Source organism: Flavobacterium sp. ZT3R18, from assembly GCF_007097385.1.
Classification (GTDB): domain Bacteria; phylum Bacteroidota; class Bacteroidia; order Flavobacteriales; family Flavobacteriaceae; genus Flavobacterium.
In genome coordinates this window covers 1-57,671 of record NZ_VJZS01000018.1, presented here as the reverse complement: position 1 = coordinate 57,671, position 57,671 = coordinate 1, and the positions used below count along the sequence as shown (strand labels likewise).

The 57,671-nt window shown below is 34.0% G+C and carries 47 protein-coding genes and 3 pseudogenes (1 of these 50 running past the window's edge); 32 read left to right on the top strand and 18 right to left on the bottom strand.

Annotation, left to right across the window (positions count from 1 at the left end; all coding sequences use genetic code 11):
• Positions 1–1,495, bottom strand: partial view of a tetratricopeptide repeat-containing sensor histidine kinase gene (locus tag FNW52_RS16275; protein WP_255515623.1) — the 5' portion only. Its footprint begins 197 nt before the window's first position; 1,495 of the gene's 1,692 nt are visible here — the first part of the coding sequence; it begins with the start codon at positions 1,493–1,495; the stop codon falls past the left edge of the window.
• A 425-nt stretch (positions 1,496–1,920) separates the two neighbouring features.
• A complete protein-coding gene (locus FNW52_RS16270; protein ID WP_143378535.1) occupies positions 1,921–2,160 on the bottom strand; it encodes a hypothetical protein in 240 nt (79 codons plus the stop codon).
• A 112-nt stretch (positions 2,161–2,272) separates the two neighbouring features.
• Between FNW52_RS16270 and FNW52_RS16265 the strand changes: the two genes are divergently transcribed.
• From FNW52_RS16265 to FNW52_RS16245, 5 genes and pseudogenes are all read left to right on the top strand, one after another.
• Positions 2,273–2,947, top strand: coding sequence for a response regulator (locus FNW52_RS16265; protein ID WP_255515622.1), 675 nt, complete (start codon positions 2,273–2,275; stop codon positions 2,945–2,947).
• A gap of 605 nt (positions 2,948–3,552) precedes the next feature.
• Positions 3,553–4,809, top strand: a complete 1,257-nt coding sequence (locus FNW52_RS16260) for a site-specific integrase (RefSeq protein ID WP_143378534.1) — start codon at positions 3,553–3,555, stop codon at positions 4,807–4,809.
• Positions 4,810–5,001: 192 nt separating this feature from the next.
• On the top strand, positions 5,002–6,963 hold the full coding sequence (locus FNW52_RS16255; protein WP_143378533.1) for an aconitate hydratase: 1,962 nt from the start codon (positions 5,002–5,004) through the stop codon (positions 6,961–6,963).
• Positions 6,964–7,046: 83 nt separating this feature from the next.
• Positions 7,047–7,250: pseudogene (locus FNW52_RS16250) on the top strand (tyrosine-type recombinase/integrase); the annotation flags it as partial.
• A gap of 141 nt (positions 7,251–7,391) precedes the next feature.
• Positions 7,392–7,634: a hypothetical protein gene (locus FNW52_RS16245; RefSeq protein WP_143378532.1), complete on the top strand. Its 243-nt coding sequence runs from the start codon at positions 7,392–7,394 to the stop codon at positions 7,632–7,634.
• Positions 7,635–7,717: 83 nt separating this feature from the next.
• Here the strand turns inward: FNW52_RS16245 and FNW52_RS16240 are convergent, their stop codons facing one another.
• The 12 genes from FNW52_RS16240 to FNW52_RS16185 form a co-directional block, all read right to left on the bottom strand.
• Positions 7,718–8,605, bottom strand: coding sequence for a S9 family peptidase (locus tag FNW52_RS16240; protein WP_143378531.1), 888 nt, complete (start codon positions 8,603–8,605; stop codon positions 7,718–7,720).
• A 193-nt stretch (positions 8,606–8,798) separates the two neighbouring features.
• Positions 8,799–10,127, bottom strand: a complete 1,329-nt coding sequence (locus tag FNW52_RS16235) for a HEPN domain-containing protein (protein WP_143378530.1) — start codon at positions 10,125–10,127, stop codon at positions 8,799–8,801.
• A gap of 274 nt (positions 10,128–10,401) precedes the next feature.
• Positions 10,402–11,034: a class I SAM-dependent methyltransferase gene (locus tag FNW52_RS16230; RefSeq protein WP_143378529.1), complete on the bottom strand. Its 633-nt coding sequence runs from the start codon at positions 11,032–11,034 to the stop codon at positions 10,402–10,404.
• 139 nt (positions 11,035–11,173) lie between these two features.
• Positions 11,174–11,860 carry an SDR family NAD(P)-dependent oxidoreductase gene (locus FNW52_RS16225; protein ID WP_255515621.1) on the bottom strand — a complete coding sequence of 229 codons (687 nt, stop codon included), beginning with the start codon at positions 11,858–11,860 and terminating at the stop codon, positions 11,174–11,176.
• A 67-nt stretch (positions 11,861–11,927) separates the two neighbouring features.
• Positions 11,928–12,380, bottom strand: coding sequence for a carboxymuconolactone decarboxylase family protein (locus FNW52_RS16220; protein ID WP_143378528.1), 453 nt, complete (start codon positions 12,378–12,380; stop codon positions 11,928–11,930).
• An 88-nt stretch (positions 12,381–12,468) separates the two neighbouring features.
• Positions 12,469–12,921, bottom strand: a complete 453-nt coding sequence (locus tag FNW52_RS16215) for a DUF1569 domain-containing protein (protein WP_143378527.1) — start codon at positions 12,919–12,921, stop codon at positions 12,469–12,471.
• Between the two features lie 330 nt (positions 12,922–13,251).
• Complete coding sequence (locus tag FNW52_RS16210; RefSeq protein ID WP_143378526.1) at positions 13,252–13,650, bottom strand: NUDIX domain-containing protein; 399 nt, start codon at positions 13,648–13,650, stop codon at positions 13,252–13,254.
• A 144-nt stretch (positions 13,651–13,794) separates the two neighbouring features.
• A complete protein-coding gene (locus tag FNW52_RS16205; RefSeq protein WP_143378525.1) occupies positions 13,795–14,544 on the bottom strand; it encodes a hypothetical protein in 750 nt (249 codons plus the stop codon).
• A complete protein-coding gene (locus tag FNW52_RS16200; protein ID WP_143378524.1) occupies positions 14,541–15,770 on the bottom strand; it encodes an RNA polymerase sigma factor in 1,230 nt (409 codons plus the stop codon). The genes FNW52_RS16205 and FNW52_RS16200 overlap by 4 nt, the downstream gene beginning before the upstream one ends.
• 8 nt (positions 15,771–15,778) lie before the next feature.
• A complete protein-coding gene (locus FNW52_RS16195; RefSeq protein ID WP_143378523.1) occupies positions 15,779–16,237 on the bottom strand; it encodes a DUF1569 domain-containing protein in 459 nt (152 codons plus the stop codon).
• Complete coding sequence (locus FNW52_RS16190) at positions 16,237–16,578, bottom strand: YciI family protein (RefSeq protein WP_143378522.1); 342 nt, start codon at positions 16,576–16,578, stop codon at positions 16,237–16,239. The genes FNW52_RS16195 and FNW52_RS16190 overlap by 1 nt, the downstream gene beginning before the upstream one ends.
• 320 nt (positions 16,579–16,898) lie before the next feature.
• Positions 16,899–17,966, bottom strand: coding sequence for a two-component regulator propeller domain-containing protein (locus tag FNW52_RS16185; RefSeq protein ID WP_143378521.1), 1,068 nt, complete (start codon positions 17,964–17,966; stop codon positions 16,899–16,901).
• Between the two features lie 1,234 nt (positions 17,967–19,200).
• On the opposite strand from FNW52_RS16185, the gene FNW52_RS16175 reads away from it, so the two are divergent.
• From FNW52_RS16175 to FNW52_RS16165, 3 genes are read left to right on the top strand one after another with little or no spacing between them, the layout of a single operon-like run.
• The gene (locus FNW52_RS16175) at positions 19,201–22,227 is read left to right on the top strand and encodes a SusC/RagA family TonB-linked outer membrane protein (protein WP_143378519.1); all 3,027 of its coding nucleotides are present in this window, start codon (positions 19,201–19,203) and stop codon (positions 22,225–22,227) included.
• A gap of 10 nt (positions 22,228–22,237) precedes the next feature.
• A complete protein-coding gene (locus FNW52_RS16170; RefSeq protein ID WP_143378518.1) occupies positions 22,238–23,647 on the top strand; it encodes a RagB/SusD family nutrient uptake outer membrane protein in 1,410 nt (469 codons plus the stop codon).
• 8 nt (positions 23,648–23,655) lie between these two features.
• A complete protein-coding gene (locus tag FNW52_RS16165; protein ID WP_143378517.1) occupies positions 23,656–26,334 on the top strand; it encodes a prolyl oligopeptidase family serine peptidase in 2,679 nt (892 codons plus the stop codon).
• Positions 26,335–26,419: 85 nt separating this feature from the next.
• Here FNW52_RS16165 and FNW52_RS16160 read toward each other — a convergent pair whose 3' ends face one another.
• The 4 genes from FNW52_RS16160 to FNW52_RS16145 all read right to left on the bottom strand — a co-directional run bounded on the left by FNW52_RS16160 (position 26,420) and on the right by FNW52_RS16145 (position 29,799).
• A complete protein-coding gene (locus tag FNW52_RS16160) occupies positions 26,420–26,689 on the bottom strand; it encodes a DUF6520 family protein (RefSeq protein ID WP_143378516.1) in 270 nt (89 codons plus the stop codon).
• A gap of 88 nt (positions 26,690–26,777) precedes the next feature.
• Positions 26,778–28,310 carry a MauE/DoxX family redox-associated membrane protein gene (locus FNW52_RS16155; protein ID WP_143378515.1) on the bottom strand — a complete coding sequence of 511 codons (1,533 nt, stop codon included), beginning with the start codon at positions 28,308–28,310 and terminating at the stop codon, positions 26,778–26,780.
• Positions 28,311–28,452: 142 nt separating this feature from the next.
• Positions 28,453–29,334, bottom strand: a complete 882-nt coding sequence (locus FNW52_RS16150; RefSeq protein ID WP_185966012.1) for a helix-turn-helix domain-containing protein — start codon at positions 29,332–29,334, stop codon at positions 28,453–28,455.
• A gap of 87 nt (positions 29,335–29,421) precedes the next feature.
• On the bottom strand, positions 29,422–29,799 hold the full coding sequence (locus tag FNW52_RS16145; RefSeq protein WP_143378513.1) for a hypothetical protein: 378 nt from the start codon (positions 29,797–29,799) through the stop codon (positions 29,422–29,424).
• A 489-nt stretch (positions 29,800–30,288) separates the two neighbouring features.
• On the opposite strand from FNW52_RS16145, the gene FNW52_RS16140 reads away from it, so the two are divergent.
• From FNW52_RS16140 to FNW52_RS16040, 24 genes and pseudogenes are all read left to right on the top strand, one after another.
• On the top strand, positions 30,289–31,119 hold the full coding sequence (locus FNW52_RS16140; protein ID WP_143378512.1) for an RteC domain-containing protein: 831 nt from the start codon (positions 30,289–30,291) through the stop codon (positions 31,117–31,119).
• 200 nt (positions 31,120–31,319) lie between these two features.
• Positions 31,320–31,688 carry a hypothetical protein gene (locus FNW52_RS16135; RefSeq protein WP_143378511.1) on the top strand — a complete coding sequence of 123 codons (369 nt, stop codon included), beginning with the start codon at positions 31,320–31,322 and terminating at the stop codon, positions 31,686–31,688.
• Positions 31,689–32,022: 334 nt separating this feature from the next.
• Positions 32,023–32,313 carry a helix-turn-helix domain-containing protein gene (locus tag FNW52_RS16130; RefSeq protein ID WP_143378510.1) on the top strand — a complete coding sequence of 97 codons (291 nt, stop codon included), beginning with the start codon at positions 32,023–32,025 and terminating at the stop codon, positions 32,311–32,313.
• A gap of 110 nt (positions 32,314–32,423) precedes the next feature.
• Positions 32,424–33,296, top strand: coding sequence for a transcriptional regulator (locus tag FNW52_RS16125; protein ID WP_143378509.1), 873 nt, complete (start codon positions 32,424–32,426; stop codon positions 33,294–33,296).
• A 213-nt stretch (positions 33,297–33,509) separates the two neighbouring features.
• Positions 33,510–33,653 (top strand): hypothetical protein, encoded by a 144-nt coding sequence (locus FNW52_RS21180; RefSeq protein ID WP_255515620.1) that lies wholly within the window; start codon positions 33,510–33,512, stop codon positions 33,651–33,653.
• Positions 33,654–33,742: 89 nt separating this feature from the next.
• Positions 33,743–34,132 (top strand): hypothetical protein, encoded by a 390-nt coding sequence (locus tag FNW52_RS21175; RefSeq protein WP_255515619.1) that lies wholly within the window; start codon positions 33,743–33,745, stop codon positions 34,130–34,132.
• Between the two features lie 263 nt (positions 34,133–34,395).
• Positions 34,396–35,532, top strand: coding sequence for a YhcG family protein (locus FNW52_RS16115; RefSeq protein WP_221933405.1), 1,137 nt, complete (start codon positions 34,396–34,398; stop codon positions 35,530–35,532).
• A gap of 57 nt (positions 35,533–35,589) precedes the next feature.
• Positions 35,590–35,688, top strand: a pseudogene (locus FNW52_RS21330) (ATPase); the annotation flags it as partial.
• Between the two features lie 348 nt (positions 35,689–36,036).
• Complete coding sequence (locus tag FNW52_RS16110) at positions 36,037–38,565, top strand: DEAD/DEAH box helicase family protein (protein WP_143378508.1); 2,529 nt, start codon at positions 36,037–36,039, stop codon at positions 38,563–38,565.
• Positions 38,566–38,598: 33 nt separating this feature from the next.
• Positions 38,599–41,121 (top strand): N-6 DNA methylase, encoded by a 2,523-nt coding sequence (locus FNW52_RS16105; protein ID WP_143378507.1) that lies wholly within the window; start codon positions 38,599–38,601, stop codon positions 41,119–41,121.
• Positions 41,121–41,852 (top strand): hypothetical protein, encoded by a 732-nt coding sequence (locus tag FNW52_RS16100; protein ID WP_143378506.1) that lies wholly within the window; start codon positions 41,121–41,123, stop codon positions 41,850–41,852. The genes FNW52_RS16105 and FNW52_RS16100 overlap by 1 nt, the downstream gene beginning before the upstream one ends.
• A 60-nt stretch (positions 41,853–41,912) precedes the next feature.
• A complete protein-coding gene (locus tag FNW52_RS16095) occupies positions 41,913–42,974 on the top strand; it encodes a putative phage abortive infection protein (RefSeq protein WP_143378505.1) in 1,062 nt (353 codons plus the stop codon).
• Between the two features lie 38 nt (positions 42,975–43,012).
• Entirely contained in the window at positions 43,013–44,353 is a 1,341-nt protein-coding gene (locus FNW52_RS16090) for a restriction endonuclease FokI C-terminal domain-containing protein (RefSeq protein WP_255515618.1), read from the top strand.
• A 227-nt stretch (positions 44,354–44,580) separates the two neighbouring features.
• Positions 44,581–45,339, top strand: coding sequence for a metallophosphoesterase (locus FNW52_RS16085; protein ID WP_143378503.1), 759 nt, complete (start codon positions 44,581–44,583; stop codon positions 45,337–45,339).
• Between the two features lie 386 nt (positions 45,340–45,725).
• A complete protein-coding gene (locus FNW52_RS16080; RefSeq protein ID WP_143378501.1) occupies positions 45,726–45,947 on the top strand; it encodes a helix-turn-helix transcriptional regulator in 222 nt (73 codons plus the stop codon).
• Positions 45,934–46,266, top strand: a complete 333-nt coding sequence (locus FNW52_RS16075; RefSeq protein ID WP_143378499.1) for a HipA N-terminal domain-containing protein — start codon at positions 45,934–45,936, stop codon at positions 46,264–46,266. Before FNW52_RS16080 ends, FNW52_RS16075 begins: the two co-directional genes overlap by 14 nt.
• Complete coding sequence (locus tag FNW52_RS16070) at positions 46,263–47,204, top strand: HipA domain-containing protein (protein ID WP_143378497.1); 942 nt, start codon at positions 46,263–46,265, stop codon at positions 47,202–47,204. Before FNW52_RS16075 ends, FNW52_RS16070 begins: the two co-directional genes overlap by 4 nt.
• A 365-nt stretch (positions 47,205–47,569) precedes the next feature.
• A complete protein-coding gene (locus FNW52_RS16065; RefSeq protein WP_143378495.1) occupies positions 47,570–48,163 on the top strand; it encodes a DUF6088 family protein in 594 nt (197 codons plus the stop codon).
• Positions 48,164–49,204 (top strand): nucleotidyl transferase AbiEii/AbiGii toxin family protein, encoded by a 1,041-nt coding sequence (locus tag FNW52_RS16060; RefSeq protein ID WP_143378492.1) that lies wholly within the window; start codon positions 48,164–48,166, stop codon positions 49,202–49,204.
• Between the two features lie 492 nt (positions 49,205–49,696).
• Positions 49,697–50,035 (top strand): annotated as a pseudogene (locus FNW52_RS21170) (helix-turn-helix domain-containing protein); the annotation flags it as partial.
• A gap of 33 nt (positions 50,036–50,068) precedes the next feature.
• On the top strand, positions 50,069–51,502 hold the full coding sequence (locus FNW52_RS21165) for an ATP-binding protein (protein WP_370511574.1): 1,434 nt from the start codon (positions 50,069–50,071) through the stop codon (positions 51,500–51,502).
• Between the two features lie 138 nt (positions 51,503–51,640).
• On the top strand, positions 51,641–54,643 hold the full coding sequence (locus tag FNW52_RS16050) for a DEAD/DEAH box helicase (protein WP_185966011.1): 3,003 nt from the start codon (positions 51,641–51,643) through the stop codon (positions 54,641–54,643).
• Positions 54,644–55,201: 558 nt separating this feature from the next.
• Positions 55,202–55,813, top strand: coding sequence for a DUF6088 family protein (locus FNW52_RS16045; protein ID WP_143378491.1), 612 nt, complete (start codon positions 55,202–55,204; stop codon positions 55,811–55,813).
• Positions 55,806–56,837 carry a nucleotidyl transferase AbiEii/AbiGii toxin family protein gene (locus tag FNW52_RS16040; RefSeq protein ID WP_143378489.1) on the top strand — a complete coding sequence of 344 codons (1,032 nt, stop codon included), beginning with the start codon at positions 55,806–55,808 and terminating at the stop codon, positions 56,835–56,837. The genes FNW52_RS16045 and FNW52_RS16040 overlap by 8 nt, the downstream gene beginning before the upstream one ends.
• Positions 56,838–57,671: the final 834 nt, after the last annotated feature.

Genomic DNA, 57,671 nt, shown 5'->3' with positions numbered 1-57,671 from the left:
TCTGAATTTTTACATCACAATTTTTTGCATTTGCATATTTATTGATATTTAAAATTGCTTCTTGAATTATACGATATAAGTTTATTTTATATATATTTTGAATAGTTGACCATTCAATAGTTTCATCATTTAAATACTTAAACTGAGTATTGCTTATATCTTTTTGATTTTCAATTAAACTTGACAACAACACATTAAAATCATTGGCTTCCAAAAAAGAACTTCGACTTAAGTCATGCGAAATCGTTCTAATCTCATTCTCTATGTTTTGCAATTCAAAAATATATTCTTTTCTTTTTTCAATTATTTTTTCATCTATTTTAGAATTGAAAAAACCTAAATTCATTCGAACACCATAAATTTTATTCATTACGCCATCATGCAATTCTTTTGCTATTTTAGCTTTCTCATTCTCTTTTGCAATATTTATTTTTTCGTGTTGCTCAGTCAATAGCAAATATATCTCCTCATTAGCTTTTTGCTGTTGCTGTAAAAACTGTAATTCTTTATTTTTATATCTTAAATATCTTAAAACAAAAAATATTACCAGTAATAAAATTAATCCAAATGAAATAATTAAAATATAAAAGTTATTCTTGGTCAAAACTTTATTTTCATCTTCAATTCTTGAGGTTTCATATTCAATTCTGGCATACTTATTATGAGTGTTTTTTTGAACGGTATTAATACTGTCACTTACTTTTATATATTCATTTGCATAAAAAAACCTGTTTTTTTTATCTAATTCGGAGAGTAATTTAAATGATGCTAGAATTTCATTACTGTTCTTAATTTTAACTGCTAATTGATTCGCTTCTTTTAAACTTTGAATTGCTTTTACAGAATCCTTCTGAGTTAAAAAAAATTCCCCAATATGTATCTTTTTGTATAAAACATCCGACTCTATTCCAATATTCTCAACAATTTTTAAGGATTCAAAAAACATTAAACCAACATTCTCATAATCCTCATTTTTCATCTTTGAATAAGCTAAATTGCTTAAAACATTAGCATATAATCTAGGCCATTTTTTTTTCAAATCTTTTGAAAGTAAGCTTTGCAATTTTTTTATAGACTTTGGAAATTCTCCTTTTAAATCATATAAATTACAAATATTAATAGTAGACGTTACATTGTAATTATTTATTTCATCTCTATCCTTATCATTAATTTTCATTTTTTCCAATTCACTCAATGCTAATTTGTGATACAGTAATGCCGCATCATAATTAGCCAATTTCTCTAAACAATTACCCATTAAAGTATTACAAGAATAAATCAACTGATGATTTGTGGATTTTTTAAAATATTGAAGCGCTTTGGAAACTTCAACTTCACATTCTATATAATTTCCATCATAAAATAAAATATGGGCTTTATTAAATAACATTCTCCCCACATTATCGTAGTCATGAACTTTGGCATATAATTTTTGAGCTTGTAAATAATAAAAGTAAGCACTATCTTTTTTTGAGTTTTCATAACAATCACCCACATAATATAAAGCTTTTGCAATTTTAACGCTATCGTTGGCCTGCTTTGATAGTTCTAAAGCCTTTAAGCTAACGGATAAGGATTTTTTAGAATTATTTATATAATAATATTCAGAGGCAATATTTAAATATAAATTCCTGGTAATGGTTCATTCCTTTTAGATTTTAATAAATTGACTATTGAGTCTAAATATTTCTCTTTTTTATTTTCCGATAAATCATCAATATGACTTTTATCAAACAAGACAGTTATGTTTTTTTTACAGGAAAAAAGAAAAAACATTAGAAACAAACAAATAATTTTAGTAGGAGTAATCAAAATGTAATTATTATTTTATAATTTCAAATATAGTATTTTGAAACAAAGAAGACTATGTAATTACAAATAATTCACATAGCCTTTCTTTAATAATTACGGAATCAAAAGTTAGCTTCTCGGTGGTTTTGGATTACTTGGATCTCCTTCCATAGCGCTTGCCTTTATATTAAAAATCACAGTACTTGAATCAATTGTTTTTTCATTTAATTCATTTTTCAAACCAGCCTTTGGTGTAATTTTAAAATTATTATTTTCAATTTCTGGGATTTCATAACCATCATCATTTGAACATGAATAAGTTAATAAAGAAATGGAAACAAGTCCTGTAATATATAATTTACTTTTCATAAAAGATTTAATTTAGATTAATATCATTTAAAGCAAAAAAACATCTTCAATTTGTTTCAATTGTATGGTATGTCCGTAATATTTAACTAGTTTTGCTGCAAATTGAATAAAAATGAATATAAGCCTTAATATTTTGATAGTCGATGATCATCCTATGACAGTTGATGGCTATATTAACCTGTTATCTGGTAACGATTTTCAAAAAAAAGAACCAAGTTTTATAAAGAGCTATAATTGTGAAGATGCTTACAACAAAATAAATTTTCAACTAAAACAAAACGCAAATATTGATTTTGCATTATTAGATATTAGTCTTCCTCCTTATAAAGAGTTTAATATTAATAATGGCATTGATTTAGCTTTACTCATTAGAGAAAAATTTACAAATTGTAAAATAGTTCTCCTTACAATGCATAGTGAACCCTTAACTGTAGACAAAATCATTAAAGGAATAAAACCTGAAGGGTTCATATCAAAAAGTGACATTAACTTTGAATTATTTCCAATCATTTGTAAAAAAATTCTTGAAGGTGATGTATTCAGAAGTAATACCATAATAGAATCTCAAAGAGAATTATTTAAAAGAAATATAAATTGGGATAATCATGACAATCAAATTTTAACCTTAATTTCTCAAGGAGTTAAAACTGTTAATCTTCCTAACTACATTCCTCTTTCTATGAGTGCTATAGAAAAAAGAAAAGCAAATATCAAAGATCAACTTTTAAAAGGAAAAGGCAGTGATAAAGATCTTATTGGTAAAGCTAAAAAATTAGGCTTGTTATAATGGTAAAAAAATAAATTGTTCATTGACGATTATCCTAATATTTTTCGCTCTGTTTAAATGATAATATTTTAGCAATCCGTAGGACACTCCTTTGCCAACGCTCCAATAGTTTTTTGTATCTCCAAACTGGATATGTTAACTTTATCCGCATAAAGGGTTAAGAATAAAATCTTAACTTTAACTTATAAAACAATTACGCAAAATTTATTCAATTTAATACTTATTCCTTACATTTACATTGTTATAAATCAAAACTTTGAAAGTGACCCTATAGGTGACCCTGTTTTTAAAAGTATGTTGTAAAGCCCCATATTTACTGGGACTATTATAAAGGCATCGGAGCCTCTTTCTCCGCCAGTAGAAATACTAAAAAGGCTAAAACGCTGTAAATCATAAGATTTACGGCGTTTTTTGCTTGGTGGCTATACCAATAAAGTTCATTAAATGGTATCCTTTCAGTGACCTATTTAGTGACCTATTCTGAAAATCTCAAATAGGTCACTGAAAATCGCTGGAGCACTTGTATAACAAGGCGTTCACGGTTTGAACATCTTGTTTGGAGTGCTTAAGATGAATAATTTTATCAAACTTAAAGTCACCACATTATGAACAAAACATTCAACCTGCTTTTCTTTATCAAGAAAAGTAAAATCAAAGCCAACGGCACCGCTCCTATTTATCTAAGAATTACTATTGATGGTGATCCGAAAGAGATTGCTTCCAAAAGATACATTCAGCCCGACAAATGGGATAATAAACTCCAAAAGGCTTCTGGGCTATCTGATGAAGTAAAATCTCTCAATAGGTATCTAAAAACACTGGAACAGGAAGTTTACGATGCGCATCATAATATGATGAAAGATAAAACAACCGCAACGGCATCCATTCTAAAAGCAAAACTCCAGGGAACCGATCAAAGAGCCAGAATGCTAGTCCCTATTTTTCAAGATCACAACAACAAAGTAGAAACTCTGGTGGGCCAGGAATTTGCAGCAGGAACATTGGAGCGTTACAAAACATCCCTGAAGCATACTATTGAATTCCTACAATGGAAATATTCCGTTTCGGATATCAACATTAAAGAGATTGATCATTCTTTCATAACAGAATATGAATTCTATCTGAGAAGCATCAGAAAATGCGCCAATAACACAGCAGTCAAATACATCAAGAACTTCAAGAAAATAGTAAAGATTTGTATTTCAAATGGATGGTTAGACAAAGATCCGTTTGCAAACTATAAATCAAAAATTCGTGAAGTCGAAAGAGAGTATCTAACGCAAGAAGAAGTTCAGGATATCTATTCTAAAGAATTTGCAACGGAGAGATTAAACCAGGTCAAAGATATTTTCGTTTTCAGCTGCTTCACTGGCCTGGCTTATATAGATGTTAAAAACTTAACGGTATCAAACATCAGCATGGGTATTGACGGTGGAAAATGGATATTCACCCATCGCCAGAAAACAGAAACGGCTTCAAGAATCCCACTCCTCCCTATTCCGGAAGAATTAATTCTGAAATATGCCAATCACCCACAATGCATAAATGAAGATAAACTGTTACCCGTTTTAAGCAATCAAAAAATGAATAGCTACCTAAAGGAAATAGCGGATGTTTGCGGCATTAAAAAAGATTTAACCTTCCATATTGCCAGACATACTTTTGCGACTACAGTAACACTCACAAATGGTGTTCCCATAGAAAGCGTAAGCAAAATGTTGGGACATAAAAATATAAGAACCACACAACACTATGCTAAAATATTAGATAAAAAAGTGAGCGAGGATATGATAATTTTAAGAAACAAATTCAATCTCGCAAAAAATCCCACAAATGAATTAGTGAAAGTAAATTCCAATTAAACATCTGTACCTATTTGTGCAATATTGATAGAGAGCTGAGTATATCATAAAATAGACAAAATAAATGTAATTTAACGTAAGTTAAAAATTAGTAACTTTAACGTACTTTAGTTTGGTTGTAAAATAACACCTAAGATATTTATTTAGCCTAAGAGAAGTAGTTCCTCGAAAATAAACACTAAAAAAATTGCCATGAACAATCAGAACGTCAGCCAAAAATTGATTAGCAGTCATCTTCTTTCAGGTGAAATGAAGCCGGGAAGCGAAATTGGATTGAAGATAGATCATGTGTTACAGCAAGACGCTACCGGAACCTTAATTATGCTCGAATTAGAAGCTTTCCAACTAGAAAGAGCTAAAGCTGAAGTCGCTGTTCAATATGTTGATCATAATCTACTTCAGACAGATTACAAAAATATGGATGATCATCTTTTTCTACAATCGGCTGCTGCCCGATTTGGGTATTGGTTTAGCAGACCAGGGAACGGAATTAGTCATGCCGTGCATATGGAAAGATTTGGCAAACCCGGCAGTACACTGTTAGGCTCCGACAGTCATACTTGTGCAGGTGGAGGTATTGGTATGCTGGCCATTGGTACTGGTGGATTGGATGTGGCCCTTGCAGCTGCCGGCGAGCCGTATTTTGTGAAGATGCCAAAGATCATGGGCATTAAACTCATCGGTAAATTACCCGATTGGGTCAGTGCAAAAGATGTGATTTTAGAAATGTTAAGACGCTACGATGTCAATGGTGGACGAGGATATATTTTAGAATATTATGGTCCGGGGCTGCAATACCTCAGTGCTTGGGATCGGCATGTAATTGCCAACATGGGTGCCGAAATGGGCGCCACTTCTTCGGTATTTCCTTCTGATGAAATCACAAAAGAATTTCTTCGAAAAGAAGGACGGGAAGACCAATGGACGGAACTGAAAGCAGATGAAGGGGCTACTTATGATCATGATGAAGAAATTAATCTATCTGAATTAGAACCTTTAATTGCGATTCCCAGCAGCCCGGGCAATGTAGTCCCTGTAAGAGAAGTCAGCGGCAGGCCTGTATCTCAGGTTGTAGTGGGATCTTCTGCCAATCCGGGGCTGCGTGATTTCTGGATTGTTTCCCAAATTGTAAAAGGGCAATTTTCATCTCCGGATGTTTCCTTTGATATCAACCCTTCCACGCGTCAGATATTACAAAATCTGACAGAGATGGGGGCACTTGCTTCCTTGATTGCTGCCGGTGCCCGCGTTCATCAATCGGGCTGTATGGGTTGTATCGGTATGGGCCAGGCACCTGCCACCAATAGTAACAGTCTCCGAACCATGCCCCGTAATTTCCCGGGACGTTCCGGAACGCTTGACGATCAAGTATATCTTTGCAGCCCGGAAACTGCTGCCGCAGCTGCACTTACAGGAAAGATTACTGACCCAAGAGATCTCGAGAAACAATTCAATATTGGGTATCCAAAATGGAAAGAACCGGATACTATTAAAGTAAATCAGCAAATGCTGATGGCTCCCAATGTAAAATCTGTTGAATTGATTAAAGGCCCTAATATTAAAACCCTTCCTGAGTTTGGCGAACTTCCTGACGAATTGGAAATCCCCATTCTTTTAAAAATGGAAGACGATATTTCTACAGATGAAATATTAAAAGCAGGTGCAGATGTATTGCCACTGCGCTCCAATATTCCTGAGATCAGCAAATATTCTTATTATGCTATTGACCCGCACTTTTACGACCGGGCTATAGAAAACCAAAGTAAGTACAAAGGCTTTTGTGTGGTAGCAGGTGAAAATTATGCACAGGGCTCCAGCAGAGAGCATGCCGCATTAGCCCCGCGCTATTTAGGACAGCTGTTTACGATTTCAAAATCGTATGCACGGATCGGTTGGCAGAACCTGATCAACTTTGGTATTATTCCTTTCGAATTCCAAAATAAAGATGATTTTGACAAACTTGAACAGGATGATGTATTAAGAGTAGAAGGACTTAGGTCAGCAATAAAAAACAGGGAAGTATTGAATGCGAAGGTAATTGGAAAGCAAATTGAAATTCCGCTCGTCTTAAATATAAGTGCCAGACAAATTGAAGTAATCTTAAAAGGTGGTGCTATAAATTATGTAAAGGATAAGAAAATTTTTAATCTGTAAAAAAAATGAAAAAGATTTAAAATACACCTCTCAACATTTCAGCAATAACAACGAACAAGATTTAATAAACCAGGGAATAATGAGCCCGACATAATTTTGCAACGACAGTAATACTCACAAACGGTGTTCCAATCGAAAATACAAGCAAAATGCTGGGACATAAAAACATAAGAACCACGCAACACTATGCTAAGATATTGGATAAAAAAGTGAGTGAAGATATGATGGTTTTACGAAACAAAATGTCAAACCGCAACAATGATAAAATTATAAAAAAGACTAATTAGAATTTTTACTTGAATTTGACACATAATGAGTTTAGAATAGATAGTTCAAATCAGGTAATTTGTAGTACATTTATCTTAGTCTCGAAATTTTCCCAAAAGAACATTTTAAACTCTTACCGCTTGTTATCAAAAACAATTAAAATGATGAAACAACTCCAATTACAACATGTTTTTACTTTGATCGTTACCGCATTGTTATTGATTTTCTACATTTATAATCACACTGAGACTTTGGCTTTGGAAAAAAGACTTATTGAGATAAACAAAGAACTTCATCAGAAACAAGTAACTTTCGAAAGAAGGCAAAAGGCATATAATGAAAAAATGAAACAGCAGCACGCAGAAATTGAACGTATGATAAAAGAGATCAATTTACATAAATAGGACATGTAATCGGTTCCGTTCAACCCGGGTTTCATTGTTCGTGCTGCGCACGCAATGAAACCCTAGCTGTTGTAGGCAGTGCTTTATTTTGATACTTTAGACTTCTTAATGTTCAAAGCTTTCTGTTTTATCCATTGAATTGAAATATCAACTGGTGCTGTAATATTGCCAGAAGCAGTATTGTGTCCTAATGTTGAAAACAAGGTATATTCGAAAGGTTTGCCTTGAGCTTTCAATGTATTTAATTGCTCCATACACAACTTTACTGGAATCTGTATATCTTTCTCACCAAAAAGCCAAAGTCCTGGAATTGAAAGAGTATTCAGAGAAATTTTTGGGTCAGTCGCCACGAATTGATACCTGTCTGGGTCATCTTTAGTATGTTCACGAGCATCTGATTCTGTATGATTTTCCCAAAAATTATTGTTTCCATTAGTATAAAACTGAAATCGAAGTTGTTCTAGAGTTGTAATTGTAGGGCAACTAAATAAAACCATAAATTCTATTTGTGGATTTTTATTTGCAGCAATTGGGATTATCCATCCTGCTTGACTGAAGCCAACTAATCCAATTGGTGTTTTTTTATCTTTCAAATAGGTTCGAAATGTATTTACTGCTGAACTTGCATCGTGAGATAATAAATTAAGATTAGTAGTGTCAATATTATTCGTGCCAACAGATGGTCCTACATATACACCGCCAGATTCTCCAACTCCACGTTTATCATATGTCAATACAGCAATTCCTTCTTTGGCAAGACGTTTAGCGAACTCCATTTCTCTTTTTACAGGATCAGACCCATGAACAATTACAACTGCTGCAAATGTTTTTTTAGGCGTTAAAATCGAGCCTGCAAGAGTGACGCCTTGACTTTCAAACTTTACATCTTGAATGGTAAAGTCGGCCGATTGAGAAAATACCATTTCTGGTAAAGTTATTAATAATAACCAAAGAAATAAGTTAATGTTCATTTTGGTTTAATTTAAAAATTGTTTTGAATTGTCTTGGTCTTCGTTAGCATTGCCTACAACGTCCCCTTGCTACAAGAGGTTTGGGGCTAAATTAAGCCTTATATTCGGATTTGCCAAAACATCCCAAATACAAACCAATTTTCCCATTAAGCCAAATGTCCAAATCTCTTGTGAGCAAGTGTTGGCAGTAGTGTTAATATGCGTCGAGAATTGCATCGTCGATTTCTTTCAATATTTCAGACTTTTGCGTATACTTGTTACTCTTTTCAATTAGTTTTCCAATTAAAGTATGAATTGTGATTTGAATATTTCGCAAATCGTCTATTTCAAAATCTGCTTCTAAAGCGTGATGAACGAAAGAACTCCTAACGTCATACATTTTTTTTATAAGTTTAATTATGTTTACTCTTTCTTCTCTTTTGGAATAGACAATTTTTGAGCAATATCGAGTAAGGCTATCTAAAATGTTTGCTTGAGAGTTTGGTACTAATAATGATTCCATTATTGTAAAAAGCTCTACAATTCTTTGGTTTAGATTTGTTGTAGTTAAGGCTTTTGCTAATCTTTGTATTGCATTAATTAGAAGATTCTGTAACTCTGTTTTTTCATCTTCCAAACGCATAAGAAAACCATTAAAGAAATCAAGATTTCTAATTGACAATCGGTTTAAATATTCCTCTGTTAATTGATGATAGTTTGGAATTCTACGCGAAATAATATTTAGGTCATTTTGCTTTTTGATATTACTTATAATAGTTTCAGCACTAAAAGATTCCGATAACCTAGAATCTATATCAAAACTAATTTTAGTTTTCGGTTCGTGAATAGTATCACTACAAATTTTAATAATGTCAATTGATAAGCTACATTCTTTTAAGGCTAATTCTATTGCTTTTTCTTTTTCGGCTCTTATTGTGCAAGATGCGAAAATTTTTCTTTGATATTTTTTATAAAATAGGCTTACAGATTCTGCATTTTGCCGATCACTATCTTCAATAAAAAGATTACTTTCAAGTTGTGAAATTTCAACTTTACCAATTCTTAAAGGTTTAAATATTTCCAAATTCTCTACAGAAAAATAAATTTTATAATCTTTTATTTCTGGTTTAATATTATCAATAAGATAGTCTGAGAAGTTTCCTTCAGTTCTGTTTTCGCTATGTGATTTGATGAGATACTCAAAAGCAAGATCAAATATGAACTTTCTACTTACCAAACAATGAATTTCTGGAGACTTATAGATTGTATCAATAAATTTTTCGTACCGTTTATACGTCTCGTTTTTTAATTCCCGCTTATGTTTATCCGTCTTGTGTCTAATTGAAATAATTTCAGAACCGAGCATTTCGTATGATATAAATGGACCTATTACTTTGTCTGACAAGTCTAATATATTTTCATCTTTATCAAAATGCACAAAATCTACTTTTTTAATAGGTGAAATATCTGAGATCTCAACAAGAGAAATAATCTCGTAAATTTCTTTATCTAAATAATCTTGTCTTCTACTTGGTATGTTCATTGTTGGAAATTATGTTAGATTCTTGATTCTGTGACAACATTACTGCCAACTTATTTATACCAGCCATAAAATGGCTTAAATCTACCCAAATTAGGTTGGCTTTGTACCAATTGTAGCTTTTTACTGTGCTGTACCAAACATACAAAATAGTTTTAATTATGTATTATGGTTTACCATATTATAACAAAAAATATTATGCATAAAAAAAGATGCCTCCATAGCATCTTTTTTGCAATGTTACTTCTAATAACACACTAATATCCCCTTATTTTTATTAGTTCTCTTTTCTGCCTTCAATACAAAGAACATCATCAATATTCATTTTTTTATAGGTTGAGCGAATTAAGGTAAATCCAGAATTTCGAAACAAATATTCAACCTGCTCTTTATCGTATAAGTTGAATTTTTCTTTCACATATTCACTTCCCTCCATAGCTCCCTTTGTATTAAGTGCTACTACAAATTTCCCTCCCGGCTGCAATACCCTTTTTACTTCTTCCATTACTCGCATAGGTTCGTCCCAGAAATAGATTGTATTTATGGTCAGAACTTTATCAAATGCGTCATTGTCAAAAGGCAAGCTATTGGCGTTGGATTTGAAAAGATATACCTTGCCTGAATTTATCAATGATTTATTCTTCTGCTTGGCCTGTTTTATCATTGTATCGGATATGTCGATACCGGAATAGTGTCCAGGTTCAATTTTATGGATAATATCCTTTATAAACGCACCATTCCCAAAACCAATTTCCAGCAGGTTTTCATTACTTGTCAGTTCCAGCATCTCATGTGCCGATTGGTACATGAGTTTATTATTAAAGTTCATCAGTTTTCCAACAATCATACCCCAAAATCCTTGTGGGTTACTTAACTGCCTACCTAAATGTCGTTCGAGCCACTTTCTCATTTGCTATCTTTGTTGTAATTAATACCAACGTTCCCTTGCTACAATTGGATTTGCCAAATTATGCCAAATACAAAACCATTTTAAAATTAAGCCAATTACCCAAATCAATTGTAGCAAGTGTTGGCGGTTCGTTGTTCTTCTACCACTCTGTTTTTGTTTCCGCTTCAATGTCCCAAAATATCCCTGTTTCAAAGTTGCTTGTTACAAAATTAAATATTTTAAATGCAGATTCGTCTGTCGAAAGTCTGCCATTCACAATATTGTCTTTGGCAATAGTTGTCCGTACCCAACCTGGGTGTATTGTTGCAATTGTCTGTTTGTCCAAAAGTCTGTTTGTTAAAATTTTGGAGTACATATTCAAAGCAGTTTTTGACATTCTGTATGCAACTGAATCAGTCCGTTCACATAATTCTATTGAACCCATTTTTGAAGAAATGTTTATTATTTTTCCACCTACGTTAACAGATCTACACAATAATTCAGTAAAAAAAACTGTTCCTATTACGTTTACATCAAAGGTTTGTTTAAAACTTTCTTTCTCAGGTTTCAAAGTGTCTAAATCTGGTCCAATTCCTGCGTTATTGATTAAAATATCAAGTTTAATATTTTTTTGTTCAAACAACTTCTCAAATTCATTTATTGTTGTTTCGTCAGATAAGTCAAGTTTTAATATTTCAAAGTTTGGATGTGCCAAATTTTCAATTTCTCCTGTTCTATTCGTTCCAATGACTTTGTATCCATTGGTTAAAAATTGCCTTGTTAGTGCAAAACCTATTCCTTTACTTGCCCCTGTTATTAAAACTGTCTTTGTCATTATTTCTTTCAATTTTGTTTAGTTGTGTCGTTTTACAATGACCGCCAACGTTAGCTGTTGCCTTTTTTTAAGATTTTATTTATAGTAGTTCTGCGAGTGTTGTTGACTTGTTAAGTTGGTGTTCCTCAGTCAAATTATATATTCGACCAATTCTTTGGCAAGCTGTAATAAAACTTATAAACGAGCATAATTCTGAAATTTCTTTTTCTGTAAATTCTTCCTTTAGTATATCAAAATGGCTTGCTGATATTGATTTATGGTCTAAAGCAAATAATTGAGCAAATGCAGTTGCAGACTGAATTCTTTTTTCAGTTATGTCAAAATTTGGTTTACCTCCTTTTACCATACAATATTCACATTCATTTTCAAATGCCATTGCTCGCCTAACTTGTTCCAATAAATTTTTGTCAAGTTGTGTTTCAGTAAATAAGGCGTTTTCTAATTCTATCCATTTGTCCAAAACAATTTTATTGTGTCCAATTAGTTTTTCAAAAGGTGAGTTTCCATAATCGGAAAGACTGATTCTTGTCATAAATTTATTTTTATTATTTGTAATTTCTTTGTCGCAATTTTTGTCTGATTTAATGTACAATTGCTCTTCTCCATTGAAACATCTACATTTATACACCAAATTGCGTCAAATGATGGTCAAGGTGTTTGCTAAACATATTGCTCCATTCTTTTTTTGTTAAAACTCCAAAAGAGTGAGACTCTTTTCCATCAAAATGATTTTCACCTAGTTGTTGAGTTTTATTTATGTAGTCAATAAGGCGCTTTTTTTCATTTTCAAAATTTCTACTGTCCTTAATTAAAAATTCTGGTGCAGTTTGTCCGTTCTGTTTATATGGCTTTTCATTAACAACTGTATTTTTAACAAACAGATTCAATATGAATTTTTTTAATGTATTGGGTTTGGGATGAATGCTGTCAAAGACCATTTCATAAGTAACATTACAATGTGCCAACATTTTCTCTACGTTCATTTTACCCCAGTTTGGGTTCGTAGTTGGAGTTAGTTTCTCAATTCGGTTTATAAATTCTGCCGAATCATTAAGCTTAAATGCATTTTTCATGATTATTTTTTATTTAATGTAATAATTTCACTTTTTGTTAAGTTGCTCATTGCTTGCCGCCAACGTCAGTTTGTCTAAAAACCTCAATTCTAATTTTTCGTATTCGGACTCCTATCTTTGAAGGATCTCAAATATGGAATTCTCAGAGGCTTGTTTTAGTTTTTAGACAGTTTGACGTTCCCACGCTTCAACAGGTTTGCGGACTTTAAAGCAGAGTATTTTCGGCTTAACGAAAACACGATTAAAAACGGTAATTCCACTAAATCCGCAAATCGATTGAAACGTGTGTTAGGCGTTCGGTCATTTTTCAAGTTAATTTTCCATTTCGACTCAAATTAATAATCCGTTTTCTTTCAGATGTTTAAATATAATTTTATCAACTTCCGATATTATATCTAAATCTGTATAATTTAACCATTTAATTTCTTCTATTTCATTATTCTCTTTCGGTTCTCCAATGTAATTAGCTTTATAACACGTCATTTTTACAATTACTCCCTCAATAGCTCCGTGTGATTGGGCTTTAAACGTTCCGACATATTCAATAGATTCATTTATTATTTCAACACTTAATTCTTCTTGAATTTCTCTGATTAAAGTTTGTTGGTCGGTTTCATTATTTTCTCTTTTACCTCCTGGAATATAATATTTGTTTTTACCTTTTGATTTTGTGCTTAAAATTTGGCCATTTTCAATTTTTATTAATGCTATTTTATCAATTTCTTTCATCGGTTTTTTTCTTTTTGACTAACGCCTAACGTCTTGGCGATGTGGCGGATTAAGAAAGCCTAAACTTTCGGTTAAACACTGACTTTACAAATACAAAACCAGCTTCAAATTAAGCCCAAAACCCGCCATATTGCCAAACGCCTGCTAGCCGTTCGTTGTTTTATTTTTGTTCGTTTTTTCGTTCGTTTTTCGTTTTAATAATTGTCTAATTGATGTTAAATGTCCAAACAGTACGATTGGAACTATAAAAGTCGGCAACCAACTAAATGGAAAATTCAGAATCGCAATATTCGGTTGTTCAAAAGCAAATTTTTGCATTGGTGAAGGTGCTGAAAATAAAGCATTCACGACAATATTTATTAAAAGCCCTAGACAAATAAAGTTCCAAATCAAAATTCCTTTTCTGCTAATTTTCAGTTTTGTCAAACCAAAGTATGCAATAAATGGTGCTGTTATACCTGCAATAATGTCAAAGTTTCGTCCTTCAAAAGTCATAAGTTCAGGAATGGCTTTGTTCAGAAAAAGCCAAAATAAAACTATCTCAACTGGAATTCTCACAATGTTTAAATACGTCAAGTTTCGGAGTGGTAAATTGTCAATGAATTGTTTGCCTTTAGAAGTAGCAAACAACATAATAATTGTCAAAATTGTCGGAAGAACTCCTATCAACATTATTTTCGGCGGAAAGGAATTTGTGTCAGTGTTGTAAATATTGTTCAAAGTCAAAACTGCTTGAATAACCAACCAAATTGTCAAACCGATAAATATAAATGTTGATTTTTTTCTCGTCAGTTCGGAATTTGAACTTCTAATTGTCCAAACGAAAAGTAGTAATGTCGCAACCGTTGTCAGTCCGAAAATAATTGGAATGTATGTTGGTAAATTTTCTATCATTTTAGTTTCTTTAAATGGTTTTCTATTGTCATTTTATCATTATTTGATTTTGCAAGTTTGTAAGCCATTTCAAAATGAATAATTGCTTTTTTGTTATCAAAATCAGTATTTAGGTTTCCTAAAAGTGAATGATAAAAATGATTTTCGTTTAATTCTAATTTTATTGCTTCTTGTATTGCTTTTTCTTTTCCAAATACTTTCGAAATTGCATAAGTTCTATTCAATGCTGTAATTGGCGAATATTCAATTTGCAGTAATTGATTGTATAATTGTAAAATATTTTCCCATTTCCCTGAATTTTCTATTTTGGTACTATGCCAATATGCAATAGACGCTTCTAAATGGTATTTTGAAATTTCTTGCCCTTTTGCACTTTCAATTAAAAAGAAATTTCCCTTTTCAATAAGTTCTTCGTTCCATAAACTCTTGTTTTGCTCTTCATACAAAATAGGTTCGCCCATTTGATTTGTTCTTGCTTCAAATCGCGATGAATGAAAGCACATTAAAGCCATTAAAGCGTTAACGATTGGTTTATTAGTGGTTTCATTTTTAATAAGAAAATAGTTTAATCGCATTGCTTCCAAACACAATTCTTTTCGTAAATGTGATTGCTGTGTGCTTGAATGATAGCCTTCGTTAAACAATAAATACAGCGTTGTCAATACTGTTTCTAATCTTTTGTTTATTTCATTTTCATTCGGAAGTTCAATTTTGACATTTTCTGTTCGCAGTTTTTCTTTGGCTCTAAATAGTCGTTTGTTGATGGTTTCTTTTTTAGTCAAAAATGCTTCAGCAATTTCGTCAATTCCAAAACCACAAAGAATTCTTAATGCTAAACCTATTTGTGCTTCTGCTGGAATCGTTGGATTGCAAATGGCAAAAATCATTTGCAATTGACTATCTGTTATGTTTTTTACTGACAAATCAACTTCAATTTCTTCGCTTTGTTTTTGATTGTACTTAAAATCTGGAACTATTTTTTCGGAAAAAGTTTTGTGTCGTTTGAAGCAGTCTTTGGTCTTGTTTTTAGCAACAATGTATAGCCAAGCTGTTGGATTTTCTGGAATACCTTTTAAACCCCAAGTTTCCGAAGCTAATAAAAAAGTGTCATTTGTAATATCTTCGGCAATTTCGATGTGAACAATACCAAACAACTTACAGAGTACAGAAATTATTTTTCTGTACTCTGTTTTAAAAAGTTGTGGTATTAATTCATCTTTTTCCATTAATAAATCTACACTCCAAATTGGGTTAAATGATGGTCAAGATGTTTGTAAAACATATTGCTCCATTCCGTTTTTGAAAGTACACCAAATGAATGAGATACTTTATTGTCAAAATGTTTTTCGCCTAATTTTTGTGTTTTAGAAATGTAATTTATCAAGCGATTTTTTTCGTTTTCAAAATCTTTATTTCCAATAATAATAAATGCTGGTGCTGTTTTACCATTGTGTTGATAAGGGAACTCTGTAACAACCTTCTTCTTTACTATCAATTTAAATATAAATTTCAAAAAAGCATTTGGTTTTGGGTGGATGTTTTCAAATGTCATTTCGTAAGTAACATTGCAGTGAGCTAACATTTGTGAAACATTCATTTTGCCCCAATTGGCTTGTGTTGTAGGTTTCAAATTATTAATTCTATCAACTATTTTATCTGAAACGCCTGCTGTAAAAATATTAGGTAGTGCCATTAGTTGATTTTTAAAACGTTTCTAACTTCTACGTGTCCACCAATGTTAAGAATAGGACAACCTTCTGCCAATTTCACAGCTTCATCAATGTTAGTTGCTTTTACAAGAATGTAACCGCCAACAATTTCTTTTACTTCTGCATAAGGTCCGTCTGCAATTACGCTGTTTGGTTTCAGGGTTTTTCCTTCAAAACCTAAACGGTTTGTACTCAAAAATTTTCCTTGTGCTGCAATGCTTCCAATCCAATCTTGCCATTGTTTAATGCTTGCTTGCATTTGTTCTGGCGAAGGTTTAAACGATGGGTTGTAATCGTTTCTGAAAATCATCATAAATTCTGTCATTTTTTTACTTTTTAAATTGTTAAAATTATTTGTTTACAACTCTATGACGATTGATGTTTTTAAAATTGGACAAAATTTTCAAAGTTTTTTCTGTTGGTTGATGTTTATGGTGTCGCTTTACAATGACGGCTAACGTTTGGCTAGTAGGCGATGGTCGGGGTTAATAATCCTAATACTTCGGATAATCACTATTTTTCCAAGTACAAAACCAATTTTGGTTAAGCCTAAATTCCCGACTATTGCTTACTAGCTGTTGTGCGTTCGTGCTATTTTCCACCTGTTTCCCTTCAAACCTCTTGTGTCGTCAAATTTTGTTAATACTACCACGGGCCATTCTGCTTCACTTGATAAAACCGATGGCCGTTAAAGCGATAAAGACCTTGGCCTGCACCCCACCACATATTTCCTGACCTGTCTTGATACATACTTTGAACACAACAAGTAAAACCGTCTGCAGATGTAAACACAGTAAACGCATTTGGTAAGGGAATTGAAGGGTCAAATCTTGTAGTACTGCCTCGAGCCGTAATCCAAATGATACCCGACTGTTCGATAATTATGCCCCAAAATTCAGTTCCACCTAATCCGTCTTTGGGGGTGTATTCCGTTAAAGTTTTTCCATCATATTTGCAAATGCCGTTTTTCATAGTAAACCACATATTTCCATCTTTATCCTCTGCTATGCCTCCCGCATAGTTCTCTCCCAAACCTTCCTTTTCTGCAATATTGGTAATTGTTTTTCCATCATAGCGAAAGACACCATTTTCAGACGAAGCAAACCAAATGTTGCCACTTTTGTCTTCCATAATGCCAGCAACATTGATAGGAGGAAGTTCCTTAAATAATGAAAAACTTTGACCACTATTTCTATCGGCTGCTGGGTTATATCGGAAAACGCCACCATGAGTGCCTACCCAAATAGAACCCGATTTGTCAACAAGGATGCTTTTTCGACTTATATCTATATGGCTCAGTCCATCTTTTTGATTATAATTTCGAAAGGTTTTTCCATCATATTTATAAACTCCTTGGTCAGTTCCAAACCAAAGATTTCCTTTTTTATCTTCATTAATAGCATAAACAGTATTGTTGATAAAACCATCAGGATTGGAAAAATAGGTCAACGTTATTTCATCATATTTCACAACACCTTCTCCTAATGTACCAAACCATAAATTTCCTTTCGAATCCTGAAAAATACTTCTGATATATTGGCTGACTAATGTAGTGTCAAAATCGGGAGCCATAGCACCTGCCTTAAAGTTTCTTACTACTTTAGGGCTTGGTTTGGCAGTATTTGAACCTTTTTGTGTATTTTTTTTTTCTTGTCCGTTGCAAGAAGAAAAAATTGTCAAAAAGATAAAAACTAATATCTTATTTAATGTCATAATTAATGTCTGTTATTGGTGATGAGGTCCCTTAGCATGACGCACAACTTATTTATACCAGCCATAAAATAGCTTAAATCTACCCAAATAAGGTTGACTTTGTGCTAAATTATAGCTTTTTACTGTGCTGTACCAAACATACAAAATAGTTTTAATTATGTATTATGGTTTACCATAATATAACGAAAAATATTACGCATAAAAAAAGACACCTCACAGCATCTTTTATCTTTTCCGATTCTTCCAACTATCATTATAATGATAATTTTTCCTAAACTCATACACCTTCCCTCGTATATAAGCTCCCCCCGGGATAATTACAATCACGATTAATATTTCATACCATTCCATACCTCAAATATAGAACGCATAGAGGGCTACTGTTTTAGCATGAATTCAAATAATCCTGAATTGATAAGTTTTAATCCCGAATTGATAAGTATCCGAAATTGCTAAAAAATAAAAAAGATGCCTATTTTTTGGCATCTTTTTATTTTACAATTCCAATAACTTAAAAAACTCTGAAAGCTTTATATTTCTAGCCTCACAAATTTTATGGAGAGTTTTAACGGGAATATTGTAATTCTTTTCTTTTATTTTTCTGACTGTGCTTTCGTCAATATTATGATCCAAACCAAAAGAGCGTTGCGACTTATGAGGTTTAACCCAATTAATATATATGTAATCGCATATTATGTCGTCTATATCCTCCATTTAAACAAAGTAAAATGATTAACAAAAAATAAATGCGGTCGAAGAGGCGCGTTATGAAATATTTTACTATATTTGCTTTCAATTACATACATTTGCGTTTCTTCATATAAAAATATTTGAAGCATTCGCTTAGAATCTCGACTTGAAAACTGGAAATTTTTGCAACGAGAAGATAAGTACGATGCTCACGTCCCATGGCGTGGGCTCACTTATTGTTGCTCGGTATTCCAGTACCTCAAGTCAATAAGCTGAGTTCTGCGCCATTTTTTTAATCTTTGGTCACATTCTCCTCTTACATTCTTAGCACCGCTTCTTCATTTTCATAGTCTCGCAATGGTTTAACCCTTTAAAACCCGTCTGCCTATGCCATAAAAAAACAAAATCAATAAACACCACCTTTTAGACATCTGCCCTTTTGACTTGATGTATAATAAAAAAAGGCCCTCTAACTCCCGTCGACAAACTAGAATAGAGGACCATAGCCAATAAAATTCACATTTCATTTAACTAATCCAATATTATGAAAAATTTTTCATTCTACAAGGGCTGGCCTGTACTTTGGTATCTATTTATTTTCGGTATCTACCAATACAGCCCCTCTGCACAAGCACGAAATCCATTCTGGCCTTTTCATGCTAACCAAAACCATTTTAAACAAATAAAAATAAGCGGCACCGTTTCCGATGGAAAAAATCCATTACCCGGAGTGACAATTACCATAAAGGGATCAACCACTAGAACAATTACTGATTTTGATGGCAAATACTCGATGTTGGCTGACCCGCAAGATATACTCGTGTATTCCTTCATGGGCTATAAAACCAGAAGCACTCCTATCGATGGTCGCTCAGTCATAAACATACAACTACAGGAAGATGCAACCGCCCTGCAGGAAGTCAAAATCAATGCGGGATATTATTCCGTAAAGAATAGCCAAAGCACGGGTAGTATTTCCAAAATCACTTCCAAAAGTATAGAAACCCAACCCGTAACCAATATACTGGCTACTATGCAGGGGCGGATGGCGGGAATAAGCATCACCCAAACTACGGGTGTTCCGGGCGGTGGCTTTGAGATAAAAATTCGGGGACAGAACAGCATCCGCCCTGGTGCCAATGCGCCTTTATACGTCATTGATGGTGTCCCTTATTCTTCAGACCCCATTGGCTACAATCAAACTTCCACCACTTTCCCGACGGTTACCAGCCCTTTAAACAACATTAATCCAGACAATATAGAAAGCATTGAAGTCTTAAAAGATGCCGATGCCACTTCTATTTATGGTTCAAGAGGTGCCAATGGTGTCGTTTTGGTGACGACCAAAAAAGGAAAAATAGGAAAAACAAAATGTACCATCACGGCATCAACCGGAGCAGGTCAAGTAACCTTTTTTATGAAACTGATGAATACCCAACAATACCTGTCGATGCGGGCAAAAGCCTTTGCCAATGATGGAGTTACCTATCAACCGTGGGATTACGACATTAATGGGACTTGGGATCAAAACAGGTATACCAATTGGCAGGAAGAACTCATAGGAGGAACATCGCAAATTTCGGAACTGCAAGGCACAATTTCTGGAGGATCCGAAACCACGCAATTTCTGTTCAGCGGGAATTACCATACAGAGTCAACGGTGTTCCCCGGGGATTTCCTGTACAAATTGGGAGGTTCCCAGTTTAGCCTGAACCACCGCTCCGAAGACAATAAATTCAAAATGACACTCTCTGCCAATTATTCGGTACAGGATAATGACCAACCCGCATTTGACTTCACTTATGATGCCCGTGCGCTTCCTCCCAATGCTCCCGCTTTGTATGATGTCAATGGCGATCTCAACTGGGAGAGCGGCACTTGGGACAATCCATTGCGGAACCTCGCATCCAAATTCGAATCCAAAACCAACGATTTATTGGCCAATACGGTGCTCAACTATGAAATAGCTTCGGGACTGGTACTCAAAAGCAGTTTCGGGTTTACGGATCTGCGCCACACCGAAAGCCGTATTTCCCCCTCCACGATATACAATCCTTCCTACGGTATCACCAGCGCCTATTCGGGTATTTATGGCAACGACACCAATCGCTCTTCTTGGATAGTGGAACCGCAAATCAACTGGGAAAAAGAGATAAGAAAAGGCAAAATCGCAATACTGTTGGGAGGAACGTTTCAAAATCAAATTACTTCGCACCTTTTTCAATCAGGGACAGGCTTTAGCTCCAACAGTCTGATCTATGATTTGGCATCAGCCAACAATGTACGAGTACTACTGAATGATGAAATAGTCTACAAGTATCAGGCTTTTTTCGGACGACTCAATTACAATTGGCAAGAGCGTTACATTCTGAATCTTACGGGAAGACGCGACGGTTCCAGTCGTTTTGGCCCAGGCAATCAGTTTGCCCTGTTTGGAGCCGTTGGCGCCGCTTGGTTATTTTCTAATGAAGCTTTCCTTAAAAATAGTTCTTGGTTGAGTTTCGGTAAACTTCGCGGCAGTTATGGAACAACGGGTAATGACCAAATTGGAGATTATCAATTTTTAAACACCTATTCTTCATCAGGCAACAAATACAATGGTGTTACTGGACTACAGCCTACCCGTTTATACAATCCAGATTTTGGTTGGGAAACCAATAAAAAAATGGAAATAGGGCTTGAAACCGGTTTCTTGCAAGACAGATTGTTTTTAACAGCAGCTTGGTATAGCAATCAATCTTCCAATCAATTGGTAGGTGTTCCACTCGCAGGAACCACTGGATTTTCGGTATTGCAGTCCAATTTGGATGCTACCGTCGAAAATACGGGATTGGAATTTACCTTGCGTACCGTCAATTTCAACACTAAAAATTTCAACTGGACAACGAGTTTGAACTGGACAATAGCTCATAACAAACTGTTGCGTTTTCCGGGCTTGGAAGCATCATCCTATAAAGAGCAATACCGCATCAACGAGCCATTGAATATTCAATTGGTATACCAATTCACGGGTCTTGATCCGCAAACAGGCGTGTACCAATTTAAAGATGTCAACAACGACGGTAAAATTTCATTCCCAGATGACAGGCAAACTGTGGCTGATCTCAATCCCACATATTTTGGGGGACTACAAAACCAACTGAGTTATAAGCGTTGGAAACTGGACTTTTTGTTTCAATTTGTAAAACAACAAAATCTAAATTATCCGATGGGTTTTGCAGGTCAAATGTCCAATCAGCCCACAAAGATGTTGAACAGTTGGCAACAACCCGGAGATACTGGCCCATATCAGGTCTATACCATCGGCTACAATGATGCCGCCGTTACCGCCGATTATTTATACAGCCAAAGTGATGCGGCCATTAGCGATGCCTCATTCATTCGACTCAAAAATATCGCACTGTCCTTTGATCTCCCACTGAATTTAAAAACCACCCAGTGCAAGATTATGGTACAAAGCCAAAACCTATTGACTTTTACCAAGTATGAAGACGGAGATCCAGAATTTACAAGCTATGGGTATTTACCGCCCTTGAAGGTCATTACCGCTGGTGTTCAACTAACCTTTTAATTGTACAAACATGATAACAATATCAACTCAAAATAGTTACACTTCTCGTCGCTTCGTTATGAGCCTCTTTCTGATTTTGACGATGGGAATTCATTCCTGCGATTCTTTTGTAGAAGTAGATCTTCCAAAAGCACAACTGACTAACGTCACCGTTTTTGAAGATGTAGCTACAGCCAATGCTGCCCTTTTGGATATTTACGCCAAAATCAGGGATAAAGGACTCTTGACAGGCACTCCCTATGGTCTTTCCAACCAATTGGGAAACTACGCCGATGAAATCATCAGTTATGGAGCTCCTGCTGACCCTACATTGGATTTTTACACCAATAGCCTTCTACCATCAAATACTGCTGTGTTGGATTTTTGGAGTACCACCTACAATCAAATTTATGAGGCCAATGCCGTAATCGAGGGCGTTCAAGCATCAACGGCATTAACACCTGAGGATAAAAACCGTTTGAAGGGAGAAGCCTTTTTTATACGGGCATTGCTCCATTTTTACTTGACGAATCTATTTGGGGATATTCCCTATATCACCACTACCGATTACAAGACCAACAGTAGCGTAAGCCGAATGCCTACCGATGAAGTCTATGAGCATATCATTGCCGATTTAGAAGCATCAACAAATTTATTATCCGCAGAATATCCCAATTCGGATCGAATCCGTCCCAATAAATATGTACCAAAAGCACTATTGGCAAGAGTCTTTTTGTACAAAGGAAAATGGGCTGAGGCTGCGAATGCTGCTTCTGCTGTACTCAACAATACCAGTCTCTATGTTTTTGGAAATGATATAGACACAGTTTTTTTGAAAGAGTCTAAAGAAACCATTTGGCAATTAATGCCAGCAACAGCCGGGAAAAACACAGATGAAGCAAACACCTTTATTTTCTTTTCTGGCCCTCCTCCACTGGTTGCCTTGAGTGAAGACTTGGTCAATTCCTTTGATTCTAATGACCTGCGAAAAACCCATTGGATTGGTGAAGTGACGGACGGAACCAACACTTGGCACCACCCTTACAAGTACAAGGAATTCAACTTTACCGCGTCCTCAGTAGAATATTCCATTGTACTTCGTTTGGCAGAGCAATACCTCATCAGGGCTGAAGCACGTGCCCAACAGGGTGACCTGATCGGGGCAAAAGAAGATTTGAACAAAACCAGGCAACGTGCAGGGTTAGGAGAAACTGCGGCGGTCACCCAGCAACAAATCATCAGCGCCATTGGACAAGAAAGAAGATGGGAACTTTTTACAGAGTACGGACATCGCTTTTTTGACCTGAAGCGCTCAGGCACTATCAACAACACTTTAACAGGAGTAAAACTGGGATGGGACAGTACCGATGTCCTTTTCCCACTCCCACAAAGTGAACTAAGTGTAAATCCAAACCTACGTCCGCAGAATCCCGGATATTAAAAACCATCATGATGATACAGTCAAAAAATAATAAAATCAAGAACTCTTTTTTGTTTAGAGTTATTGCAATGTTGCGCGTACCGTTAATTCCATTTTTAGTTTTTATTTTGCCATTAGTGACCTGCCCTTTATGGGGGCAGGTGGTGCAAAAAAAGCAACTGACATCCGCCGATTATCATTTATGGGGAGAACTACAATTCGATAAAATAGCACCCAATGGTAAATGGGCCAGTTATAGAATGGGTTATGAAAGCGGTGCAGATACCTTGTTTGTCAGGAATACAGAATCACTGAAAACCTATGCTTTTCCCGCAGCAAACAATGCCTCTTTTGGAGGCAGCATATGGTTCGCCTGTCAGGTGGATCAAGAATTGAGACTTCTAAATCTAAAAACCGGAAAACTGGAAATCATAGCCGATGTGACGCAGTATGCTTTTTCCGCTGATGCCAGTAAACTAGTATTGCTTAAAAAACCAATCACAGGAGAAAACACTTTGCTGATCAGACAACCCGAAGAGGCTCTAATCGAAAAAATTAACGGGGTACATGATTTTAAAATAAGTACCACCGCCAATGATGTGGCATACTGGGTTACCGAGAGCAATAAAAATGCGGTAGGCCTTTTAAGCCTTGGAAAAGTGTGCCAGCGGTCTTGGATTTTGAAGGATCGAGAGGAGCGTTTTCAGGACTTCACGTGGGAAGAATCGGGAAAAGCAGTTGCTTTTTATAGTCGTCCAACTGCTGAAGCTCCTATTAATGGAATTTATTATTACAACCTCGACAACAAAACAGTATTTTCTTTGGATCCCAAAACACAATCGGGTTTCCCAACTGATGCCAACATAGCCAACAATTCAACCTATAAATTGTCCATTTCAGACGATTTCCAAAAAGTGTTTTTTGCCATAAAATCGAATCCAACGCAGCAGACCAAACCTGATTCTGATGTGGAACTGTGGAATGGCAACGCCAAATGGATTTACCCGATGCAGCAGAAATGGGGGCAATTCCAAGAATATCCGCACCTTGCCGTTTGGTATCCCATGGGACATCGCTTTGATTCTATTTCAACAGCTGAACTTCCCAAAGTAATGCTGAACGGAAATCAACACTATGCCATTCTATCGAATCCTCAGGACTACGAACCGCAATTTGAATACGAAGGCCCTCGTGATTTTTATATTGTTGATCTTGCCACGAGAGAAAAAAATCTATTTTTACGAAAACATTCTATTTATTCATCAGATATCCTGCCATCTCCCAGCGGAAAATACATCGCTTACTTTAAGGAAAAGAATTGGTGGGTTTATGATATAATCGCTAAGACACACACCAATGTCACTCTAAATATAAAAGAACAGTTGGAAGGAAAAATACAAAAATTGTATGGAGATTCGGCTTTTGGAAACCCGGGCTGGAGTGCCAATGATGACGAAATACTGATTTATGATCAATACGATATTTGGGCCATAAAACCCGATGGTACATCCTTTAGAAAATTAACTCATGGACGAGAAAAACAAATTCAGTTCAGGATTCCCCAAACCTATAACGGCATAGGGTTAAAAGAAAATTTTGACGGTTGGAAAAGCAACTTTATCAATCTGGAAAAAGAGCTTGTCCTAAGGGCGGAAGGAAATGATGGACAGTCTGGATATTTTAAATGGAAAAGCGCGCATGAAGAAAAACCCATTGTTTATGGCCCTCATCACATTGACCAATTCACCTATGCCGAAACAGGACAGAATTTCATCTATCGGGAACAGAATTTTGACCGTTCTCCAAAGCTAATATTTCAAAAGAATGCGGTTACTTCAAAGCTATTGTTTCAAAGTAATCCACAGCAAGAAAAATACAGTTGGGGAAAATCAGAGTTAATAGAATACTATAATTCAAAAGGTATCAATTTAAAAGGGGTACTGTTCTATCCTGCCAATTATGATCCTCAAAAAAAGTATCCAATGATTGTACATATTTATGAAAAACAATCTAATGAACTCCATCACTATGTCAACCCTTCACAATTTACCGAAGACGGTCAAAATATCACCGTTTTTACAACCCAAGGGTATTTTGTTTTGTACCCGGATATTAAGCTTGAAATTGGCAATCCGGGAATTGCAGCGGCAGATTGCACTATATCTGCAACAAAAGAAATCATAGCCCGTGGTTTGGTCATTCCTGAAAAAATTGGTCTTATCGGGCATTCCTTTGGAGGATATGAAACCGCCTTTATCATTACCCAAACGGGGCTTTTTGCAACAGCTGCGGCTGGAGGAGCCATCACAGATCTAAACAGTATGTACCTGACTGTGGGGGGAAACTCTGGAAAACCAGACATGTGGCGTTTTCAAAATCTACAATGGCGAATAACCAAATCTCCTTTCGAAGATCCGCTAGCCTATAACCGTAATTCTCCAGTGGCATGTGCGGACAAAATCACCACGCCTCTTCTTTTGTGGAGTGGGAAACAAGATCAACAAGTCGATTGGCATCAAAGTATCGAATTTTATTTGGCTCTACGCCGACTCAATAAAAAACACATCATGTTGCTTTATCCCAACGAAAAACATTCTATTCTAAACCAACCCAATCAAAAAGATCTCTTGGAAAGGGTGCAAGATTGGTTTGGGTATTATCTTAAAGATGAATTGCCTGTCCCATGGATTAATGAAGGAATCAAATGATAATGGATCACATTAAAAACAAAAAAAACAATGCAGTTCCATAGCAGAACTGCATTGCCTTTTGTTTGTCCTAAAAATTTACTTTTTAGGGACGATAAAGAAGCTCTACACAATTGTTTTGGCTGTCTTTACCAAAAGCCTGTTGCCCCGTGGCACCATTGGCGCGACAAACTGGCCCAACGATGTCACTACAATTTACGGGTACACTACAAGCGCCTAAAGGCCCATTAATGTATCCTGTACGAGGAGTTGCACTATTCGAATCACTTTGCATAGAAGTGGTCAAAAAGGCTCCTGAAATTCCCATCACTACTACTGCAAAAGGAATCATCTTGTTTAAAAATTGCGTTTTCATAATAAATAAGTATTAAGATTAACTTGATCTACTTTTTTCTACAGGTATTCGATCTTTTTCCTGATACTGGCCAGTATATTTTTAGGTATTAGGGATTTTTCCTGTCTGCACTTTTTATTTCTTTTTTAAGTAGTTCTTTCAAACGATACACTACAATTTGAGTATCCAAAAGGACAAACAAATGAGTTGAAGTCACGAAAAAACTTCGTAGTTTTTTACCTCCTATTTCGTAAATAGGAAAGCTGAACATGTACCTGTTTTTTTCAATGTCATACACATCAATAATGAAAGATTGTTCCCAAACTTTTGGATTCTCATAACGCCCAGGTACTTTGGAATGAACAAAAAGCAGCTTATTACAAACGGCTGAATGCGCATTGACGATGAGAGGCGGTGCTGCCATTTTCCGCTCGCTTTTCCCTTTAAGATAGGCTACTTTAATTTTGGCATGGGCTACAGTATCAATCGTGTTTCCCCTATAATCAAGTGATCCATTTTTATCGGCTACAATAAATTGGTTGCGGTAAAAATAAGCATACACCATCCTGTCTAATGATTTGCTGTATTGTAGCATTCCATCGGTGTCAAAAATTCCATCGATTTGTTTTTGCAAGAACGTTGCTGCATAACGTGTTTTTGGTAATTTACCCGAGTTAAAAATACCCAGAACGTGCGCTCCATTTTTACTATTGTTATTCCTAAAGGCTATTGTGGTACTATCTATAGGTTCCGCCAATGTAAAGGGTGGACAGCCCTTTAACTCTTGGTTAGCTTTCCAATTATTTATGGTACCTCTAAAAACACAAGGAACACTGCCATCCATTAAATAAAAATAAGGAGGTCTTACTAGAATCTTTACCATTCGAAAAGGGAGTTCGGTACGATTAAATCCAATTTTTAATTGTTGCCTATGCTGCAAAGTGGTATCCATAGACAAAACATGCAAAGGGTCGCTATAATTTCCGAGATAGATTCTACCGTTGGCATATCCCGAAAAATAATACGAATTGAATTTCAAATCCACCGTATGGGTTAATGCCACAGGATGATGAGGATAACGTCTAATAAATGGATTTTCATGGTGCATAATTTCTTCAGAGGAAAGAAATAAAACAACCACCACTCCAATACTGAACAACAACGAAAAAAGAATAGTGACAGAATACGATAACGGTCTCATTCTTCCTATCCAATTATAATTTTGTTGTTTTTCAAGTAGTAACCCCAAGATAGCTAGTACAATAAAAAAGACATTGAAAATCAGATGTTCTGTCCATCCCATTTTTTCCAGTATTCCACCGCAGGAACAAGGTACAAATGAACTGTAATTCAAAATGATAAAAATGTAGGTCGTAAACATAATCATCAAACTAAAAGCAGCAAAAAGAGCTATCGTACGCCATTTAGGAAAAAGAAGCAATGAGGCTAGAATCAATTCAATTGTCGGAACCAACCAAGCAACCCAACTGGCAAAAGCACTAAGCAGTGGAGATTGTCCTAACTGTACTTGAAAGTTCTCAAAATCCAATAGTTTACTAACTGCTGCATAAACAAACAATAGAATATAGAGCTGACAAATACTATTTAGAATAATGCGGTTATTTTGGATACTTAATTTCATATCGATTAACTATTAATGTATTACGATATAAAATTCCAAAAAATAAAATCATAAGCATTGCCAAATCAGGATCTTAAATTATCTAAAAGGGATTTTTTTAATAATGAACCATTCAGCCTTTAACTTTTAAACTCCTAAACTCTTAAACTTTTAAACCTCTCTTAATATCCATCGGCGTATAACCGAACTCTTTTTTAAAATTCTTTGAAAAATTAGGATAGGTTGCAAATGCACTCATAAAAGCAATCGTTTTCAAAGGAATTGTGGTCTGTTGAATCAAAAAATGGGCTTTTTTCAATCGCTCCGAATTATAAAATTGATAAATGCTCGTTTTGAACAATAGCTTAAATCCAAACTTTAATTTATAATCATTAGTTCCAAAAACACGAGCGAGTTCTTGCATGGAAGGCAATGGCGTATCCAAATGATCTAAAATATAATCATACACGTCTTGAATCATTTGTACATCAGAAGAACGACTGAATCCTACACGCTGAGTAATATGTTTTGAAGTAGCCAATACCTCTTTTAAGACGTTTTCTTCAACAACGGTTGTCACGGTAGTAATTAAAATTTCAGACCTAAGGGGAGACCCATAAACAGTGCATAAGGCTGGAGCCAACAATTCATTTTCTGTACTATAAACAAGTTCTACTATAGTATGATAATTGGGATCTAATCCTATTTTTTGCTCTATTGTTTTCCATACCAATACTGATTCTTCCGCAAGCAAACTACTAAAAGCTTTATCAAGTAAAAAATCAGATGAGAACCCTAAAACAGCGGAGCACTCTCCATAATGACTTTTAATTATAAAATCGGCATCCAATAAAAAAGAGGATTGCACCATGTATTTGTAGTTATAATGCGGATTAACAAACCCCGAATGAAAAACGGATTCCTTCATTTCTTCCGCTGCCATATTCATAAGTACCGCCAATCCCTCCAATTCATCATTTTGCCCAGTTCTTGGAATCCGAACTGAAAAATTGCCCCTCGCCATTTCAAGTTGCATTTGTGACATATTATAAATACGCCTCTGATTAATTTCTTGATGCATAACAAATTCAAATTAGTGATAAAACAGTAGTCCAATAGTTGAGAACAGGCTCTAAGTAAATGTTTCAAGAAAAGCCAGCGCAGCCAATTCTTCAGTGAAAACTTTTGTAGGAACTCGTGGTTTGTTGATTGTAATATAAAAAGACATAATGCTCAATAAGACAGTATCGTTTCCTATTAAACTAACCGCTTTGGTTAGCACAGAACCAGATTGAGCCAAATAATCTCTGGCAGCTTTGTCAGAATCCACTATTCCACGAATATCACAAAAGACTGGATAAGCTTTTTCATTTTGCACTAATATTCGATCTGCCACTACAAGTTGAGCGGCTTTCAAATTGATGACAACATTAGGCTTATACTCAAAATAAAGAATATCATTCTGAATCCAGAATAGAGCAAACTCATTCTCATGATAATTATCTATCATTTTTATATAGATTTAAAAATAAAAACGGCACAATTTAGCAAAAAAAATATTAAAAATCATACAAAACAAACACAAAACAATACAATTAGCCATAAATAGACAAAAAATTATCTAATCGGGATTATAAGTTATCTCATACGGATTATTGTGTAATCAGAAGACATTAGTTTTATTATTTATTCAGATTTTTACCTAAAAATAGTACTCCTAAAAAATTTATAAAATAACCTTATCCCTCAAAAAAACGGCAAAAATCAAACACAACAATTTCATTGATACCGTCGATGAAGTAATCTCAGGAGCAAAAAAAGAAGGAGTGCTTCATTTGTATGCTGAAGATCAAATATTAAATGGACGAACCCTTCAAAATGAAGACAAAACACTCCCTGCCAACTAAAACTAATTACAACCATAAAATATAAATCAATCCACTTTTCACTCCCCTCTCCTTCGGTGAGGGGCTGGGGGTGAGGTTTAAACCAAAAACCTATGTTCAAAAACACTATTGAAGATTTTAATACTAAAATAAACTCGATCATTAATTCCGAAGAAAATCATCTCAAAAAAGCAACTGATGGCATTAATTTATGCAACAAAACTCTGGCAGACATGAAAGAGAAAGTCGAACAAAACGATTTCGAAACTACAATCGACGAAATTGATTTTTTCAAAAACACCAAACCGCTTCCAATGAGTTATCTCATCTATTTTACCGAACTGCGTTCTTGTGAACTACGCAAACCTAAAGCGGGAACATCCTATCAAATAGAGTTTCTGGAGAAAGAAATGCGAAAAATCAATAAGTTCTTTTCTCGCAATTTAGATTTTGTAAATTATATGGAGCAAGGATACACTTATATTGATCATCAATTTTTCACAAGAAACCCCGGAAATAGTTTTCCTTTCACACCAATGACCGATTATTATCAGTATCCCGAATTCTCTTCCTCACATGACATGCTCTGGGCTAAGGTAAAAGCAATGTACCGCTTCATCCATTATATCCGGGAAGCAATGCAAAAACTCAATGCTGGAAATGCAACACTATTTGAAGAAAAAAAACACAAAGTATTACTCTGGACGGCGCCCAAAACAACGTTAGCCGAATTAATCTATGCCCTATACTCCAATGGAGCATTAAACCATGGAGCAGCCGACATAAATACAATAGCTTCCTCATTTGAAGATTTCTTCAACATCAAAATAGACAATATCTACAAAACCTACTCAGAAATTAAAGATAGAAAAAGCAGTAAAACAAAATTTTTGGAAGAATTGATGCTGAATCTACAGCAAAAAATCCACAAAGAAGACGAATGATGAAAATCGGAACCCAATCGGAACTCCGAAAACTAAAGCAATCAAATACTGTTATATCATTGGGCACAAAAGCCCACCACAGCACCTTCAGATAATTTTACAAACACAAAATATCAATTAAGCAACGCCTTTAAAAGCAATTTTACAAATATGCTATTAGAGGTGGTTGCTGTATTTACTACCCTTTTAAATTTTATAATATGTCAAATTTCACAATAGCTTTTTTTGAATTAGCCTTTCTAGTAGAAGCCTGTATTCCTCCAAGACCAATCGCAAGGTCAATGTTTTTCGATGATGTAAGCGATATTCATTATCATAAAATAACTAAAGAAGAACGCCAACGATTATTCGAATGGATTAGTCCAAAATTGGATTTAAAAAATGAAAAGTGTCGTTATTTTTACGCACGTTTTGATCCTAAAAATCAGTATTTAGTTAGTTGTTTTTACCATGGCAAAACCGAAGAAATAGAATGTTTTAGATTTGACGATAGATACTACACCTCAAAAAACAAATTTGTAAACCCTGAGTATATAAAAAGCTCCTCTTTAGTGAATCCTATTCTTTAGCAATAATCGCTAACATGCATCGATGCACTTTTCATTTAGAATATTTTTTTGAAATACAATAAATGACTTGTGTTTTTACGATTTTGACTCCCTCTCCTTTGGAGAGTCCCCATAACTATCGGGAGGGGTGAGGTTTTTTGAATAGCATTTATAAGAAGAAACACAAGCCCCACAAAGTAAAACTCAAACAAGCCTCAAAACACTCTTTTAAAAATGCCGAAATGTTAAATTACTTCGGTACTACGAAAGCCATGGGGATAAAAAACAAATAAAAGCAAACAATTTTGTAACACAATAGAGCTATAAAATTAACAGCAACTTAAAACACATTAAAATGGCAGCAACAATTATCACAACAGAAGATTTGATCGAATTCAAAAAAGAACTTTTAGAGGAAATCAAAAAAATATTTGAATCACAAACCACAACCCAAAACAAAAAATGGTTAAAATCTGCTGAAGTACGGGAGCTTCTAAACATTTCCCCCGGAACACTTCAAAACCTCCGCATCAACGGAACACTTTCCTATACCAAAATTGGTGGCATTATGTATTACGACAATCAAGACATTGATAAATTACTGGAAAAGAACAAAGTCAGTGCTTTCCCAAACCTATTCAAATAATAATCGAACCTAAGCTTGTCGACGAACGTCACTTCGAGTGATTTTTAAGTTTTTCACTTAAAAATTGTATCGAGAAGCTTTTCGAAATGATAACCTCATCAAGTAAAACAATGAACTACATAAAACACCTAACCGGATTCTTCGACCGAATAGTCCAAGACCGAAACCTCAACCCTACTCATATCAGTTTGTATATTGCATTATTCCAATTCTGGAATATAAATCGTTTTAAAAATCCAATAAGCATAACCAGAGATGAGGTGATGCGCATCAGTAAGATTTGTTCCAAAGCAACCTATCACAAGTGCATGAGAGAACTAAACGAAAAAGGATACCTCAAATATGAACCCTCCTTCAATCCATATAAAGGCAGTATGGTTATACTTTTCAATTTTTCAGAAGACTTAAAACCAGTCCAAAAAAGAGCAAACAACAGCGAAAAAATTTTGCCAAATACTGAACAGGTTCGGAACAAGCAAGGAACAAGTGCTGGGACAGGCACTGAACAAGCGCTGGTACCTTCTATAAACTATATAAACAAAACAAACAATTTAAATATTTTAAACTTGGATGAGCAACCCCAAAATTTTGAAAATGATAATTTATTCTCAGAAGAAAAAAAAGAAAAAGAAAAAAGTTCCGCGAAAAAAGAAATGCCTTTCCCATTCGCGGACACCAATGAAAAACAAACTGAAAAAAGTCGGCAAAAGTTTGTCACTTCGAGCGCAGCCGAGAAGCCAACAAACGGGGAAATCAAAACATATTTCCAGCAACAAAACTTCCCGGAACTCGAAGCACAAAAATTCTTCAATTACTTCTCCAGCAACGGCTGGCTTGTTGGTGGCAAAACCCCAATGGTCGATTGGACAGCTGCTGCGCAAAACTGGATGCTGAACGCAAACAAATTCAGCACCAATGAAAAACCAAACAGAGCAAAACACCTCAACACCCCAACCGACAAAAACTATGCAGAACCCTTATAATTTCCCCTCCTTTGGAGGGGTGCCCGGCAGGGCAGGGTGGTAAAACCTGAAGCGTCACTTCGAGTGATTTTTAAGTTTTTCACTTAAAAATTGTATCGAGAAGCCAATAAAAAATCTGTGCTAATCTTTTTAATCTGTGGCTATGAAATATTTTTTTACTCTTTGCGAACCTCGCATTCAACCTTTGCGCACTTTGCGGTTAAACCCTGAATTATGAAAACAGAAATAAAATCCCACTACAACTACGAAGAAGTAATCATCTGGCTCGAAAAAAAGGAGTTGAACTATACGGAAATCATTTCAAAATCCTTGAAAATGACCATCCCATTATTTTCAAACTCATTGCGTATTTCCTGAAAGATGAAGCAACTTGTTTTCAATTCAATATCAACCTCAACAAGGGAATTATGCTATCTGGCCCAGTCGGCTGTGGCAAAACGTCACTAATGAATGTAATGAAACACCTCACTCCTACCGAGCACAAATTTTTCGTTAAACCGTGCCGGGACATCAGTTTCGAATTTATCCAGGACGGCTATGAAATCATCCACAAATACAGCAAAGGCAAACTCTACCAATCCGAACCAAAAACAATTTGTTTCGATGATTTAGGTACCGAAAACAACCTTAAATATTTCGGAAACGAATGCAACGTTATGGCAGAAATCCTATTAAGCCGTTACGAACTATTCACAAACAAAAAACTACAAACTCACATTACCACCAACCTATCCGCAACCGAAATCGAAAATCAATATGGCAATCGAGTACGAAGCCGATTGAGGGAAATGATTAACCTTATCGCTTACGACAAAACCATAAAAGACAAACGTTAACGTTATTGCGAACGTAGTTAAACAATCGGAACAACTACTAATTTATTTAGTTTCAAAAAAAATACGGTCTTTATGTTTTTTACGTATTCTGCACGAAATTATTTTCAATACCTTAGCAAAAATTCCAAATCCCCCACTTTTTCACTGATATGTTCCGAAGTTTAAAAAGTATATTTAAAAAAAAAACAATCTATGTTCTCACAAGTTAAGTTGGTATTTTTGATACTACAATCAAGTGGTTAATCCCCAAAGACACTAATGTTATGATAAATTTTGATTCTTTAGCCGAATCCATTCAGCACACGCACGCCGTTTTACAACAAGAAGCGGTAAAAGCAGTAAATATTTCTATGACCGTTCGTAATTGGCTGGTTGGGTTTTATATTGTAGAATTTGAACAGAATGGAGAAGACAGGGCAACTTATGGTGATAAACTAATTTCAAAATTAGCCAAAACAATAAATTTAAAAGGGTTAGCCGCATCTGAATTAGCCAGATGTCGATTATTCTACACCACTTATCCTTTTTACGCAAGTATTATCCATCAAAAATATGCTCATTTAATTGCTGAAAACATTTTGCGGTTGCCAACCGCAAAATTGCAATTAAACGAGCTAAACATTTTGCGGATGCCATCCGCAGAATTACAAAACACTCAAAACAAACACGATAACTTTAACACTAAAGCCGTAACATCAATTTCATACAGTCATTATCTTGAACTTATCAAAATAAAAGACCCAACACAAAGACAGTTTTATGAATTGTTAATTTTAAAAACGCAACCCTCAGTTGCACAATTAAAAAAACAAATTCATTCACTTGCTTTTGAAAGAGTCGGTTTATCTCAAAGTACAGCTGCAGGATTCGAAGAATTGTTGCAAAAAATAGAACCTTCGAGCCCTATAGATTCTATAAAATCCCATTATATTTTTGATTTTCTAAAATTAGGCAGCTACAATTTAATTGAAGAAAATACACTCGAACAAGCATTGATAAACCATTTACAGGAATTTATTGTAGAACTCGGAAATGGCTTTTGCTTTGAAGCGCGGCAAAAGAAAATCCTTATAGATGAGGAATACTATTTTGTAGATTTAGTTTTTTATCACAGAATTTTAAAATGTCATGTTTTAATAGAACTGAAAGCGGATCAGTTTAAGCACGAACATTTATCACAGCTCAACACTTATGTTTCTTATTACAGGGAAGAAATGAAACAACCCGATGACAATCCGCCAATAGGTATTTTGTTATGTACCCAAAAAGGAACAAAACTAGTGGAATATGCCCTTTCGGGAATGGACGAAAAACTGTTTGTATCTAAATATTTACTGCAACTACCTAGCAAAGAAGTGTTGCAAGCCTTTATTGAAAATGAATTAAAACAGTTGGAATAACAGCCTCAGAGTCATGAAAACTATGATTCAGTTATTGTTAATCTTGATTTAGCGTAAGAAATCGAAAATCAGTATGGTAATCGAGTACGAAGTAGATTGAGAGAATTGTGTAATTTGATAGGGTATGATAAACAGGCAACAGACAAACGAAAATAAATGGCATAATAACTAACACCAAAAAAACAATAGAAAAAGCGTGAGTAAATGATAATCGTATGGCTAATAATAAGAATATAAAAGTCCAACCTTAAACACACCTTTAAAATAACGATTCATTAATATCATTAAACAGAACCAATAATTTTATTTGTTTAAAAATCAGAATACTAAGTAAAAGCCCTTAACTTATAAAAAGAATATTGTTTTCATAATACGGAAGCCCGTAAAACAAGCACTTTCCCTATTTTATCTTTGTAAAAACAACAAAAACTATCATAAATTATAATTGTTAAAGTGGTATTTATTTGATATGTTTGATGATTAGAAAGAATTTTATTTCAATCCATGAAAAACGAAGCTCACGCAAGAATCAAAATAAACCAACTACTTTCTGAAGCAGGTTGGCGATTCTTTGATAGTGAGCATGGTAATGCCAATATATTACTAGAGAATCATGTCAAAATCACCCAAAAAGAAATAGATGCTTGGGGTAATGACTTTGAAAAAACTAAGAGTGGTTCTCTCGATTTTCTACTTGTCGATACAAATAACAAACCCATTTGTGTTTTAGAAGCCAAAAAAGAGAGTTTACATCCACTAGTAGCTAAAGAACAGGCAAGAAAGTATGCAAATGCAGTGGATGCTCAATATATCATTTTATCAAATGGTATTGTGCATTATTTATGGGATTTAAAAAAGGGAAATCCAAAACCCATTTACAAATACCCTTCTCCTACCGAAATTGGAGCTATTAAAGACTGGAATCCAGACAGAGAAGAATTAGCCAGTGAAGAGGTTAGTATTGATTATATTGCTTCTGTACAAATGCCAGACTATGCCGAAAGGCCTAGTTGGAATGGGACAGTGGAGAATAGTGCTGATTTTATTTGGAACAATAAGCTTCGCTTTTTACGCTATTATCAGTTAAAGGCTGTTCAAAAACTACAAGAAGCTGTTACTAATGATAAAGATCGTTTTCTTTTTGAGATGGCTACTGGAACGGGCAAAACTCTAACAGCTGCAGCGGTTATCAAATTGTTTTTACGTACTAAAAATGCAAAAAAAGTTTTATTTTTAGTTGATAGGATAGAATTAGAAGACCAAGCTTACAAAGATTTTACCAATTATTTAAAGCCTGATTATACCACTTATATTTACAAAGAACATAGAACTGATTGGCATAAAGCTGAAATTGTAGTTACTACTATTCAATCATTACTTTTTAATAATAAGTATCGTGATTTGTTTACTCCTACTGATTTTGATTTATTAATTTCTGACGAATCGCATCGTTCTGTTTCTGGAAACTCGAGAGCGGTTTTTGAATATTTCAATGGTTATAAATTAGGATTAACAGCTACACCAAAAGATTATTTGAAAGGTGTAGATATTGATAAAATAAGAGAAAATGACCCGAGAGAAATTGAACGCAGAATGCTTCGGGATACTTACAGCACTTTTGGTTGTGAAAATGGTCAACCAACTTTTAGATATACTTTATTACAAGGGGTTAAAGATAATTTTTTAAGAAACCCCATTACGATAGATGCTCGCACAGAAATTACCACACAATTACTTTCAGATCAGGGGTATGCCATAATTAGACAAACGGAAGAAGGTGAAGAGTCGGAAACTTTTGTTTCAAGAGATTTTGAAAAAAAATTCTTTTCTGATAAAACCAATGCTGTTTTTTGCAAAACATATTTAGAAAAAGCATTGCGTGATCCAATAACCAACGAAATAGGTAAAACAATCATTTTTGCGGTGAGCCAAAATCATGCAAGAAGATTGACCGAAATTTTAAACGAATTTGCTGAAAAATTATTTCCAAACAAATACAATTCCGATTTTGCAGTTCAAGTAACTTCGCAAATTACAGATGCTCAACAAATGACAATTAACTTTTCTAATGATAATTTAAATGGAAAAACTAATTGGCTAGAAGGGTATAAATCAAGTAAAACTCGTATTTGCGTAACGGTTGGAATGATGACAACTGGATATGATTGTTCTGATTTATTAAATATTTGTTTAATGCGTCCTGTTTTTAGTCCATCCGATTTTGTGCAAATAAAAGGGCGAGGCACTCGCAAACACACTTTTACATTTAAATTTAAAAATGAATTAAACGAAGAGGAAATAATACAAAAAGACAAGAAGAACTTTAAATTATTTGATTTTTTTGCCAACTGCGAATATTTTGAAGAAAAATTCGACTATGACGAGGTTTTAATTCTACCAAAAACTAGGGACGGTAAAACTGATAATTCTGGTGGTGAAACCAAAATAAAAAAATATACTAGTGAAATTATTGATCCTCTATTAGTAATGGAGGAAAAAGAAATAGGTCTTGATGGCATGAAGATTGATCGCATGCTTTATCGTGATTTTGAAAATAGAATTATCATGGACGATGTTATTAAAAAGCATGTTGAGCTAGGCAATTGGGAACTGATAGTTAGCCATATTCAAAATGAAATTCTTGACAAACCGAATGAATATTTCAATATGGAAAAATTACGTAAAGCAGCTAAAATAGACCGTAAAGTTTCAATTCGCGAAATGGTAGAAAAAATATTTGGCATTATTCCTAAATTCAAATCCAAAGACGAAATGCTCGATGAAGAATTTGATAAATTCATTTCTATCTATCCCCCAGAAGAAGATGTAAACATTAGAGCACTACAATATTTCTTCAAAGCTTATATTGTTGACCAAGATATTAGAAAAATAATTGAAAACAAAGATTTTCAAGCCTTACAAACTAATCCTACTTTAACAATTAAACAATTTAAAGAAGTAGCATCTAAATACAGAGAGGTCATTCCAGTTTATATTAAGGACTATATAAAACTAGAAAATTTCGCTGCATAATTTCAAAATTAAATAATACCCATAATAAACATAATGTTAGATAACATAACAAAGAGAAGAATTGATGACTGTCGTGATATATTAGTTGGAAAATTACCAGATCCGAAATCACAAATTGAACAAATTACTATAGCACTGATCTATAAATTCATGGATGACATGGATAAAGAAGCTATTGAATTGGGTGGAAAAGCAAAATTCTTTTCAGATTATAAAATTCCGGATCCAAATGATCCGAAAAAAGAAATAGTAGTACCTTTTGAAAAATATAGTTGGGATAATCTTTTTGATACAAAAGTTAGTGCAACGGAAATGTTGAAACTATATTCGGAAGCAATTGAAGGAATGGTGAAGAATCCAAATATTCCCGAATTATTTTCTAATATTTTTAAGAATGCCTATTTACCTTACCGTGATCCAGAAACCCTAAAAATGTTTCTTAAAACAATAAGTGAATTCGAATATACACACAGTGAAAAACTAGGTGATGCTTTTGAATATTTGCTTTCTGTAATGGGTTCACAAGGTGATGCAGGACAATTTAGAACACCTCGACACATTATTGATTTTTTGGTAGCAGCTGTAAACCCAAGTAAAACTGACACGATTCTTGACCCGGCCTGTGGTACTGCAGGATTTTTGATTTCAGCTTTCAAACACATTAAAGAAAAGAACAATAATAACTTAACACCTGACGAGCGTAAAAAATTAATCAAAAATTTTATTGGCTATGATATTTCTCCCGATATGGTTCGATTGAGTTTGGTGAATTTGTATTTACATGGCTTTTCTGATCCCCATATTTTTGAATATGATACTTTGAGTAGTGAAGACCGTTGGGACGAAACCTTTGATGTGGTTTTAGCCAATCCACCCTTTATGAGTCCAAAAGGGGGAATTAGACCACATAAAAAATTCACAATAAGCAGTAACCGCAGCGAAGTATTATTTGTAGATTATATAGCTGAGCATTTAAACCCGAAAGGTAGAGCTGGAATTATTGTCCCCGAAGGTATTATCTTTCAAAGCGGAACTGCTTACAAAGCGTTACGCAAAATGTTGGTAGATAAATATTTGTATGCCATTGTGAGTTTGCCGGCAGGTGTTTTTAATCCTTACAGTGGCGTAAAAACCTCTATTTTATTGATGGATGCAGATTTAGCCAAGAAAACTAAAGATGTTTTATTTTTAAAAATAGATAACGATGGCTATGGTTTAGGTTCACAACGTAATGCTGTAAAAGGCGGACAATTAGAAGAAGCTGTTGCCACATTAAAAACCTTTAGAGAAAATTGCATTGAAGGCAAACCATTTGAAAACACCAATTTAGCACAAGCAGTAAGTAAAACTGAAATTGGGAAAAGTGGCGACTATAATTTGAGTGGTGAGAAGTATAAAATTAGCCAAGAATTATCAAATGTTAAATATGATATAGTTTCTATTGGAGATATATTCACTACTTCATCTGGAGGAACACCACTAAAAAAATACGAAGAAGAGTTTTATCATAATGGAACAATTCCTTGGTTAAGAAGTGGTGAAGTTGCACAAGGTTATATAAATTCTGCGGAAATTTACATAACCGAAGTAGCTTTGAAAAAATCATCAGCAAAGATGTTTCCAATAAATACAGTTTTAGTTGCGATGTATGGAGCAACTGCTGGTCAAGTTGGAATATTAAAATTTGAAGCCTCAACAAATCAAGCGGTATGTGGAATTTTACCAAATGACAAAGCTATTCCAGAATATTTGTATTTAATTATAAAATCGCAAAAAGACTATTTAATTTCTTTAAGCGGTGGGGGGGCTCAACCCAATATTTCACAAAAGATTATTAGAGATTTAAAAATACCACTACCACCACTTTCAGTTCAAAAAGAAATTGTAAATGAAATAGAAAGTTATCAAAAAATAATTGACGGTTCTAAAATGGTAGTGGCTAACTATAAACCAAGAATTGAAATTAATCCAAATTGGGAGTTTGTTGCATTTGAAGATATTTGTATAGTCAATCCTAAAAAATCAGAAATAAATACTCTCGATGACAATACTGAAGTTTCATTTGTACCAATGGCAGATTTGAATGAGAATCAAATCGATTTTGTTGCTAATCAAGTAAAGCCTTTAAGTGAAGTATACAAAGGTTATACTTATTTTAAGGAAGATGATGTATTACTTGCAAAAGTAACACCTTGTTTTGAAAATGGAAAAGCAGGAGTAGCTAAAAACTTAATTAATGGAATTGGCTTCGGTTCAAGTGAGTATTATGTACTCAGACCGAATGATAAAATACTTTCAACATGGATTTATCTTAATGTTATTACAGATAGTTTCAGAGAAAGAGGAAAATTAAACATGACCGGAACAGGTGGTTTACAAAGAGTTCCAACTGACTATGTTAAATCATATCAAATTCCAGTTCCTTCGATTGAAATTCAACAGCAAATCGTTTCCTTAATCGAAAAAGAGCAAGCATTGGTTAATTCTAGTAAGGAGTTAATAGAAATTTATGAGCAAAAGATAAAAGATAGGATTGCTAAGGTTTGGGGAGAATAATGGAAGAAGCTACATACATATTTAACTATTTACCCGTTCGTTATAAAGATACTAACGAAGATGAGTATATTAAGTACTTGTGGAGTTCGTTTGAAAGCAATTATGATAATGAAAAATATCAATTTGCTTTTATGGCCTATCACATGCTATTTATGAGTTTTGTATATTTTAACATTTGGCAAGTAAAATCAATAAAAGAAGAGGATTTTAATAAAATTAAACTTGGCTTCAGTGATAGATTAGATAAAGTTACCAATCCATTTATGCTTAGTGCGGAAGGAGAAAGTCGAATTTTTGACCTTCTTAAATATTTATGTTCTTCTCATTCGGATGTAAATGCTCTAGTCGGAAGATATAAGAGTCTCGTTAAAGATCGAAATGAAATTGCTCATGCTAATGGATTGATTCCTTTTAGAACAACTAAATATCTTGAAAGTAAAATCAATGATATATTACGATATGCAGAAGAAATACAATCATTTACTAAACCTATTATTCAAGAATGTTTCGAAAAGTTTTTAATTGAAAGCCAAGACGAAGACATTAGACAATGTTATGATATTAGTACCCAAATTGAAGAAGTATTAATTCATCAACACTATTTATCTCAAAAAGATATAGAATTTTGTTTAGAGTATGATGTACAAAAGTTAAATGAACAACCAAATTTCGCGGAAATCGAAAGGATTTATGAGGCTTTGAAAAATGAATATGAAATAGAAGTAGCATGAATAATTTTAAAAAAAATATTCATGTTAATAATTAAACAAAATTTATAGAGTATAAATTGCATGAATAACATAGACGAAAAAAAAGAAGATATTCTAATAAAATATAGCAGTAAACTTAGCGCTTATTTCATAATTGTTGCTGTATTAGGTTTTAGCATCTTAATGTTGCCTTTTGCTTTTGAACAAGGTAACATTCCTAATTATGGTATAGTTGGTGATACTATAGGTGGATTGCTAAATCCAATTATTGCAATTCCTGCCACAATATTAACATTCTTAGCTTTTTGGGTTCAATATAAAGCGAATGAACAACAAAAAAGTGACTTACAAGTTGAGCGCTTTGAAAACAAGTTCTATGCTATGTTACAAATACATAGAGACAATGTGAATGAAGTTTCTATTGGACAAACACTTTCAGGCAGAAAATCATTTATCTCTATGTTCAATGAGTTAAAATTTACTTATTACAGCGTAAAAGATTATTATGATAAAACATATAAACCTTTAAATCTTCAATCTAATATTAGTGATGAAGTATTGTACAATATATCCTATTTAATTTTTTTCTTTGGTATTGGACCAAATTCATCTTTAATAGTCTTAGATATGATTGACACAAAATATAAAGGTTTCTTTTTGAGTGTTGAAACCTTTATCAAAGGTCAACAAACCCTGTGGAGAGATGAGAGAAAGAAAGGAAAAAAAATTGCAGTTGCTATACCTACAGGATATTTTGAACTTGATTTAAAATATATACCATTTAATGGACAAATGTCAAAATTAAGTCATTACGTTCGTCATTTATTTCAATTAGTCAAATACGTTGATGATGCAGATGATAAAATATTTTCATACGAAGATAAGTATAATTACATAGCTTCAATTCGGGCACAATTATCTGCCCATGAGCAATTATTATTATTTTATAATGCAGTATCAATTTTAGGAAAACCTTGGCTTGATGAGCCTAATTATTTAAAAAAATATTGTGTTATCAAAAGCACTCCTCTGCCTCTTGCTGATTTTTACAAAGATCCAAAATCATTGTTAGGTGAAATAAATGAGTACGGTAAAATAATGTTTGAATGGGGTGAAATTAAAAATAGGATGACAAGCCTCTAATAGAAACAATGGTAATACTGGATAAAAAAAATATAAATATGATCTCTAAAAGTACACAAAAACAGATTATTGAGATTTGGGAAGATTATCAAAAAACAAATAAAAAAGTTCTTGATACAAAAGGTAATATTATCAAAGATATTGATGAAAACAGAATTGACTCGATTAAAGATATTAAGGATATAATTGACATCTTTATGATAGGAGATTATTTTATAAATGAATTTAAAACAAGTTTAGACAGTTATAATAAACGTAATAACTATTGGGGTTTTACGGCCACGAAAGGTCAAATGTTTTTTAACCAACTTACTAAAACTAACGAATCTAACCTTGAGCCTTTAACTGTTTTTTTAAAAGAAGTAATTTCGGAACCATTAAATCTAGAAGAAGCATTACATAAAATTGAAAAATTAGAAAAGTTTGCAAACGCAATTTTTAAATCTGCACCTGATAAACGTAAAGCTCCAAATCCTGGTTCTGTTGGTTATTTTCTTTCTTATTTTTGGCAGATATATAATCCTGGAAAATGGCCTGTTTTTTATACTTCGTTAGTTAATGGATTTAAAGAGTTGGGTATCTGGGAGGATCATAAAACACAAAAAGAAAATTACGAATATTTCTATAATTTAAATCAAGAAGTAAAAAATATTCTAGAGGAACACAGTGGTAGATATATCAGTAATTGGGAAGCAGAACATTCTTTTTGGAACTTCACTGGAAAACCTAAAGTAGAATACAAAAAAGCAAAACCGGAAATAGAAATTATAGAAGGATCTGAAAATAAAGAAGAGATTACCTTTAAAGCTAATTTTGATTTAAATGATTATTTAATTCCACGTGTAGCCAAACTTATTGAACTTGGAAATAGTAATGATAAATCTGCTGCTGCAAAAGGAAGTGATTTTGAAAAGATGGTAGCAGAAACTTTTAAATTATTAGGTTTTGAAACCGAAATTTTTGGCCAAGGTAGTGGTAGAAATCCTGATGCAATAATTAAATTTAGAGAGGAACATACCGCATTTATAGTTGATGCTAAAGCTTATAATGAAGGTTATGTCATGGGGCGCGATGATAGAGCTATAAGAGAATACATTGCTAATTACTGTCCAAAATTACGAAAAGATGGATTCACAAAAATTGGATTTATTATAGTTAGCAATTCATTTAAAACAAACTTGCAAGATTTTGTAAATGAAATTACTTGGAACACAGATATTAAAAGGTTTATTCCACTTACAACAGAAGCATTACTTTATTGCTTAGGTTATAAAACTAAAGATGACAAAGTTAATCTTTCCGTTATCATAGAACACTTAACAGGGTTAAACGGTGTTATTACAGCACAAAATATAATTCAGCGGTTCGATGATATATAAGATTGCTACAGCGTAGCTTAACCCGCACTCCGAAGTCTCCTGACTTCGGAGCTAGTTCTTAGTGAAATAAACGTCCGGTTAGTGGCAAATTCTTTCTGCGACCTCTCCAATAAACGTTGATAACTAATTCAATCTGCATAAAATCCTTCGGGCTATCGATACGAACATCATTTTATCCAAACTTTCTAGAAGTATTAAAATCACTATCAACATTTTTCTAATCAACTATGAAAATCCAATATTGCTCCGACCTGCACTTAGAATTTATAGACAACCGAAAATGGGTTTTGGAAAATCCGATTATTCCAAAAGGAGATATTCTTATTTTGGCGGGAGACATTGTGCTATTTAAAGAAATACACCAACATCAAAAATTCTTTGATTATGTTTCCAATCATTTTGAGCATACCTATTGGATTCCTGGTAATCATGAATATTATAATTCGGATATTTCCAAAAGAAGTGGTGCTTTTGAGGAAAAAATCAGAGACAATGTAACTTTACTGAACAATACGGTAAAAAACATCAATGGAGTAAGACTAGTATTTTCAACCTTATGGTCACATATTTCGGCAGCAAAACAATTTATTATTGAACAAAGCCTTTCGGATTTCCGAGTAATTCTAAAAAATGAAAAAAGACTAACTGTTGAAGATTATAACCAACTCCATCTGGAAAGCAGATTGTTTTTGGAAGAAACATTCCTAACTAAAACAAATAGTCCAACTATTGTTGTAACCCACCATCCACCTACTTTTATCAACTATCCGGTCAAATATGCCCATAGCGACATAAACGAAGCTTTTGGAACAGAAATGTCTTCATTTATAGAAAATAGTGAAATAGATTATTGGATCTATGGTCATCATCATTGTAATGTAGAAGATTTTAGCATTGGTAAAACAAAATTGATTACCAATCAATTGGGATATGTAAAATACAATGAGAATGAAAACTTTACTAACAGTTGTGCTTTTTCAATATAAACTACTAAACACCAATATAATAAACCTATAATATCATAATAAACCAATCGAGTTTATTATCTATTTTTCAGTTTATTACAGGTCATCAAAAAAATACAAAGAGCATTTACACAATTGTAAAAGTTGATTTATTACTTTAAACCAAACAGTAAAGTTTAGATAAATCACTAGTAGCGGCGGTAATCGCCGTTAAAACAATAATTTGTAAATTAAATAATCTATATATTCTCCTAAAGCCTTCTGGATCATATCGCATATTGAGATATGCAACACATCTAATTTTATACCCGAAAAGGTATAATCCAGTCCAAAACATCATTCTTATACCCGTAAAGGTATAATATCAAAATAATTTACTATTTTTATACCCGTAAAGGTATAAATCTATGAAATTAAGTGAATTCGTCAAAGAAAAAAGAAACGCAGCCAATCTCACACAACCGGAATTGGCAGAAAAAGCAGGCGTAGGACTTCGTTTTGTTCGTGATCTCGAACAAGGCAAAGAAACGGTGCGTTTAGATAAAGTAAACCAAGTACTGCAATTATTTGGCTATCAAGTAGGAGCTGTCCCAGTAATCTATAAAACTATAGTAGATGATAAAGGCTGAAATCAAAATAAACAACACAACAGCGGGTTGGCTTTCACAAGACGAAAATGGATATCATTTTATTTACGATCCAGCCTATTTGGAAACCAATAATCCGGAACCGGTTAGTTTGACACTACCCGTACAAGAAACACCATTTAACAGTAAAGTATTATTTCCTTTTTTCGATGGTTTAATTCCCGAAGGATGGCTACTCGACATAGCCGAAAAAAACTGGAAACTAAATCCAAGAGATCGGATGGGTTTATTGTTGTCTTGTTGTAAAGATTGCATCGGTGCGGTTAGTGTTCATCCTATAAATGAAAAGGAAAAAGTATGAGCAGATGTCTATATTGTTACGAAAACTTAAAAGAAGACGAAATAGATTTTCATGCTTCTTGCAGTAAAAAAATATTTGGTGTACCTACTCCACCCGAATTACCATTTACAGAAACTCAAATGGAAGAGTTGGCATTACAGGTGGTAAAAAGCCACATGACAGTAACAGGCGTACAACCAAAACTATCTTTAGAACTCACTCCTAGTGAAAATAGAAATGAACCCAAACGATTTACAATTGTAGGGCTTTGGGGTGGCTACATTCTAAAACCACCAACATCCAATTTCCCACAACTACCCGAAGTAGAAGACCTAACCATGCACTTAGCAGCACTGGCGAAAATAAAAGTGGTACCGCACAGCTTGATCCGATTGCAATCAGGCAAATTGGCCTACATCACCAAAAGAATAGATCGCAATAAAAAGGATAAATTGCACATGGAAGACATGTGTCAATTAACGGAACGACTAACCGAAAACAAATACCATGGCTCCTATGAACAAATAGCAAAAGCCATACTGAAACACTCAACCAACCCGGGTTTGGATGTAATCAATTTTTTTGAACAAGTATTATTTTCATTCCTTACCGGAAATGCCGATATGCACCTCAAGAACTTCTCATTAATTAATCAGCCAGGAATAGGCCCTGTATTATCACCAGGTTATGATATGGTAGCCACTGCCATCGTAAATCCGGCAGACGATGAAGATCTGGCATTGACACTAAACGCTAAAAAGAAAAAAATAAAGCGTAGTGATTTTGTAGCAGCATTTACAACCTTAAATTTAGAGGCAAAACAACAGGAAAATATATTCAAAAAAATGGAGAAAGCCAAAGATAAATGGCTGGATCTAATTGACAAAAGTTTTTTGAGTGCCGATTTTAAACTAGGGTATAAAGAATTAATTGCAGAGCGATTTTTGAGATTAAAGTAAAATAATAAAGACTACGTTTTTTAATATTTCAATAGTATCATTTTTGTCTGCCGTATTTTGTTGGAGTCACACCAACAAACTTGAAGCATTGCTTATTGAATAAGGCTTTCTTACACAAAAAAATAGCAACTGTAGCAGCTCACAACATTAGTACAGTTATCCAATGAAATTTTGTCGCAAATATCTCGTATATTTGCGACAAAATAAAATAAAAAAATACACACAAAGCATTGATTACAAATATATTGACGCAATTAAAAAAGCCAATAGGGGTTCGCTTTATAATTTAATTCTTAAGAAGTATTTTTTTAAAACTTTGTCACAAATATTTACTAAATTTGTGACAGAATTAAAAAGTAAAATAAATGCTAAGCATAGAAAGTAATATAGAAAAAGCTATAAAATCAAAATCAAAAGGATCGTTATTACTCCCTGATGATTTTCGATTATTAGGTTCGTCTGAAGCTATCCGAAAAGCATTACAACGGCTTGAAGAAAAACAAATAATAAAAAGAGTCGCTCAAGGCATTTATGTGCGTCCAAAAACAAATAAATATATTGGCGAAGTACTACCATCAGCCGAAGAAGTGGCAATTGCAATTGCTAAAAGAGACAAAACAAGAACGGTTCCAACAGGCACTTATGCCTTATACGCTTTAGGTTTGAGTACACAAATACCTATGAAAATAGTATTGCTAACAGATGGTTCTCCAAGAACTTTAGTAGTAGGTAAAAGAACTATAAAGTTTAAAAAAACTACACCAAAAAATCTACTTGCAAAAGGCAAAATAAGTAGTTTAGTCATTCAAGCACTAAAAGAAATTGGAATAGACAAGCAAACGCTTGATGAAGAATTGAAAATTATCAAATTATTGAAAGAAGAAAACCTAAACCATTTATTGTACGATATCGCATTAGCACCAGTTTGGATTCAAAAAATAATGAAAAAAGCATTATAAATGGCACAAATAAATTTTCATGATATTCCTGAAAACGACAAAAAAGAAATTTACAAACAAGTAAGTAACATTTCGGGTATGGCTGATTTTGCAGTCGAAAAAGATTGGTGGGTAGTACAAACCTTATCCATTATTTTTGAAATGGAAGTAGGACAGCATTTGGTTTTTAAAGGCGGAACCTCATTAAGTAAAGCTTGGAAATTGATAGAACGCTTTTCAGAAGATATTGACCTTGCTATTGACAGGAAGTTTTTAGGATTTGAAGGAGAATTATCAAAAAACCAACGTACAGAATTAAGAAAAGCAGCCAGTAGGTATGTTGCCGTAACTTTTTTTGATGAATTGCAAAAAAAGTTTCAAGAAAAAGGGCTATTAGGCGTAACATTCCAATTGGTTGAAACCAATGACAGCGACCAAGATCCTAGAATTATTGAAATTTATTATCCTAATGTAATAGAATCTCCTGGCTATATACAACCCCGAATAGTCGTAGAAATTGGTTGCCGTTCATTAAGGGAACCTTTTTCGGTACAAACATTTGCATCACTCGTTGATGAAGAATATACCGAAAGTGATTTTGCTCAAGCACCTATAAACGTTCCAACAGTAAATCCGGAACGCACTTTTTTAGAAAAAATCTTCCTGTTACATGAAGAGTTTAACAGACCACTGGAAAAAATTAGAGTGGATAGATTGAGTCGTCACTTGTATGATGTGTATCAGTTAGCCAAAACAGATTTTGCAGTAAAAGCAGTAAAAGATGCAGCCCTGTATGAAACCATCGTAAACCATCGTCATAAATTTACTCGTGTTGGTGGTGTAAATTACAATGGGCACCAACCACAAACGATAAACCCGATTCCAATTCCTGAAATAATAGAAGCGTGGAGAGCAGATTATAAAACAATGTTGGAACAAATGATTTATGAAGAAAATCCACCTTCATTTGAAGCAATAATTGAAGAATTAACAAAATTGAAAAATAAAATCAATTCTTTCGAGTGGACGATGGAGAGTAAATTCCCAGTACCAAATAACTAATCAGTAAACATCTCGCGCAATCACTAATAGATATAAAAAAGATAGTGGTAAAATAAATAATAAAGTATTTTTTTTTGTTGAAGCACCCCTCCTAACACTTTGATATTGTTGCTAAATACGATTAAATATTAAAAAGTTTGCACAATAATACACTTCTGTATATATTTGCTTCAATCGTACCAGTAGCGCTTCCCGTAAGAACAGCCTTCTGGTCTTTTTTTTATACAAATATGGCGAACGCAACCAATATGGCTACAATAGTCATTACTCCGCTCTCCGAAGTCTTTCAATTTTAGAAAGTTAAATGTTTAAAATCCCGAAACCACTCAAATTCTAAAAACAAAAAAGTTGTTACCTTTATAACCGCATTAAAATTTAAAGATGGAAGATAAACAGTTGGATTTATTTGATAACCAAGGATTGCCTTTGTTCAATTCATTAAATGAGTATTTTCCAAACAATGAATACGAAGAGTTATAGTACAAGGCAGCTTTAGGTGGTTTCCCTTCCGATTTTTGGAAAACATACGTGGCTTTTGCAAATACAAATGGTGGCTTGGTCGTTTTTGGAGTATCTGAATATAAAAACACTTTGAAAATTGAAGGTTTAGAGCCCAAAAAAATCAATGAGTACAAAAAACTATTTTGGGATAAAATAAACAATCCGGATACGGTCAACATCAATTTACTCTCAGACGATGACTTAAAGCAAATAACCGTTGAAGGTAAAACGTTGCTTGTTTTTAAGATACCAAGTGCCAAACGTTCGCAAAAACCGGTATATCTGACACGAAATCCATTCGAAAATACTTATAAACGAAACCACGAGGGCGATTATAAATGTACCAAGGAAGAAGTAAGAAGAATGTTAGCCGATGCTGATAATAACATTCACCCTGACAGTCGCATTTTAGAGGGTTTTTCTATAGAGGATATTGACTTAAATAGTCTTAAAAAATACCGCCAATTATTTGCTGGAGCCAAAACTACACACCCTTGGCTTACCCTTGATGATATAGAATTTTTAGAAAAATTAGGCGGGTATCGAAAAGATAGAGTAACCAAGAAAGAAGGATTTACGGTAGCGGGTTTACTAATGTTCGGCAAAGAAAATAGTATTACCGATAAAGAATGTGTTCCAAATTTCTTTCCTGATTTTAGAGAAATGCTTTCAACAGATCCAAGTATAAGATGGACAGATCGTATTTATCCAGATGGTACTTGGGAAGCTAATTTATTCCAGTTTTATTTAAAAATATGGCCACGGCTATCTTCAAGTTTACCAAAACCATTTCAATTAAAAGAAGGGATTCGTCAAGATGAAACTCCTGCTCATATTGCCTTGCGGGAAGCATTTGTCAATGCATTAATTCATGCAGATTATTCAGCACCCGGGAACTTGGTAATTGAACATAAAACAGATGTTTTTAAATTTTCAAATCCTGGTACCTTATTAGTTTCTTTACACCAATATTACCAAGGCGGTATAAGCGAGTGCCGTAACCCCAGCCTTCAAAAAATGTTTCTAATGATTGGTAGTGCAGAAAAAGCAGGTAGTGGCGTCAACAAGATTATGGCTGGTTGGGAATATGCCCATTGGAGAAGCCCTTATTTACAAGTACATTCACAACCAGATCGTTTGGTACTTGAGCTTCCTATGTTTAGCATTCTTCCTGAAGAAACTTTAGAAGATTTACACAGTATGTTTGGTGTCGAAATTGATACTTTAGGCAAAGATGAGCTTACTATTTTAGCAACTTGCCAGATAGAAGGCGAAGTGTCGAATAGCAGATTACAATACATGATAGAACAACATCGAGCTGATATTACTAAAATTCTTCAAGACCTCTGTAAACAAGGATATTTGTTGTCTGATAACAAAGGCAGATGGACTACATACCATTTAAACAGACATTATCTGATGGATAACCTTGACACCTCTGGTGCTAATGTGGACACCTCATCGCCTAATATTGCTACTACCTTGACACCTAACCTTGACACCTCAAGCAGTAATATGGACACTTCTTCTGATAATGTGGACACCTCAATTAGTGTGGACACCTTAGCACAAGTTACTGCCAAGCCAAGAATGAAGAAAGAAGATTTAGAACAAATTATTCTTAATGTTTGTAAATTAGAACACAAAACATTGGATGAGATAGGTCACTTAATAGACAAAGCCCCTAAATACCTAAAAAACAATATTATTCCTTCTTTGGTTGCAAGTGGTAAATTAGAACGATTATTTCCAAATATACCTAATCATCCAAACCAAGCATATAAATCAGTCGAATGAAAATAAAGTATAATAATTCAACGAATAATTTCTTATTCTCAGACACTTCAGGGGATTAAATTATAAAAAAAAGAATAATTAAAACCAACGTGAAACTATAGAAAAGTTAAATCATATTATTGACAAATAACCAAATGGATGCCACCATCAGTACCGCTAAATAAAATTGAACTATTCAAATCTGTTTTTATGGGCAGAGAAGATGTATTTGCAGTTCGTTGGGAAAAGGGAAATAAAAGCGGCTATATGCCAGCATACTTCTATGATCCATATAGATATCGGGCACATAAAATGAGTGGTGGCACTTTTCAAAATTACACAGATAAAGAATACTTACCTTTTACTGATAAAGAAATTGAAAAACACCTAAATGGGGAACAACTAATCGGAATTTATCCTTTACTAAAAGATAATACTTCGTGGTTTATTGTTGCAGATTTTGACAAAGTTGATTGGATAGATGACTGCAAAAAGTTTATAACTGCTTGTAAAGAAAAGAGAATTCCATCCTACTTTGAACGTTCTCGTTCAGGTAAAGGCGGACACGTTTGGATATTTTTTGAACAAGCTTATCCGGCAATTAAAAGCAGAAAAATTTTTATTTCGATTTTAGAGCAAGCAGGAATTTTTTCTTTGTTTGATAAAAGTTCCAGTTTTGACAGATTGTTTCCCAATCAAGATTTTCTTTCCGGAAAAGGATTTGGAAACTTAATCGCTCTTCCATTTTATAAAAAAACGTTGGAACAAGGAAATAGTTGTTTCATTGAAATTGATAATTTGCAACCATTTTCAGATCAATGGGATTATATTAAAAATATCCAAAGAATCTCAACAACAGAACTTGATAAACTCTACCAAATTTATATTGCACCACAAAACATTGCTATTCCAACTTTACCACAATCTAACAATGGAAAGCTGACTATAACATTAAGCAATGTTGTAAAAATTAATCGTAACGCAATATCTACCCCATTAATTAATTTTCTAAAAGAAGAATTAAACTTTCTGAATACGGAATTTTTAATAAAAAAGAAAATGGGTAAAAATACTTTTGGAACCGAACGTTATTTCAAGTTTGTTGAAGAAACTGAAAATGCCATAATCATTCCAAGAGGTTTTATTGGAAAAATAATTCGCTTTTGTAGAGAAAACAAGATTGAATATGATTTTAGTGATGAAAGAAAAAAACAAAATGAAGTTTCTTTTTTATTTAATGCACAACTCCGAGAACACCAGCAAATAGTGATTGACACTATCGGTAAGAAAGATTTAGGAGTAATTGTAGCTCCACCCGGTTCTGGAAAAACGGTTGTAGGACTAAAAATTATTGCGGAGAAAAGACAACCTGCTTTGATCATTACGCATCGTAAACAAATTGCGGAACAATGGATTGAACGAATTGAAACCTTTTTAGGAATACCAAAAAATGATATTGGCAAAATCGGGCAAGGCAAAACTAAAATAGGAAAGCAAATAACCCTTGCCATGATTCAGAGTTTATCAAAGGAACTTGAAAAACCGGATGCGGAAAAACTTTTAAATGCCTTTGGGACTATTATTGTAGATGAGTGCCACCATATTCCTGCCGAAACATTCAGAAATACAATTACAAAATTGCAAACCTTTTATTTGTACGGATTGACCGCAACACCATTTAGAAAATACAATGACAGTAAACTTATTTTCATTCATTTAGGCGAAGTTATTGCTGAAATAAAATCAGATGAAATAAGCACATCCAAAAGGCCGAAAATTATCATTAGAAACACCGAGCTTGATGTGCCATTCAATTCAAAGATAGATAAATTTGAAACTTTATCAAAAATTCTAGTTCACGATTCTACTCGAAACAAAGCAATTCTCCAAGATATAATCCATGAATTGAAGTCGGACAAGAAAGTCGTTATTATTACCGAACGTAAAGAGCACATTGACTCGCTTTATCAATATTTAAAACAGTCTTACGAAGCAATTACTCTAAGCGGAGAAGATTCTGAAAGTGCCAAAAACTCAAAATGGAAATTACTAAAAGAAGGAAATTATCAAGTACTAATCACTACCGGACAATTCTTTGGCGAAGGAACTGATTTGCAAAACGCGAATTGCCTTTTTCTTGTTTATCCCTTTTCTTTTGAAGGCAAATTGATTCAATACATCGGTAGAGTCCAACGATCTGAAATAGCTCCAACTATTTATGATTATCGGGACATCAAGATTGATTACTTAAACAAAATGTTTCTGAAGAGAAATACCTATTACAGAAAAATAGATACGCTAGCCACCTTATTTGATGAACCCGAAGAGGAAATTGCTGTTTCAGAAAACACCTTCATTATTGATCAGAAAATAAAGATTGCATTTGAAAAACTTGAATTTCGATACGGAAGCATTGTATTTAAATACGATGTACCTGAAATGAAAATAGAACTTGAATTTGATATTGAAAATCTTGAAATGAGACCGGAGTTTGAAGTTTTGAAACCCTATTTTTCAAAGACACTCAAAATTAAAAATATCGTTGTTGCTATTTATGCTGAATTTGAAAACGGAAAACTAATTTCGCAATTGGCATTATCCAACGACCTAGAAAAAATAAGTAGCCAATTGATTGAAGGAGTCAAGTTTAAATTTATAACGAAGACTTTCTTGAGCAAAGCAAATGCAGTTAGTCAAGAAAATATGCTTGATATTAATCAATTACAAAATGAAAATAATTGCAAGCTATATGATTCCGGAGGTGAATTATTAAATGATTTTTTACAGAATAAAAACTACAAACACCAAAAGCACTTACAATATTTAGCCGACCGCCACGAAAGGACTATCCTTAAAATTCGATTTGTCCTTAATCCTTTTTCCTTTGTTTTTCTTTTAGCCGGAAAAGAAGGGTTTCACATTATTTTAGAAACGCTGAACACAGAAGAAGCCACTTATATTTGGCATTTTGATAATGACAAGCGAACACTTCCTGACAAATTGAAACATATTGACCATCACCTTAACATCATTAGAAACAGAGGGAGACAAGTATTTATAGAAAACCTACCCGAGAATTTCAGCCGCATACTTCACGACTATTCAGACAAAAAAAAAGGATTTATAATTTGGAAAGATTTGATTGAAGAAAGACTTACGTAAGAATCCAGCTCTTCGAGGTCTCCTGACCTCGAAGCTATAGTAGTTATTTCATCGCTTCTCTAATGCTGTTATAAATCGATACCTTTTCGAAAACGAAACGGTGCCATCTCGCACCTACATCAATAAGTTTTCAAGAGGAAGGATTATTGGATCGCATAAATGAAAAGCAAAGAGATAAAAATGCAATTTATATGTTTAAAAAACATTAGGACTTAGCTAAGCAAGGGATATGTAATGAGTTTAATCCTTTTGTTTACCAAGGTTTACAAAGGGTAAGCAAGAAATGCAATTAATTAAGTAACATCTTTTGTCGCTACAAATTCATAAAAATCTAGTTCCGCTTTTGCTATTATTCTTTCAAATAAAAAACGAATTTTGTCACAAATAGTAGCTTTAATTGTGACAAAATAAAACTACACTAACGATGCTAAAATATTTTTTATCAAAAAATTATATATTAAAAAAAAACATCAAGTGAGGTCACAATTAAAAAATATACAGTAGTAATTTTGTCGCAAATATCCCGTATATTTGCGACAAAATAAAAACAAAAAACACATGCAAAGTACTGATGACAAAGTGATTGCTAAAATTAAAAAAGCCAAGAGGGGTTCGCTTTTTTTTACGGAAGACTTTTTAGCCTTTGGCTCGGCAAAGACTGTAGCTAAAGCATTAGAAAGAATGGTAGAAAAAGAAGAAGTTTTTCGTGTGGCACGCGGCATCTATGCATGTCTGGAGAAAGACCCTATATTGGGTTTACTAAAACCTGGTACTGAGACTATTGCACAGGCCATTGCTAAAAGAGACAAAGCACGTATTGTCCCTACAGGCGTACTAGCACTCAATGCGCTGGGCTTATCTACCCAAGTACCAATGAATGTAGTCTACCTCACTGATGGAGCTTCCAGAAAAATTGACTTAGGTAAACGTAAAATTCTTTTCAAAAATACAGCTCCAAAGAACCTTTCGGCTATCGGTAAAATAAGTAGTTTAGTAATTCAAGCATTAAAAAAAATCGGTAAAGACAATAGTACAGAAACCGAAATAGAAATTATATTGAAGCAGCTAGCCAAAGAAGAACCCTATCGATTAGAACACGATATCAAGTTGGCTCCAGAGTGGATTAGAGTAATCATGCGTCAAGCACTAAAAACAAACAAAAATGCATAAATGGTTTGTAATTCCCGAGAGTACCAAAAGAAACGCCTACATTCAAATATCCGAAAAAACCGGCATGGCTGACTTTGCAGTCGAAAAAGATTGGTGGGTAGTACAAACCTTATCCATTATTTTCGAAATGGAAGTAGGACAGCATTTAGTTTTCAAAGGCGGAACCTCATTAAGCAAAGCTTGGAAATTGATAGAACGCTTTTCAGAAGATATTGACCTTGCTATTGACAGAAAGTTTTTAGGATTTGAAGGCGAATTATCAAAAAATCAACGTACAGAATTAAGAAAAGCAGCCAGTAGGTATGTTGCCGTAACTTTTTTTGATGAATTGCAAAAAAAGTTCCAAGAAAAAGGGCTGTTAGGCGTAACATTCCAATTGGTTGAAACCAATGACAGCGACCAAGATCCTAGAATTATTGAAATTTATTATCCTAATGTAATAGAATCTCCTGGCTATATCCAACCCCGAATAGTAGTAGAAATTGGTTGCCGTTCATTAAGAGAACCTTTTTCGGTACAAACATTTGCATCACTCGTTGATGAAGAATATACCGAAAGTGATTTTGCTCAAGCACCTATAAACGTTCCAACAGTAAATCCGGAACGAACCTTTTTAGAAAAAATATTTTTGTTACACGAAGAATTCCACAAACCAATAGAGAAAATTAGAGTGGATCGATTGAGTCGTCACCTGTATGATGTGTTTCAGCTAGCTAAAACTGATTTTGCGATAACAGCATTAAAAGATGCAGCCCTGTATGAAACCATCGTAAACCACCGCCATAAATTCACGCGGGTGGGTGGTGTTAATTACAACAAACATCAACCACAAACTATTAATCCTATTCCGATTCCCGAAGTAATGGAAGCTTGGAAATCTGATTACAAAACCATGCAAGAACAAATGATTTATGTTGATTCTCCTTCGTTTGAAGAAATAATCGAAGAACTAACAAAATTGAAAAATAAAATCAATACTTTCGAGTGGACGATGGAGAGTAAATTCCCGATGCCTAACCAATAAACAGCAAGGATAATAAAAAATAAGGAAGCATCTGCATTTATTTTTGTAGGTGCTTCCGTTTTCATAACGAGCTCCATTCATAATTTAAAATTCAGCATTCATAACAGTATTTTGGCACCCACAAAAGCAAAAAAAGCCAGCAAGAGTATCATTTTTTATTTGTCAGAAACAAAGTAGCTCATTGCGTTTCTGCGGCTCAATGCTTAGCGTTTCCATAACAACTATTTTCCAACATTAAACATTCCTTCTTTAAACAACAATTAGCATCAAGCCACCAAGAAAAGCAATCACAAACATCCTCGTTCACAAATAAAAAATCGATACACATGCTCACGCTACTGCCAACGCACTAGGAAGTATTTGCATTTGCTTTTGTAGGCGCCTACCGTTTCATAACACATCTCTACTGAATACTAAAAACTGAACACTGAACACTTTTCTTCTGGCACCCACAAAAGCAAAAAAAGCCAGCAAGAGTATCATTTTTTATTTGTCAGAAACAAAGTGGTCCATTGCTTTTCTGTGGCCCAATGCTTAGCGTTTCCACAACAACGCCTTTCAAATAATAAACCTTCTTTCTTTAAACAACAATAGGCATCAAGCCACCAAGAAAAGCAATCACAAACATCCTCGTTCACAAATAAAAAATCGATACACATGCTCACGCTGCTGCCAACGCACTAGGAAGTATTTGCATTTGCTTTTGTAGGTGCCTACCGTTTCATAACACATCTCTACTGCATACTAAAAACTGCTTTTCCCACTATTTGCTCTGGGCTATATTCTTGTCTAATCCAATGCTCAACAAAATCTTTAACTTCAGAGGTAAATCGG

Coding starts and splice junctions, on each gene's coding strand:
- FNW52_RS16270 (WP_143378535.1), bottom strand. CDS start 2,160: ATGAAAAGTAAATTATATATTACAGGACTTGTTTCCATTTCTTTATTA.
- FNW52_RS16265 (WP_255515622.1), top strand. CDS start 2,273: ATGAATATAAGCCTTAATATTTTGATAGTCGATGATCATCCTATGACA.
- FNW52_RS16260 (WP_143378534.1), top strand. CDS start 3,553: ATGAACAAAACATTCAACCTGCTTTTCTTTATCAAGAAAAGTAAAATC.
- FNW52_RS16255 (WP_143378533.1), top strand. CDS start 5,002: ATGAACAATCAGAACGTCAGCCAAAAATTGATTAGCAGTCATCTTCTT.
- FNW52_RS16245 (WP_143378532.1), top strand. CDS start 7,392: ATGATGAAACAACTCCAATTACAACATGTTTTTACTTTGATCGTTACC.
- FNW52_RS16240 (WP_143378531.1), bottom strand. CDS start 8,605: ATGAACATTAACTTATTTCTTTGGTTATTATTAATAACTTTACCAGAA.
- FNW52_RS16235 (WP_143378530.1), bottom strand. CDS start 10,127: ATGAACATACCAAGTAGAAGACAAGATTATTTAGATAAAGAAATTTAC.
- FNW52_RS16230 (WP_143378529.1), bottom strand. CDS start 11,034: ATGAGAAAGTGGCTCGAACGACATTTAGGTAGGCAGTTAAGTAACCCA.
- FNW52_RS16220 (WP_143378528.1), bottom strand. CDS start 12,380: ATGACAAGAATCAGTCTTTCCGATTATGGAAACTCACCTTTTGAAAAA.
- FNW52_RS16215 (WP_143378527.1), bottom strand. CDS start 12,921: ATGAAAAATGCATTTAAGCTTAATGATTCGGCAGAATTTATAAACCGA.
- FNW52_RS16210 (WP_143378526.1), bottom strand. CDS start 13,650: ATGAAAGAAATTGATAAAATAGCATTAATAAAAATTGAAAATGGCCAA.
- FNW52_RS16205 (WP_143378525.1), bottom strand. CDS start 14,544: ATGATAGAAAATTTACCAACATACATTCCAATTATTTTCGGACTGACA.
- FNW52_RS16200 (WP_143378524.1), bottom strand. CDS start 15,770: ATGGAAAAAGATGAATTAATACCACAACTTTTTAAAACAGAGTACAGA.
- FNW52_RS16195 (WP_143378523.1), bottom strand. CDS start 16,237: ATGGCACTACCTAATATTTTTACAGCAGGCGTTTCAGATAAAATAGTT.
- FNW52_RS16190 (WP_143378522.1), bottom strand. CDS start 16,578: ATGACAGAATTTATGATGATTTTCAGAAACGATTACAACCCATCGTTT.
- FNW52_RS16185 (WP_143378521.1), bottom strand. CDS start 17,966: ATGACATTAAATAAGATATTAGTTTTTATCTTTTTGACAATTTTTTCT.
- FNW52_RS16175 (WP_143378519.1), top strand. CDS start 19,201: ATGAAAAATTTTTCATTCTACAAGGGCTGGCCTGTACTTTGGTATCTA.
- FNW52_RS16170 (WP_143378518.1), top strand. CDS start 22,238: ATGATAACAATATCAACTCAAAATAGTTACACTTCTCGTCGCTTCGTT.
- FNW52_RS16165 (WP_143378517.1), top strand. CDS start 23,656: ATGATGATACAGTCAAAAAATAATAAAATCAAGAACTCTTTTTTGTTT.
- FNW52_RS16160 (WP_143378516.1), bottom strand. CDS start 26,689: ATGAAAACGCAATTTTTAAACAAGATGATTCCTTTTGCAGTAGTAGTG.
- FNW52_RS16155 (WP_143378515.1), bottom strand. CDS start 28,310: ATGAAATTAAGTATCCAAAATAACCGCATTATTCTAAATAGTATTTGT.
- FNW52_RS16150 (WP_185966012.1), bottom strand. CDS start 29,334: ATGTCACAAATGCAACTTGAAATGGCGAGGGGCAATTTTTCAGTTCGG.
- FNW52_RS16145 (WP_143378513.1), bottom strand. CDS start 29,799: ATGATAGATAATTATCATGAGAATGAGTTTGCTCTATTCTGGATTCAG.
- FNW52_RS16140 (WP_143378512.1), top strand. CDS start 30,289: ATGTTCAAAAACACTATTGAAGATTTTAATACTAAAATAAACTCGATC.
- FNW52_RS16135 (WP_143378511.1), top strand. CDS start 31,320: ATGTCAAATTTCACAATAGCTTTTTTTGAATTAGCCTTTCTAGTAGAA.
- FNW52_RS16130 (WP_143378510.1), top strand. CDS start 32,023: ATGGCAGCAACAATTATCACAACAGAAGATTTGATCGAATTCAAAAAA.
- FNW52_RS16125 (WP_143378509.1), top strand. CDS start 32,424: ATGAACTACATAAAACACCTAACCGGATTCTTCGACCGAATAGTCCAA.
- FNW52_RS21180 (WP_255515620.1), top strand. CDS start 33,510: ATGAAAACAGAAATAAAATCCCACTACAACTACGAAGAAGTAATCATC.
- FNW52_RS21175 (WP_255515619.1), top strand. CDS start 33,743: ATGAATGTAATGAAACACCTCACTCCTACCGAGCACAAATTTTTCGTT.
- FNW52_RS16115 (WP_221933405.1), top strand. CDS start 34,396: ATGATAAATTTTGATTCTTTAGCCGAATCCATTCAGCACACGCACGCC.
- FNW52_RS16110 (WP_143378508.1), top strand. CDS start 36,037: ATGAAAAACGAAGCTCACGCAAGAATCAAAATAAACCAACTACTTTCT.
- FNW52_RS16105 (WP_143378507.1), top strand. CDS start 38,599: ATGTTAGATAACATAACAAAGAGAAGAATTGATGACTGTCGTGATATA.
- FNW52_RS16100 (WP_143378506.1), top strand. CDS start 41,121: ATGGAAGAAGCTACATACATATTTAACTATTTACCCGTTCGTTATAAA.
- FNW52_RS16095 (WP_143378505.1), top strand. CDS start 41,913: ATGAATAACATAGACGAAAAAAAAGAAGATATTCTAATAAAATATAGC.
- FNW52_RS16090 (WP_255515618.1), top strand. CDS start 43,013: ATGATCTCTAAAAGTACACAAAAACAGATTATTGAGATTTGGGAAGAT.
- FNW52_RS16085 (WP_143378503.1), top strand. CDS start 44,581: ATGAAAATCCAATATTGCTCCGACCTGCACTTAGAATTTATAGACAAC.
- FNW52_RS16080 (WP_143378501.1), top strand. CDS start 45,726: ATGAAATTAAGTGAATTCGTCAAAGAAAAAAGAAACGCAGCCAATCTC.
- FNW52_RS16075 (WP_143378499.1), top strand. CDS start 45,934: ATGATAAAGGCTGAAATCAAAATAAACAACACAACAGCGGGTTGGCTT.
- FNW52_RS16070 (WP_143378497.1), top strand. CDS start 46,263: ATGAGCAGATGTCTATATTGTTACGAAAACTTAAAAGAAGACGAAATA.
- FNW52_RS16065 (WP_143378495.1), top strand. CDS start 47,570: ATGCTAAGCATAGAAAGTAATATAGAAAAAGCTATAAAATCAAAATCA.
- FNW52_RS16060 (WP_143378492.1), top strand. CDS start 48,164: ATGGCACAAATAAATTTTCATGATATTCCTGAAAACGACAAAAAAGAA.
- FNW52_RS21165 (WP_370511574.1), top strand. CDS start 50,069: ATGTTAGCCGATGCTGATAATAACATTCACCCTGACAGTCGCATTTTA.
- FNW52_RS16050 (WP_185966011.1), top strand. CDS start 51,641: ATGCCACCATCAGTACCGCTAAATAAAATTGAACTATTCAAATCTGTT.
- FNW52_RS16045 (WP_143378491.1), top strand. CDS start 55,202: ATGCAAAGTACTGATGACAAAGTGATTGCTAAAATTAAAAAAGCCAAG.
- FNW52_RS16040 (WP_143378489.1), top strand. CDS start 55,806: ATGCATAAATGGTTTGTAATTCCCGAGAGTACCAAAAGAAACGCCTAC.